Genomic DNA, 56540 nt, shown 5'->3' on the forward strand with positions numbered 1-56540 from the left:
CGTTGGCCTTACCCTTGATGAGGTCGCCTTCCCAATGCCCCGGCATCAGCCTGTCTTCAATCTCCGGCGGGCGCACATGAATACTGACCATCTCGGGGATCTGGCCGCGCCGATCCACGCCACCAGAGCGCGGCCGGCGCGTCGTCTTGCCTTGGCGCAGACAGATGATCAGCTCCTTACGCAGCTCACCCACTGGCAGGGCATAGATCGCGTTGTAGATCGTCTCGCGACAGACGTAGGCATCTCTGAGGCTAGGTATGTTCATGTGGCGCAGCTTGCCGGCAATCTGTTCGGGAGACAAACGCTCACGCAGCATATGAACCACCAGTTCGAAGCGCTCGCTCCCCGGCAGCAGCTTTCGGCTCGGTCGACAGACTTGGCGGCGGGCCTTCATCTGCTCCTGGGCCGCGCGGGCCGAGTAGCTGCCACAGACATCTCGATTGCGGCGCAGCTCTCGACTGATGGTCGAAGGAGACCTATTGATCAGGCGAGCAATCCTGCGCAGGCTGAAGCCCTGGGCGTGGCCGATTTGGATGGTGGCGCGTTCTTCAACGCTGAGTTCGGTATATGACATAGGGGCAGCACCGTACCGGAAAGGTCAGGTGTTGCACTCAGTTTTTGCCGCCGCCCACCATTCATTCGAGTCATCACACACAACTGGCTCAGAAAAAACCATCCTTTCCGCATGCGCAGCTGATATAAAGTGTGAGAATTCAGAGACATCCGTTGTCTTTCCGTTTATCTTGATTCCTACTGCTCCCGAAGCGTCGGCAAATCTGAGATTAGATACTTGTGACAGCAGCATCCCTTGCTCCGCCAGCTCTTTCGTCACAATCTTATTTCGCTCATCCTCTGAGTTTGCATCACTCACCCTAAATGCAATTGTCGACAAAGAGTTCTCGATCAAGTGCATTTGCGCGCCAATCTCAATACTCAAACTGTTCGCAAGATTCGCCGCAGCCTGTTGCGCCTCGTATATATCCGCATTGCGGCTGTTTTTTAGACTTAGCGAGACCCCAAAAATTAGAATAGAGGCAACAGCCACATTAGAGAAAACCAACAAAGAAGCAAGGCGCAGCATTCATCATCCTCTTTCGACAGCCTTTTGAAACCCCGTGATTACTGGCACATTCCCCAGATGGTCATCATATTTATGATATGTCAGGCACAACCCGCAGGAAATACCGGCGAGCCCTCTGATGATCCGTTATGCATGCCTAGGCCGGGGCTCCACCACTAGGCTCTGTACGTAAACCCAAGAAATACGATTTTCTGTAAAATACACCGCCATTAAAGCCAGGAGGCCAAGATGGCAAAGCGGTATGAACTCCCCGACGCAGCCTGGGATCTGGTTGCAGATATCTTCACCAAAAATCAGCGCACCGGGCGCCCTCGGGCCGATGATCGCCTGATGCTAAACGGTATTCTCTGGGTGCTTTGCTCTGGCGCAGCCTGGCGAGACATGCCCGAACGATTCGGCCCTTGGTCAACGATCTATCAACGGTTCCGGGGATGGCGTGATTGCGGAGCTTTTGATCAGATGCTCAAGCGTCTTCATATCCGATTGAATGAGCAGGGTTTGATTGACTTGGAAACATGGATGATCGACTCCACTGCCGTACGAGCAACCCGGGCCTCATCAGGTGCCGGGAAAAAAGGGGATTTGAAGAACCGCAAGACCACGCGCTCGGGCGCAGCCGGGGTGGCCTGACGACCAAGATTCACATGCTGTGCGACGCCAATGGTGTGCCTCTGCGTTTCCTGTTGTCAGGCGGACAAGCCAGCGATATAGCCTATGCCCAACCGCTACTCGATCAGGCTTGCATACCCAGCCTGCGCGGTCGCCCACGCAAGCGTTGCCGCTGGTTGCTGGCTGACAAGGGTTACGACGCTGAAGCGCTGCGCCAGTATTGTGATCGTTATCGCATGCAGCCAGTCATTCCGTTGCGAAGCATGAAGCGCAAAACCAAGCCAGGATTGCCTCGACTTTTTGATCGCCCCAAATATCGGCAGCGCAACATCATCGAACGCATGTTTGGCTGGCTGAAGGAGAACCGTCGCATCGTGACGCGCTTCGACAAGCTCGCAACAAGTTTTGCGGCGATGGTCTCATTGGCCTGCGCTATGCGGTGCTTGCGACAATACTTTACGTACAGAGCCTAGAGACCATTCTCCCCATACACCTCGAAGGGCTGCCAACAATGCGAAGACGTGAGGTTCGCTTTTCGAGTGACGTTGGAGGTGTCTGGGTTCACGCTGCGTATATGTTAGTCGGCGTAGCCGGCAACATCCCAGGCGGTCAAGGCCATCAAGACCGCGGTGCGCCATCGGCGTTCTGGCAGTATCAATCCTTTGAACGTTCTTTGTTCTACAAATCCACCCTAAGGGACAAACTGTCCCTTAGGGCTGGTGAGTCCCGTTTTCGTTTCAGGAGACTCCACCATGGATCACCAAGCCATTCGCCAGCAGCTTCCCTTGTTGGTCGCCGGCCACCTGCCAGGCAACGCGCGTAGCTTTCAGTTCAACATCTTTGACGGTCAGCCCAAGGAATCCGCCCTGGGCTTTCGCATCGACCCCCAGCCCTTCGACGGCAAGGTCGTTGCGACCACCGACGAAGCCATAGTCGTCAAGATCGGCCGCACACAGTTCGCCGTGCTGGACCGCGAACTGGTCACTGACATCCCTGTCGAAGGGGCCAAGGTCACTGTCCAACCTTACGCACGCCGACGTTTCGATGGCTTGCGCGCCGACACTCCGGAAGACGTCGTGGAACATACCTCGGACGGCACGCCGTATAAGGTCACCCGACTGATTCTCGGCTCGGCGCCGGCGCACTTGCCGGTTGCAAAGCCGGTGTGCCTTGAACTGCAGCAGCTCATCGAGCAATTGGAGTCCATGCCCGCACCGGATCAGCACCGCACCATCAGCCACATGCTGGTCGATGCCCACGCCAGCGAATTCACACTGGTCGATCCGTCACCGAAGGACATCATCCGCACTCCGCCGACGATCAGCTTCAACGTGGTCACCGGCAAGTTTGATGGTCGCGTAAGCGTGCTGTATCTGCGCGGCGACGACGTCTATGCCATCGAGCTGCACCGCGATGGCAAATGTGTCGAGCGGCGCGACGAGGTGTACTTCGACATGCTCGGCGACACCTTGGCACACCTGATCGACGACGGCTCCTGGCGTCGCATTCAGGTCCAGCCTATCTCCGGCCGCAAGGCCACCTCCCATTAACTGCTGGACCGCGACCGAGCCAACCGCCCAGGGATTGGCTCGTGCTCGCACCTCATCCAATCCCGTCAAGGAATATCTCATGACTCTGCTCTTCAAAGGCAGTGCGCTTCGACCTGTCCTGGCCGAGGCCATAGCCAACCAATGCCGCGTCATCCTGGTCAAGGATCAGGGCGTGTACTGGCTCGCCGAGCATGGCGAGCGTAGGCCCGATAAACGCCAGAAGCTGATTGCCTATGCAGTTGGCTGCGATCCGGATGTCGATCCGTTCGATGACTGGTGGGAACTGGCGCGCATCGAGTTGGGTGGCGACGACTTCGGCGAGTTCTTCGACCCGAACGAAGGCGTACTCACACGCATCCTGAACAGCACCGATGACCTGGTGCTGTCTGCCTCGCTCACGCACCTGTCGCTGCAGGCCGTGCCGCCCACCGCACAAGACCACTGACCCTGCATCCCAAAGAGCCTTCGCCAGTCGAAGGCTCTTTCTTTTGGGCCTGCGCAAAGCGGTCGCGGGGTATTTCCTATTTGCCGTGGCGGTCCGTCGCCCATGGTGTGACGCTGCGTCCATGCTTGCTGACGTAGTCAGCGACATGCCAGGCAACCATCGGTCTTCGAGGTTGCGGCGCAGCTCCCGCTGCGCGACCACACCAGTTCGCACCGCATCCTTACTCGAACGGCCATCGGTTCTCCGGTGGTGGATGCAATTGCCGTTCTCAACCCATCGCGGGGTTACGCACCTCTCCCCGCATCGTGGGGTTGGTGTGTCTCCGCTCTTTTCCTATGGAGATTCACCATGACCACCACGTCCAACGAGAAATCCTATTTCGACCTCCACACCTCCGGCATCGGCTACCTGCAGCGTGCCCGTGAGGTTCCCGTCAAGGGAGGCCGCCGCGCACAGCCGTTCCTGGCTTGCACGATCGCCGCCCTAGTTGGTTCCGCCAAGGAGCCGTCCATCCGCTACTTCGACGTCAAGGTGTCCGGCACCGAGGCCAAGAAGCTGGTTCAGTCCTACGTCGGCATCGATGATCCCAAGCAGCGTCCGCTGGTCCGTTTCCGGCTCGGCGACCTGTGGGGCGATGCGTTCATCCGCCCCAGCGGTGAACGTCAGGGTGAAGTGGCAGCGAGCCTCAAGGGGCGCCTGCTGAAAGCCGAGGTGATCGATCGCGCCGAACTGGCAACGATCGAGCAGCACGAGCTCATCACCCGCGGCATCGGCTACCTGAGCCGTCCGAAGGAGGTCACTCCCAAGGATCGCGATCCGTTCCTGTCGTGCTCCATCGGAGCGCTGACCGGCCCGGTCGGTGAACCGGAGTATCGCTACTTCGACACCATCGTCGCTACCACCGACGCCCAGCATCTGGTCCGTCGCTGCGTTCAGGCCATCGAGGCTGAACGCAAGGTCCTGATCGCCTTCCGACTGAACGACATGCGGGCTGACCCGTACGTGCGCACCAAGGGCGAACGAGCCGGCGAGCCGGGCGTGAGCCTGGAGTCCACGCTGGTCCACATCGGTCTGATCAAGGTCGATGGCCAGCAGGTCTATCCGGCTGCTGCAGTCAATGCCGAAGCACCTGCAACCCCGGACGCGCAAGCGACCGAGGCCAAGGGCACTGCCGAAAGCGGCGACGCCGCCCAGCCCACCGAGCCCGCCCCGCGCGAGCCCGAAGCTGAAGCGGTCGAGCACGAACCGGCAATGGCGGCTTCGTTCTGACCCACGCCAGGCTCCACTCCGGGGCCTGACCGTTTCTCCCACCTGATCCGTGCCCTCCCTTCGGGGAGGTGCACGCGTTCGCGCTCTTTTATCTCTAGCGTCAAGCCTGGCCCTCCGGCCCGGGCAGATGCACGTTTTGTCCCAGGAGAATTGCCATGTCTCTCGCAACCCGCTTTGCCCATCGTTCCCCAGTGCTGCGCGCGGATCGTCCGTTGTCGGATGACCAGATACGCGCTGTTGCCCCTTCCATCTTCGCTGACGCTCCCCACGAAAGCCGATCCGAGCGGTATGCCTACATACCGACCGCGACCGTGCTGACCAAGCTGCGTCAGGAGGGCTTCGAGCCCTTCATGGTGTGCCAGACCCGTGTCCGCAACGAGGACCGGCGCGAGTTCACCAAGCACATGATCCGCATGCGCCATGCGAGCCAGATCAACGGCTCGGAAGCCAACGAGATCATTCTCTTGAACAGCCATGACGGTACCAGCAGCTATCAGATGTTGGCTGGCATGTTCCGCTTCGTTTGCCACAACGGCCTGGTCTGCGGTGAAACCACTGCCGACATCCGCGTCCCCCACAAGGGAGACGTGGCCGGTGAGGTGATCGAAGGCGCATACGAGGTCCTCCAGGGCTTCGAGCAGGTGCAGGCGTCGCGAGACGCCATGCGCGTCATCACCCTTGAAACAGGGGAAGAAGAAATCCTCGCGCGCTCCGCACTGGCGCTCAAGTATGACGATCCGACCAGGCCTGCGCCTGTCACGGAGACTCAACTGCTTGCGCCCCGTCGCTTCGACGATCGACGACCGGACCTGTGGTCGGTGTTCAACCGCATCCAGGAAAACATGGTCAAGGGTGGCCTGTCGGCACGTACGTCCAATGGGCGTCGGCAGCGCACCCGCGAAGTGCAAGGCATCGACCAGAACCTGCGCCTGAACCGGGCGTTGTGGATGCTGGCCGATGGCATGCGCCAACTGAAGGCCTAAGCGCCGCACGGACCACGCCCCTCGCGGGCGCGGTCCGTTTCCTTTTTCCCTTGGATCTCACGATCCCCCAATCATCGAAGGAGCACACCATGGCGGCCAAATCAGCCCCGAAGTCCAGCGCCCCCCTCATCGTCCCCGGGCAGCTCACGCTGCGCACCATCAACGGCCGCAATGGCCGGTTCAATGTCGGCCGGCTGGTCACCGCCATCGGTGAGTTCGCGGTCAAGGATGCAGAGCTGGAGCAGTACCCCGAAGGCAAGTACGACGGGGAGTTCCACATCCGCTTCATCTATCCCAAGGCCTATCCCACGGCCGGTGGAATGCGTTTCGAGATCCGCGCCAACCTGGACGGCATGACCCTCTCGGGCCTGGACCGGCTGAGCAAGGACGAGGCTCGCAGCTTCGCCACGCAAGAGGTCGATCCGCTGGACGAGGACGTGGCTCAGCCATCGGCTACGCCGGCGGTCAAGCCTGCTGCCGATCCTGTACAGGCCTCGGCCGATCCGCTGATCGATACCACGCCCTTTGGTGTGGATGCGCCATCTGCGACCGTGGCTGCCTCCGGCGGCCCCGACAGTGACGATGCCGCATTGTTCGGCCTGCTGTGGCCGCTGAGCGAATCCGTGAAACTGGATTCGACCATCGACCGCCGCACCCTGCGTGCCCAGATCGCCCGGCTGGGCGAACTGGGCTACGCCCTCGACTTCAAGTCACAGCAGTGGAACCGGCCCGAACAACAGGCCGCCTGATCTGCCTCGCCGCATCCGCGGCATCTTCATCCACCCGCCGGGGCTCCGTCCCGCCAGGGAGGACTCCGGCATTTTCTTGCAGGAGTACTTCATCATGGGCTGGCTTTTCTCATCCCGCACCCGGTCGGAACTGATCCTGGACCTGATCCAACCCGAAGACCGCGAACGCGCCAGCGTCCGTGTCATCGCGCACACGCTGCGTGGCAATGTGCTGTGGTCCGTTGTCGAGATCACGGCCAAGGCCGAAGGCGTTCACCAGGATCTCGCGCCCGGCGAGTCCATGTGCTACATCTGCTGCGACCTGCTCCAGCACAGTGGCGGTCAGTGGGGGTACAAGGGCATGGACGAGTCCATGTCGCCGTACTACTACACCTGCCCGCTGCGCTATCTCGCGATGGCCAAAGAAATCTCGCCCGATTGGCGCGAGAAGGTTAGGGCCTATCACGCGCAGCGGCGCCGGCCGGTGGCTTCTTCGCAACTGGCCACGGCCTGAAGGAGGACGCGATGGACACTTCGCTGCAATCCCTCTCGCCCGAGCTTCTGCGCCAGGTCGAAGACCAGCTCTCCAACAACGAGGTTTCCTCGGATGAGGAACTCGTTGAGGACTTCATCCAGGCCGGCCTGACCGAGGCACAGGCGCGGGAAGCCATCGGCTACCGCGACTGCTATCTCATCAACGTGTACCACCAGGACTTCACGCCGATTCGTACCCCAGGACGTGCATTGCGTTTCAACCCGCACGCCAGGGACTTCGAGCCGGAGTAGTCCGCATTCCTTCATCCCTTCCGGGGCATCACTGCCCCTGCGGGCGGTGCTGCCCCTCATTTCATCGAGGACACCACCATGCCTGAACCTTCATCACCCAACCCCCTGTACCGCATCGATGAATGCAGCGACCTCATGGCCGATGCATGCGTTTGCAGCGATCAGGGCGATCTGATCTTTCTCTCAATCTGGGCGCGGGATACCGCGATCCAGCAGTTCCTGGCCCGGCTGACGCTGGGCCGCGACGAAGATGGACTGGAGCAATTCCACCTCATCACCGATCAAGGGGGCTCCATCCCCGTGTTCGTCGGATCGGTCGATCGCCTGGAAAAGCGCCTAACCCGTTCCTATCGCCGCACGCTGTTCGGCTCGATGGTCAATCTATGGCTGTTCGACCGGCGCTGCACCCGTCCGGACAAAGCCACGGCCAGCGCGCTCGCGCTGCTGCCGCGCGCCTCGGTCGATCCCACCTTGCGCCTGTGGCACCTGGTCAAGGACACATGTCCACTGCCGCTGCTGGACCACTGGCAAGCGCCGGTACTGGCACTGCTGCGTGAGCGCGACATGCTCCAAACCCTGCCGGTGGCCCTTGGTCCGCTACAAAGCTTCCGGATCGGGCTCGATGTCCCGGTCCTCACCGATGCCTTGGGCGAACTGATCCGCCGCGGCGTCCTGACCGCCTACCCGGTACCGGCTCACGCCGAGCTGCCAGTGGAAGCGGTGGCCTGATCCGCCCGTCACGGATGTGCGCTCTGCGCGCGCATCCGACCTTTATCCCCCGCCAATCAGGAGACTGCCATGGCACTGATGTTCCCGCGGCTTGCCCGCAATTTCGCCAAAAACGGGTATTACCCGACCGATGAATCCACGCTCGAACGAGCGCTCCGCGCACTGGCGCCCAGCGATGGGCCAATGTGCATCCTTGATCCCTGCGCCGGCGAAGGCGTGGCCATCGCGGAAGCCGCGCATGCCCTCGGGCATGAGCAGGTTTGCGCGTACGCCGTGGAGTACGACCAGGAACGTGCCAATCACGCACGGCTGCTGGTCGATCACTGCATCCACGGCGACCTCATGGACACGCTGGTCTCGCGCCAGTCGTTCAGCCTGCTGTGGCTCAACCCGCCTTACGGCGACCTGTCCAAGGATGCCAATGGCAACATCGGCTACGAAGGCAAGGGCCGCGCCAGGCTGGAGAAGCTGTTCTACCAGAAGACGCTGCAGCTGCTGCAGTACGAAGGCATCCTGGTTTTCATCGTGCCGTCCTATGTGCTCGACGCAGAACTGGTCGGGTGGCTGACGCGACACTTCACCGATCTGAGCATCCACCGTGCGGTGGATACGCAGTTCAAGCAGGTGGTCGTATTCGGACGTCGGATCCGCCAGCGCGAGCTGGTCGGTGACGACACCAAGGCAGTCCGGGCCCGATTGCTACAGATCGGGCAAGGCGAAGTCGAGGCGGATGAACTTCCGTCCGAGTGGACATCGCTGCCGTATGTGGTTCCCACGACCTCGGTCGAGCCGGAGCATTTCTACCGGATCAGCATGGAGCCGGCGCAGTTCGCCGAGGAAGTGAACCGGCTGCAGGGCCTCTGGCCCGCATTCGAGACACACCTTGGTGCTGCCCAGCAATCCCTGCGTGCCCCGGCACGTGCTCTGTCCCACTGGCACCTGGCACTGGCCCTTGCGGCTGGCGCCATCTCGGGTGTCGTGCAGTCCAAAAGCGGCCGCATCCTGGCCGTCAAGGGCGATACCTACAAGCGCAAGGCCACCGCCGTCGAGCACCGCGAGCGCGACGATGGCTCCATCGCAGAGACACGCATCCTCACGGACAAGTTCGTGCCGGTCATCCGCGCATGGGACCTGTCTCCCGACTCGGCCTCACTGGGACAAGTCATCACCATCCACTGAGCACAAGGCTGTAGCGCGCTCGAAGGCGGGCGCGCTTCACATCGCTCGCGCGGCTGTGGCCCAATGAAATCAGCAAGGAGGACTATCGATGGCGTCGATCAGGATTGACACCTACATCCACCAACTGCAGTTCCCCATCGGGGCGCTGATCATCAGCGAAGGCGTTGACCGCCTGATTCGTGCCGGCACCGAAGAACCGTTCCAGTTCCTGCGGCGTCACGCACGCGGCGATTGGGGTGATGTCCCCGCTGACCAATGGGAAGCGAACATCGCGGGAATCCAATCCGAGGTCAAGCTCGAATCGTTCTATGTTGCAACCAACGGCCAGCGCATCCGCATCTTCACCGAAGCGGATCGCAGTGCCACCCACATCGTGCTGGCTTCCGAGAACTGACTCGGTAGACCCGCACCATTCATCAACCCACTGGGGCCATGTCGCCCCGATGGGGCGCCATGGCCCCGCTTTCCCTATCCAGGAGGCCCCATGGCAACCGAAGCAGTTTTCCTCAGCGCCAGTCCCACGCGGCGTTTCAACCCCGGCCAGATGGTCGTGACCTCAGGCGTGGATGCGCTGATCCGCCAGGGTCGGCTCAATCCCACCCCGTACCTGCGCCGCCATCTCAGCGGTGACTGGGGCGATCTCGATGACAGCGACCGGCAACAGAACGACGCCGCGCTGCAATCGGGTGAAGATCGCCTGTTCTCTTCCTACCAGGTCACCGCCGAACTGAAGATCTGGGTCATCACCGAGTGGGATCGCAGCGTCACCACGCTGCTGCTGCCCAGCGAGTACTGAACCAACCACGGCGGCCATAGGTCGCAACTTCGTTTTCATCCCCCTGGGGCATTCATCGGCCCTCAGGGACGGTGCGTGCCCCTTTTCATTTGGAGCATCACCATGACCATGCAACTCGAAGCGGCGCCCGCCGCAGCCACCTCGCCCACGACTGGCGACCTTTTCGATCCCGCATCCAGCGAGCTCTCCCTGAGCCTGCAAGACTTCGTCGCCGAGTTCGGCGACGAATTGCTGGACTCGCTCAACCGGGCCAATCCACCCGTCTACAGCGGTACGCCGCGCGCCCCCCGTCAGCTCGTGCTGGCCGGTCTCAAGCGCAAGCTGTTCCCTGCCCAGGCCGAAGTCGTCCATGCCGCCGCCGAGCTGCTCGCCAACCATAGCGAGCGGGCGGCGATCGTCAATGGCGAAATGGGCACGGGCAAAACCACCGTCGGCATCGCGCTGGCGGCCGTTCTCCACGCCGAAGGCTATCGCCGCACACTCGTCCTCAGTCCGCCACACCTTGTCTACAAGTGGCGACGCGAGATTCTTGAAACTGTCGCAGGCGCGAAGGTCTGGGTGCTCAACGGCCCTGACACGCTGCTCAAGCTCATCAAATTGCGCGAGCAGTTGGGTGTGCCGGCAGTTGGCCAGGAGTTTTTCATCATCGGCAGGGTGCGCATGCGCATGGGCTTCCATTGGAGGCCTTCATTCACGCGCAAGCACACCCGGTACGGCGTCATGGGGGCCTGCCCGCACTGCGGGACGGTCGTCAACAACCTGGACGGCGAACCGATCAATGCTCTGGAGCTGGAGGCGGAGGAAGTCCGCCGCAGGTGCGGCGTCTGCGACACCGCTATGTGGACACTGGTTCGCCCGCGAACCCTGTCCGGCAGTGATCAGTCCTCGGCCGTGCTGCGGGCCTTGAAGCGTATCCCGACGATCGGCGAAGCCACTGCGCAGAAGCTGATGAAGACGTTCGGAGATGGCTTCCTGGCCTCGATGCTCGGCGACAACCTCCACAACTTCATCAACCTGATGGACGACCGGGGTGAACTGGTCTTTTCCGATCGTCAGGCACAGCGCATGGAACGCGCGATGTCCAGCATGGAGTTTGGCTTCGGCGAAGGGGGCTACCAGGCCTCCGAATACGTCAAACGCTATCTCCCGCAGGGCACCTTCGACCTGCTCATCGCCGACGAGGCACATGAGTACAAGACGGGGGGCTCCGCGCAGGGCCAGGCGATGGGCGTCATTGCAGCCAAGGTCCGCAAGACCGTGCTGCTCACAGGCACCCTCATGGGGGGCTATGCAGACGACCTATTTCATCTGCTGTTCCGGGCTTTGCCCAAGCGCATGATCGAGGACGGCTATCGTCCCAGCAGCAGCGGCAGCATGAACGCGGCCGCCATGGCGTTCATGCGGGACCACGGCGTCCTGAAGGACATTTACTCCGAGAGCGACGGGCCGGCCCACAAGACCGCCAAGGGCTCGAAGATCACAGTCCGAACGGTAAAGGCACCGGGCTTTGGCCCGAAAGGTGTCCTGCGCTGCGTCCTGCCTTACACGATCTTCCTGAAGCTGCGCGACATCGGGGGCATGCTGCCGCCGTATGACGAGGAGTTCCGGGAAATCGCGATGGATGCCGAACAGGCCCACGCCTACCGCGACCTGGCCACGCGCCTGACCGCGGAACTCAAGGAGGCCCTGCGCAAGCGGGATACCACCTTGTTGGGTGTGGTGCTCAACGTGCTGTTGGCCTGGTCCGACTGCTGCTTCCGCGCAGAAACCGTGCGTCACCCACGCACGCGCCAGGTTCTGGCGTTCACACCGGCTCAGTTCAACGAGCTGGAGCTCATGCCGAAAGAGCGTGAGCTGATCGACATCTGCCGCGAGGAGAAGGCAGCGGGTCGCAAGACCCTGGTCTATTCGGTCTACACCGGCACGCGCGACACCACGTCGCGCTTGAAGGGACTGCTGGAGCAAGAAGGCTTCAAGGTGGCCGTGCTTCGCGCGAGCGTGGATGCGAGCCGCCGTGAAGACTGGATTGCCGAGCAGCTCGACCGCGGGATCGATGTCCTCATCACCAACCCTGAGCTCGTCAAGACGGGGCTGGATCTGCTGGAATTCCCCACGATTGTGTTCATGCAGTCGGGCTGGAACATCTACACGTTGCAGCAGGCCGCACGCCGTTCGTGGCGCATTGGCCAGAAGCTGCACGTGCGGGTGATCTACCTGGGGTATGCGGCCACGTCGCAGATGACGTGTTTGGCGTTAATGGCCAAGAAGATCCTGGTGTCTCAAAGCACATCGGGCGATGTCCCGGAATCCGGGCTCGACGTGCTCAACCAAGACGGCGACTCGATAGAGGTCGCCTTGGCCAGACAGCTTGTTGGTGCTTGATGGTCTTTGCATGCCGGCACCCTCGGGTGCCGGCATTTTTTCGTGCACGAATCTCCTAATCACTTAACCCTGTCGGCGATAGGTAAAATGAGTCGATTAGGTTACTCGCAGAAGGCAATCTGCTGTGATTACCAAGGTGATGATCACGAACAAGTTGAGTACGGCATCACTGACAACGCGCTGGGAGCCGCTGGACTGCTGCTTAGGCCAAGCGCTGTCTCGGATTAGAAAAACGTTCATATCGTAGGAAAAGAAGATGAGTCCAGATGATGTCGCCGCGATCCAGAGAATCGTGCACGATGCGATGCAAAACACCGAGTTCATCAACAAGGTTTGGATCGCGGGCGCTGCCGTCGTTGTGTCCGTTTTTGCCGCTCTTGTCGCCTCGTTCACGCAAATGCTGGTAGCTCGCTCGCAGCGTAAGACACAGCTAAGGTTGGCCGCTCAGCTAGAGCTTCAGCAGAAGCAAGCACTGAGCGAACAACTGTCCATGCAGGAACTCGCATCGCGTCGAATCGCAAACGCCAACGTCTCTGCAAAGCGGCAGATCTGGATTGACGAGTTGCGAAAAGACATCGCCAGATATCTGTCGCTATGGCAGGAGATCTCTTATCGGTGGGATGCCATCGTGAGCGAACCCCGGACCGAAGAGATCTCCGACCAAGCGCTCAACGCGTTCAAGCAGCCTATCGCCGAAATGCGCCTGGAAGCCTTGGAACTGCAGTTGCGTATCGAGTTGCGATTGAATATGACAGAAGTGGATCACCAGGAACTAAAAAACCTCATGAAGAAGCTGGAAACATCCACCATCCTGTTCCAACGTACCGCGAGTTCGCTTCCGCCTGCAGACATTCAGAAGGTCTTCGGAACGATCAAGCAACAGCTGATCGCCAAGTCTCAGAAGATCCTCAAGGACGAATGGGAACGGGTCAAGAAGGAGTCGTACGCAGATCCCAGCGTAACGAGCTCCAGCAAGCCCACCTCCGGGTCGGCTGCCTGAGGTAGCCGACCGGCATCCCGGAAAAACTGGACGCGCGCCATTGCGCATTCTTTGCTGACTGGGTCGAGGTGCCCGGCGAAGGTATCGGCTTACTGCAACAGGAAGCCGATCCATGCAAACAATCAGTCTCGTCCCCCGCGCGGTCGCGTGTGGCTTGTTGAGCATCGCCACACTGCTTGGCGGCTGCGCCACCGCGTCAGCACCTGCTGTCATCGAGTCGCTTCCGAACGAAGCGGCGATCTCTGCCCACGTGCAACTGGAGCCGGAGTTCGTTCCGGTGGTGCGCTACGGCCGCTACACCCTCGTCGAACTGGCGCCACCCACAGCGCAGCGTGACCTGCTTCAGCAGGTGATTGACGTGCGGATGCCGGAAGAGGCCAGAGCCAGCGTAGGCGATGGTCTGCGCCACGTCCTCAAACGCAGCGGCTACCAGATGTGCGAGACGGCACACGCGGTCATCCAGCTGTATTCGCTCCCAATGCCCGCCGCCCATCTGCAGTTGGGCCCCATGACGCTGCGTGACGCGCTGCTCACCCTTATCGGGCCGGCCTGGGATCTGGAAGTGGATGACCGCTCACGGCAGGTGTGTTTCGTCCAGCCAAGAGCCCAGGGGGCTCTACCCATCGAAGAACTACCGGCCACCGGGGCAATCCCGCCTATCCAGGTTGAAGAGGGTTCCCAGCCATGACCACATCACACCCCCTTCCCGCGGCGAAGTCATCGCGCGCCCCATCTCTCGCCCACATCTTGCTGTGGGCGTGGCTTGTGGGCCTGACGGCGTTGGTATTGGTCGCGCTCCAGATAACCAGTGAGCTTGCTGGACAGTCTCAGCTCGATAGCTCCGTGCAGCGTCTGCAAGCACTGGAGTCACGCGTGGGTGAGATTGTGCAGGCCAATCGTGCTCTGCAAGAGCGACCTGCGCCGGCGACCGCTACGGCACTACAGGAGGTGCACCAGTCATTGAAATCCCGCGCTGATTCTCTGGACCAGGCATTGGTCACGCTTGCCAGCCAAGAGGATCTGGTTGTACTGCGGGCGGATCTGGAACAAATCAAATCGCGCCAAGCAACAGTACGCAGCAGCACCGTAGCGAGCAAGCCCCATCCCGTGCAGCAGGCGGTAGTAAAGCCAGCGGAGGCTCCCATGCCATTTCGGTTGATTGGCTCAGAACTGCGTGCAGGCCAGCACACGGTATCGATCGCACCGGTAAGTGGCGATCTCTCCGCTTCTCAAATCCAGGTGCTACTGCCTGGCGAAAGCATCGGCCATTGGCGTCTGCAAGATATCGACCGAAACACTGCCGTGTTTCGTGCCGGGGAGCAGACCCGTCGCGTGGCCATTCCCTGAGGGACCATCCCATGAAGCAGCCACTCCTGCTCACCGCAATGCTTCTGGCAGCCCTTAACGGACCATCCTGGGCACAGCAAACACCGGCCACACCGTCGCATATTACCCAGAGCCAGATCGAGCACAGTCAGGACAACAAGTTGGCCCGAGACTGGGGGCTGCTCCGGGAAGAGTGGACGCGCTACCGGGAGCTGATGGCCGGTCCGCTTGGCATTTACTCGCCCAATCTGGATCCCCTTTCCGCCCTTGGAACAGAAGCACGTTCCGACGAGGAGAGACGGCGCTATGCCGAGCTTCAGGTCCAAGCTGAAGCACGCCGCGTAGAAAAACTACTGGCCTACCAGCGCGCTTATGACGAAGCTTGGCAACGGTTGCAGCCCAATGCCCAGCGCGTCAACCTGCCAGACGCTGGCCCGCGTCAAACTAACGCCTCAGTTCAGGGAAGCGGACGCACCGCCGTTTTCGTGCGCGACAACTGCGCCCCTTGTGACCAGGCCATCGAGCGGCTGCAAGCGTCAGGCTCGGCATTCGACGTATACGTTGTAGGTAGCCGCGCCGACGATGCCCGCATTCGCGACTGGGCACGCCGGACCAAGATCGACCCATCCCGCGTTCGTGCCCGCACGATCACCCTCAATCACGATGCGGGTCGCTGGTTGGCCCTTGGGCTGCCAGGTGAGCTGCCCGCTGTCGTGCGGCAGGTAAATGGCCAATGGCAACGGCAGCCCTAGGTCTGGCCCGGCAAGCCCTGATGCTCTGGCTGGTCAGTGGGGTGATCAGCGAGACCGCCTTGGCCCAAGAGATTCCGCCGCCGGCCTACCAATTGGCCGCCAGGCAGGCTGAAATTCCCTCCGCTGTGCTGTACGCCGTCGCGCTACAGGAAAGCGGCATGCGCCGCAATGGACGCGTTGTACCCTGGCCCTGGTCCCTGAACGTCGCGGGCGAGTCTCAGCGGTTCGCCACCCGTGTCGAAGCATGCGCAGGCCTGCAACTGGCCTTGCGCCAAGCTCCGCCAACACGCGTGGACGCAGGCCTGGGCCAGATCAATCTTGGTTATCAGAAGCACCGCTATGGCCACCCTTGCGATTTGCTCGATCCTTACGTCAATTTGGCGATCGCCGCGCAGATCTTGCGTGAGCAGCACACACCGGGCGAGGACTGGCTACTGGCAATTGGTCGTTACCACAGACCGGCCGGTGGTGCGCCTGCCGCCCGCTACCGGCGCAGCGTCGCCCAGCATCTGGAGCGCGTGCAAGCCTCGTCACGCGCAACATCTGATGTCCGCAAGGAGACCCCACCATGAAGCTCTCCCACCTCTCGGCCGCACACGGGCTGGTCGTTCTGCTGACCGTAGTGGCTACCCCATTACATGCGGCCAAGCCTTTGGTCGTTGTCCAAGACCTTGGTGGCACGTCGGCGCTGCCTTACTACGAGGCACTCAACCTGCTGCCGCGTACGCCGGGTACGCCGGGTACGCCAAAGCCTCTCATGGCAATGCCCGTGCCACCATCAAAGGCTGACGGTGAAGCGAACATGCTGCCGGTGCGCAGTACCAAGTTGACTCCAGGCACGGTCATTCGCCGTGTCATCGAGGCACCAGGGCTGCAGCCGTTCTTCTTGATCGGAGATGATGAAGCTTCACATGCCTGGTTGCGCCGCCATGCAGTCTCCCTGCGTGAGCGCAACGCCGTGGGTCTCGTGGTCAATGTAGATTCGATGCAAGGGCTAGCCCGTCTGCGGGCTCTCGCGCCCGGTATCCAGCTCGCACCGGTAGCTGCCGACGATCTGGCTGACCGGCTTGGCGTTCGGAACTACCCTGTGCTGATCACCAGCACAGGCATCGAGCAATGACGCCATGGGCCAGACCCAGCCTGTCGAAGTCCTGCTGCGCCCAGCGGTGGAGCTTTACACCGTGGCGGCTTGCGCCGGCGCCGCATTTCTGTCTTTGGTGGCCCCGTGGTCGCTCGCGCTAAGTCCGGCAATGGGGATTGGCAGTGCGCTGGCATTTCTGACCTTCGGCGCGCTCCGCCTGAGACAGGCCCACGCGATCCTCCGATACCGCCGCAACATCCGACGCCTTCCCCGCTACGTGATGATCAGCCGCAACGTACCAGTCAGCCAGCAGCGGTTGTTTATAGGCAGAGGCTTTCTCTGGGAGCAGAAGCACACGCACCGGCTGATGCAAACCTATCGTCCGGAGTTCCGACGCCATGTCGAACCCACGCCAGCCTACATGATGGTCCGCCGTTTGGAAGAGCGCCTGGAGTTTGCGCCGTTCCCGCTCTCGCGTTTGGTCAGGCTCACTGCCTGGGACATCCCGCTCAATCCTTTTCGCCCATTGCCACCGGTTGGCGGGTTACCGCGCCTACACGGCATTGAGCCAGATGAGGTCGACGTCAGCTTGCCGCTTGGCGAGCGTGTTGGTCACTCGCTGGTGCTGGGAACCACCCGCGTCGGCAAGACGCGGTTGGCCGAGCTATTCATCACCCAGGACATACGGCGAAAGAGCGCTGCCGGTGAACATGAGGTGGTTATCGTCTTCGACCCAAAAGGCGATGCCGATCTACTCAAACGCATGTACGTGGAAGCTAAGCGGGCTGGGCGCGAAGGTGAGTTTTACCTCTTCCACCTAGGCTGGCCCGAGATCAGCTCGCGCTACAACGCAGTGGGACGTTTCGGGCGCATCTCCGAAGTTGCTACTCGAATCGCAGGGCAACTCTCGGGCGAAGGCAACAGCGCCGCCTTCCGAGAATTCGCATGGCGTTTCGTAAACATCATTGCCAGAGCACTCATCGAGTTGGGCCAGCGCCCCGACTACCTACTGATCCAGCGACACGTCATCAATATTGATGCCTTGTTCATCGAGTACGCACAGCACTACTTCGCCAAGCACGAGCCCAAGGCTTGGGAGATTATCGTCCAACTTGAGGGTCGCCTGAACGACAAGAATATTCCACGCAACATGATTGGCCGTGAGAAGCGTGTAGTGGCCTTAGAGCAGTATCTGAGTCAGGTGCGCAACTACGATCCGGTTCTGGACGGACTGCGCAGCGCGGTGCGCTATGACAAGACCTATTTCGACAAAATTGTTGCGTCATTGTTGCCGCTGCTGGAAAAGCTGACCAGCGGCAAGATCGCTCAATTGCTGGCGCCGAACTATTCCGATCTCGAAGATCCGCGTCCGATCTTCGACTGGATGCAGATCATCCGCAAGCGCGCAGTCGTTTATGTCGGTCTGGATGCCTTGTCGGATGCGGAGGTTGCTGCCGCAGTGGGAAACTCGATGTTCTCCGACATGGTCTCGGTGGCAGGTCACATCTACAAATTTGGCGTCGATGATGGCTTGCCAGACGCAGATCCGGGAGCGAAGGTCCCTATCAATGTCCATGCAGACGAATTCAACGAGTTGATGGGCGACGAATTCATCCCCATGGTCAACAAGGGCGGTGGTGCCGGTATTCAGGTCACCGCATACACACAGACACTGAGCGACATCGAGGCGCGCATTGGCAATCGTGCCAAGGCTGGCCAGGTTGTGGGCAACTTCAACAACCTGTTCATGCTGCGCGTGCGGGAGACGGCCACTGCTGAACTGCTGACCCGCCAGTTGCCGAAGGTGGAGGTTTACTCCACAACCATCGTCAGCGGTGCCACCGACAGTTCAGACATCCGCGGTGCCACCGACTTCACATCGAACACCCAAGATCGCATCAGTATGTCCAGCGTGCCGATGATCGAGCCATCGCAGGTGGTTGGACTTCCCAAGGGGCAGTGCTTTGCTCTCTTGCAAGGTGGCAACTTGTGGAAGATCCGCATGCCGCTGCCGGCACCCGACCCTGATGAGGTCATGCCCAAGGATCTACAGCAGTTAGCCGGCTATATGCGCCAGAGCTATAGCGAGGCAGCCCAGTGGTGGGAGAACACTGGATCACCAGGCCTGCAGGAGGAAGGTCTGCCGCAGGATCTGACCGATGACACGATTCCGCCCGAAGCTGCAGGGAGCGAGCAGTCGCCATGAGTGATGCGGCCAGCACCGCGAAGCGCCAAGAGACTCGCCGTGAAGGACTGCTTGTCGGCCTGATCAGCACGCCGTTCAGGCTGTTCGGCGTCTTGATTGGCTCGCTGTTTATCTCGATCGTGATCGAATGCGTGGGGATGCACTTCTTCTGGAAGGATCAGGGCTGGCGTCACTCTCAGGCTATGTTGCAGTACGAGCTGACCCACCTGTCTGGGCACTTCACTCGCAGCGCCATCGTCACGGAGCCCACGCGCACAGCGCATGAGCTCGTGGATACAGGCCACCGCTTGATGTTCGTGCGCACTGGTCTGCTGGCGCGCATGGAGCAAACGGCCGATCGCGCCCGCGCGCCCAGTCAGCACCCCACACGAGACTTCCGCTACTTCATCAGCCAGGCCTACGTGTGGGCGGAAAGCTACTTGATTGCCGCTGCCTTTACGACGCTCACGTACCTAGTTCGTCTACTTGTGCTGGTGCTGACCCTGCCTTTGTTCGTAACGGCGGCATTCGTAGGCTTCGTGGATGGATTGGTTCGCCGCGACGTACGCAAATTCGGTGCAGGGCGGGAGTCGGGTTTTCTCTACCACCGCGCTAAAGCCTCGCTAATGCCACTGGCAATCTTGCCTTGGGTGATCTATCTGGCTTTACCAGTTTCGGTTCACCCGCTGATCATTCTGCTACCGAGTGCGGCTCTTCTTGGGCTAGCCATGAATCTCACCGCGGGCAGTTTCAAGAAGTACCTGTGACAGACTCTCGACTCTAGATCCCAACAGCCAAGGAGTGAATGAATTTCTTTATTTCTACTTGGCGTATCTCAGGAAGGCCATCGTTGATGTAGTAATTCATAGCCCTGGCAGGCACCGGAATAACCTCATTTTCATATTCAAATATAAGGCAGTGGCTCAACTGAAAAATGACGGCAACCTTTTCAGAATCAAGCTTCTCCATCTCGGATTTTTTGAAGTTGCTATAAAAAACTGACTCCAAATGGTGGGACGTCAAGTTGCTAATTATTGCTTGAAAGTTTCGATTGACGAGAATAGAACGAAGTACACCTTGTTCCTTGATGCTTTGAGAAAATACACCTCGACTCTGCTCTAGACGTTCGTAGTTAGCGACGAAAGAATCAAAAACAGAGCGCGCCATTTCAAAAATGCGGACCTTGTCAACCAAATTAGTCAGGTCGTATGCAACATACCCCACTTCCGCCTGCCCGTTGCGTATGCGTTTGTCCAGCTGTTTTATGGCATCGGAGAACTCATTTCTGAATTTTTTTTCGCTGTGTAGGTACTTGCACTCAATCGCTATTTTTTGTCGACACAAGACCACATCGCATTCGGTTGAGAGGTCGATTTCCACTCCGTCACCCATACTTGCTGCGAATCTGATTGCCATGGCAAGCTCGAAGAATGCGTCGTTATATCTCTCATCCTCATCAGCAAGGGTGTGCCCCCCATCGAGCAAGTCAAGCAACTTCTGTTGCGGGACGATGATTTTACTATCGACATCGAATAGAGCATTGATCGAACGATATTTGTTGACTATTCCAATGAGCGCTGCAACCTCCATCTCTTCCATTTTCTCAAGGTCGTCCAGCTTTTTCCGATAGCCCCACAATTTTGTGGTTTCAATCGTTGCGCCTTTTCCAATCTTCAATCTTAATTTTCTAAAATTATCGATCAATAGATCAAACTCTTCTAGCAGCCCATCGAGGGCGAGCGATTTCGCTACAAAACTCATACTTACCCCATTCAGTTCAGTCCCACCGTTGATTATCACCCGGTCCGGACGGCGAAACTGGAAACGATCCGGTCAATCTATCCATCGTGTCGTCCTAGCACCTCAAATCCGATAGTCCGCATTTCGCATTGTTTGCAGCCAAGGGACGCGCGCCTCGCCACGATCACGCCATTGCTGATCTGACTAGGACATAGCGCGATGGTGCTGCCAATCCGTCCCGGCGTTGCACGCAGCGGCGCCTACTTACTGCTGAGTACCCTCCTGATGACAGGACTACCCCTGGCCGCCAACGCTGACACGCCGGCGCAGCGCCAGGAGTTAGCCGCCGCTGCCCGCCAGCTTGAAACTCTGGAACACCTCGTAGCTCACAGCGCTGCCAACGCCAGGCTTACGCCGGGCGAGCGCTACCACTTTGACTACACCCGGCTACGCAATGATCTAGCCCGCGTGCGAAGCGGTCTCCGAGACTACCTAACGCCACCTCGTGCCCAACCCCGAGACCCCGCCGAGTTGGCCGGCCAGTACCGCACCGAACAAGAAGCCTCCGGTTATCCAATCGATAGCGAGCCCAAGCCATGAATGGTGCTCAGCTCTCAGCATTTCAAGCCAACAGCGGTTTCACGCCCGCAGTGATGGCCACCGTGCTCATTGGGGCCGTATTTGCGGTGCTGCTGCTATGGGGGGTCTGGGCGATCCGTACAGCCTATGTGGGCTGGGCCGAAAGCCGAATCAACCAGCGCCAATTCCTCGGCGTCGTCGTGCGCTTTCTTGCCATGTACATCGTGCTGACGTTTTTCCTTATCTCATGACTTCGAAAGGGCCAATCATGAAGACCAACAGTTCCCCCACCCAATTCTTCCGGCGCTCGACGCTCGTCCTCGGCGTGCTGACGCTGCCTGTAGTGTCGTTTGCCCAGGGCCTGCCCACACTGGAGAACCCCTCGCGTGGCACCGGCAATGGCATCATGCAGACCATTCGAAACTACGGCTACGACATCGTGCTGCTGGTGGCGCTGCTCGTGGTCGCCTCCATGTTCATCGGCGTCTGCTATCACGCCTACGGCACATACGCCGAGATCCACACCGGCCGCAAGACCTGGGGCCAATTTGGCCTCACGGTAGCCATCGGCGCGGTACTTCTCGTGATCGGCATCTGGCTGCTCACCGAAGCTACCGGCATCCTGTAAGGAGGCTTGGCTATGTCCGAGGATCAGCATGTGAGGGCGGACGGCACGGTGTCCTTCCTGCCGCACCGGCTCAACCGCCATCCGGTGGTGGTGCGCGGCCTGACCGCAGACGAGCTGTGGATCTGCTGCGGGCTGTCCGGCGCTGCCGGGCTGGTGATCGGTGCGCCGCTGTCGTGGATGTTCTCGACCATCGCGCTGGCACCGACCTTTGTCGTCGCCGGCGTGGCTTTTGGAGTGTTCATTGGTGGCGGTATCCTGCGTCGCCAAAAGCGCGGGCGGCCCGACACCTGGCTATACCGCCATCTGCAATGGTGGCTGACGACGCATCACCCCATCGTCTCGGACAGGATTGGCGGGCGTGCGCTGATCACGCGCTCCGGCTTCTGGTCGGCACGGAGGGCATCGCGATGAGCCGGTTCAAGAACGAGGTCGCGCACCTGCAGGCCCACATCAAGACCTTGCGTCTGGGCGCCGCATCGCTGTTGCTGCTTGCGCTGGTCATGGGGGGGGGCTGGTGGAGTGCGCCGCGCGATCTCACCGTCCATGTCCCGCCGGATCTGCGCTCAGGCAGCACGCGCAAGTGGTGGGAGGTGCCGCCTGAATCGGTGTACGCCTTCACCTTCTACGTGTTCCAGCAGCTCAACCGCTGGCCGACCAACGGCGAGGACGACTATGCGCGCAATCTGCACGCGCTCTCGCCGTACTTCACACCCGCGTGCCGAGCCTTTCTGCAAGCCGACTACGACTATCGCCGCAACGCAGGCGAACTGCGTCAACGCGTGCGCGGGATCTATGAAATTCCCGGACGCGGCTACGGCGACAACCCCAATGCACGCGTACGGGTCGTCTCGGACCGCGACTGGGTAGTGACCCTGGACATCAGCGCTGACGAGTACTACAGCTCCGAGCAAATCAAGCGCGCGCTCGTTCGCTATCCAATCAAGGTGGTTCGGGCGGATGTGGATCCCGCTCGAAATCCGTTCGGGCTTGCGCTCGACTGCTACGACGGCGCGCCGCAGCGCATTGCCGCACCCGAGGCACCACCTCAGCCTCCCGCCCGCAGCGGACTGGGCGTCCAAGGAGAAACGCCATGAATAAGCAGGTCGTCCTTTGGCTGAGTGCCGCCGTGGTCATCGCGGTCACGCCCATGGTGCAGGCGGTGGAGATTCTTCGCTGGGAACGCCTGCCGCTGGCCGTTCCCCTTGTCGTGGGCCAGGAGCGGATCGTTTTCATTGATCGCAATGTGCGCGTCGGCGTACCGGCCAGTGTCGGTGAGCGCCTGCGCATCCAGAGCGCTGGGGGTGCGGTGTATCTGCGCGCTAGGGAGTCCATCGAGCCGACACGGCTACAGCTGCAGGACGCCGACACCGGCTCGCTGATCCTGCTGGACATTGCTGCCGAGCCCGCACGCGAAGGTGCATCGCCGCTGGAGCCGGTGCGCATTGTGGACGGCACCAACGCAGCGACGCGTTACGGCGAGCCAACGGCCGACAGTGACGCCGCCATCCCAGACAACGCTCAACCCGCGCAGACCAAGCGCGAGACCCCGATTTCCGTCGTGCTCACGCGCTATGCAGCCCAGAATCTCTACGCGCCGTTGCGCACGGTTGAAGCCGCGCCGGGCATCATGCCGGTCAACCTGAAGCGCAATCTGGCGCTCGACACGCTGTTGCCCACCTTGCCGGTCAAAGCCACCGCGCTTGCTGCCTGGCGCATAGAGGACCACTGGGTCACGGCGGTCCGCGTTACCAACGTCAGCAGCGCCTGGGTCGATCTGGATCCGCGCACGCTGCAAGGCAACATCCTGACAGCGACCTTTCAGCACCCGGCACTGGGGCCACAAGGCCGGCCGGAAGACACCACGGTGGTCTACCTAGTGACACGACGCCATGGCCTGTCGCAGTCCCTGCTGCCAGCCATCCAACGTTTCGATCCAGCGGTCAATCTGCCCGAGCCAACCACATCGGCGCATGGAGACGACCATGCGCAGTAACGGTCTGCTCAAGTGGTTGATGATTCCGGTTGCGCTGATCGTGCTGTTCTTTGGTGTGCGGCTGCTTTCCAGTAGCGGCGGCAAAGCCCCCGCCAGTGTCGACGCCAGCGCCCAGCTCTCGCCTGAAGAAATGAAGGCACTTGGAATCGACGGCGACACACCACGCGACACGGTGGCTACCCTAGTCGTCCAGGTGAAACAACTGCGTACTGAGCTGCAGACCGCCACCACGGACAACAAGACGCAGCGCGAAGAGAACCAACGCCTGCGTCAGCGGGAATCGGCGATCGACCAGCGCATCGGCACTGCCCTGGAGTCCGAACGAGCCAATTTGCGCCGCGACCAGGAGCAGATCACCAGCGAACGCCAGCAGACCGAAGGCCTACTGCAAGACTTGCAGCGCCGCTTGGAGAACATTGGCAGCCGCGGCAATGGCCATGCCGACCTACCGGTCGGATTGGGTTTGGGTGATGGCGACGCAGAAGGTATGGCGAGGACGTCCAGCGGTCTGCATTGGGTGGAACCCGACGATGCCAAGCAAACGGATGGGCGGGATCGCAGCGGCAGCAGCGCACTCAGCTTCCCCACCAGCTTTGGTCCGGCTCAACGCACCTTGGAAGCTACCGCCGACACGGTCGCCAATGCCGGTGCCAAGGCCGCGGGAGTCACCAAAGCCAACGCGGTCTACACCGTCCCGACCAACTCGACGCTTATGGGCTCGGTCGCAATGACGGCCCTGATCGGCCGCGTACCCATCGATGGAACCGTGAACGATCCTTACCCGTTCAAGGTCCTGGTCGGTCACGACAACCTGACCGCCAACGGCATCGACATCCCGGACGTGGCCGGGGCTGTGTTCAGCGGCACTGCAGCCGGCGATTGGACACTCTCTTGCGTTCGCGGCCAGGTGCGCAGCATCACCTTTGTCTTCAATGACGGCACGATCCGCACCATCCCTGAAGACCGCGACGGAAACCAGCAAAACAACAATCAGCAGGATGGTTTGGGCTGGATCAGCGACCCGCATGGAATTCCCTGCGTCAGCGGTGAACGTCGCAGCAATGCGCAACAGTATTTGGGCACCCAGGCCCTGATCACGGCCGCCGGTGCTGGCGCTGCCTCGCTGATCGAATCCGACAGCGGTCGGTCGTCCTACGTCGGCGCCGATGGTTCGATCGGTACCGTTGGCATCACTGGCCAGGAAGCGGTCGGCCGGATCCTGGCCGGCGGTGTCCAAGAGATGTCGAGTTGGGTAAACAAGCTCTATGGCCAAGCCTTCGCTGCAGTGTATGTGCAGCCAGGCGCCAAAGTCGCCGTCCACCTGGAGAAGCCGCTTACCATCGATTACGACCCCGAAGGCCGCAAGGTCGACCACCGTGCAGGAGAAGCCCATGCGCTCGAACTGGACTAAAGCCCTTGTACTCGCGCTCGCCGTGGGCACCCTCGCCGGCTGCGCCACCAACAAGGAAGACCTACTCACCCATGGTGGGCGGACCATGCAGGACATCTGGCAACAGGAGGCTGGCGACGGTGGCTCCGGTCAGGTTGCCCAGCGCCAGTTGCTCGATGCGCGTCAGACACTGCGCCGGCCGTTGCTCGAGGTAGACATCGCCGCGGCCCACGCCGAACAGGCCCGCTATACCCGCACAGCGGTGAACGAGATCTACCGCCAATTCCATCGACTGCCCAACCCCGACTTGGTGATGTACGTCTTCCCGCATCTAGCAGGTACGGATCCTGTACCTGTGCCGGGCTACACCACTGTGTTCCCGCTGTACCAACGCATCCAGTACGCCATGCCGGGCGAGCGCGTGGAGGACTACTGATGGCCTGGATGCTACCTTGGCGCCGCCGGACGCAGCACGACGCCTCATCCTCCGAGCATGCACAGCCCGATGGCTGGCAGCGCCATGTGCAGGCGCTGCGCGACGCAGGCGTGCGGATGCCGGGAGAGGCCGTGCGAGGCCTGCGCGCCGCCACGACCGCCGATGAGCAAGCCCTCTACGACGTAGCGCCGTCGTTCGTCTCGCAGCTCCCGTGGGTGGAATACCTGCCAGAGTCCCAGTGCATGTTGCTCGAAGACGGCCAATCGGTTGCCGCGTTCTTCGAGCTCACGCCCCTGGGCACCGAGGGCCGTGAGGCGGCCTGGCTGGCTCAGGCGCGTGACGCACTGGAGAACGCACTGCAAGACAGCTTCGACGAGTTGGACGAGAACCCCTGGGTTGTCCAGCTCTACGCCCAGGACGAAGCAAGCTTCGACCACTACCTGGAGATGCTGCGCCGCTACGTCCAGCCTCGCGCACAGGGCTCACGCTTCAGCGAGTTCTACCTGAAGTTTTTCACCCACCACCTGCGCGCCGTCGCCAACCCAGGAGGCCTTTTCGAGGACACCGTGGTGACCCGTCTGCGCTGGCGCGGCCAAAGCCGCCGCGTGCGCCTGGTGGTGTACCGCCGCGCGCAGGGCCAGAGCAGTCGACGTGGTCAGACGCCAGAACAGGCCCTCAACACCGTGTGCGATCGCTTGGCCGGTGGACTCAACAATGCTGGCATCCAGGCACGCCGGTTGGATGCGCCTGCGATCCATGCCTGGCTGCTGCGTTGGTTCAATCCCCACCCCACAACACTGGGTCCCGATGCGCAAGACCGTGAGCGCTTCTACCAACTGGCGGCCTATCCCGAGACCACCGAGGCCGACGAAATCGAGCTTGCCAGCGGCACGGACTTCAGCCAGCGCCTGTTCTTCGGCCAGCCGCGCTCGGACGTGGACCAGGGACTGTGGTTCTTCGATGGCATGCCGCACCGGGTCATGGTCACTGACCGGCTGCGCACGCCACCGGTCACAGGCCACCTTACAGGGGAGACACGTAAGGGCGATGCGATCAATACCCTGTTCGACCAGATGCCGGAAGACACCACGCTGTGCCTAACGCTGGTCGCCACGCCGCAGGACGTTCTTGAAGCTCACCTCAACCACCTCGCCAAGAAGGCCGTGGGCGAAACGTTGGCATCGGAACAGACCCTCAAGGATGTCCACGAGGCCCGCTCGCTGATCGGGAGTTCCCACAAGCTCTACCGCGGCACGCTGGCGTTCTACCTGCGCGGTCGTGATGAAGCCGAGTTGGACCGGCGAGGCCTGCAGCTCGCCAATGTCATGCTTAACGCCGGCCTGCAGCCGGTGCGCGAGGAAGACGAGGTGGCACCGCTCAACAGCTACCTGCGCTGGTTGCCCTGCCTCTACAACCCCGGCGCGGATCGCCGGCAGTGGTACACCCAACTGATGTTCGCCCAGCACGCGGCCAACCTGTCGCCTGTCTGGGGCCGCAGCCAGGGCACGGGCCATCCCGGCATCACGTTCTTCAACCGTGGCGGCGGGGTGATCACCTTCGACCCTTTCAACCGCCTGGACAGGCAGATGAACGCCCACCTGTTCCTGTTCGGTCCGACCGGCTCAGGAAAGTCGGCAACTCTGAACAACATCCTGAACCAGGTCGCAGCGATCTACCGTCCGCGCATGTTCATCGTCGAAGCAGGCAACTCATTTGGCCTGTTCGGCGACTTCGCCAAGCGCCTGGGTCTTACGGTAAACCGGGTCAAGCTCTCTCCGGGCTCCGGCGTCAGCCTGGCACCGTTCGCGGACGCCCGGCGCCTGATCGAGACCCCCAGCGACGTACAGACCCTGGACGCCGACGCCCTTGACGAAGAACAGCCCGCACCCACTGATACGAGTGAGGCAGACGAGCAACGCGATGTGCTCGGCGAACTGGAGATCACCGCACGGCTGATGATCACCGGCGGCGAGGACAAGGAAGAAGCGCGCATGACCCGCGCTGACCGCTCGCTGATCCGCCAGTGCATTCTCGAGGCCGCGCAGCGCTGTGTCGCGGCCAACCGCACCGTACTCACCCGAGACGTTCGCGACGCCCTGCGCGAACGCGGCCGCGACACCACGTTGCCCGAAACCCGGCGTTCCCGGCTGCTCGAAATGGCCGACGCCATGGACATGTTCTGCCAGGGCACAGACGGCGAGATGTTCGACAGACCGGGAACCCCATGGCCAGAGGCGGACGTCACGGTGGTGGACCTGGCCACCTATGCCCGCGAGGGCTACAACGCCCAGTTGTCCATCGCCTACATCTCCCTCATCAGCACGGTCAATAACATCGCCGAGCGCGACCAGTTCCTGGGGCGGCCCATTGTCAATGTAACTGACGAGGGCCACATCATCACGAAGAACCCATTGCTGTCGCCCTACGTGGTCAAGATCACCAAGATGTGGCGCAAGCTGGGCGCTTGGTTCTGGCTCGCCACGCAGAACGTGGACGACCTGCCCAAGTCCGCCGAACCGATGCTCAACATGATCGAGTGGTGGATCTGCCTGTCGATGCCGCCGGACGAGGTCGAGAAGATCGCGCGCTTTCGCGAACTGAATCCCGCACAGAAGGCGCTGATGCTCTCGGCCCGCAAGGAGGCAGGAAAGTTCAGCGAGGGCGTGATTCTGTCCAAGTCGATGGAGGTGCTGTTCCGCGCAGTACCGCCCAGCCTCTATTTGGCATTGGCCCAGACGGAGCCCGAAGAGAAGGCCGAACGCTTCCAGCTGATGCAGCAGTACGGCATCGGTGAACTCGAAGCGGCCTTCAAGGTTGCCGAGAAGATCGACCGCGCGCGCGGTATCGACCCGCTGCCATACAACGACGTGTTCGCCTGAGAGGCCATCATGACCAGCACATCGCATTCCGTTGTCAAGAAATCCCAGCGCACCTGGTGGCTTGCTGCAGGCTGCGCGGTGCTTTCTGCGTCGTTATGGGGATTCCTCGCATCGCCTCGGCCTGCAGGTCCTGTGGCCGTTCAGCAGACCGGTGCCGAGCAGATGGCCGATCCGCCTTGGCGCTACGGCCCCGCCTCGGCGCGCTTCACTATCGTCGTCTACGCCGATCTGGAATGCCCGTTCTGTCAGTCCTACACTCCCGTGCTACGAACCTGGATCGATGAACATCGCGACGTCAGCCTGCAGTGGCATCACCTTCCGCTCGCGACACATGAGCCGGCAGCCAGCGAGGAAGCACGTTGGGTGGAGTGCGTGGGAGAGACATTCGGGCACGCTCGCTTCTGGGAGGCAGTCGCCTGGGTGTATCAGAATACGCGTGGTGGCGGCCAAGGATTGCCGCCTGGTACGGCCTTTCCCGACGATGCATCGGTGCAAGCCTGCTTGAGCAGCGAGCGTTCCGAGCTGACGGTGCGCCAACAGGCTGACCAGGCGCGCAACGATGGTCTCAAGGCCACCCCGTCGATTCGCCTGATCGACCGCAGCACGAATCGCTCGATGGCGCTCACAGGGCCAATCGTGGGTGACGCACTATTGTCCGCTCTTGACTATCTGGCTTCCGAGCAACTCGATGAGGCGCAGGCAACCCAGATGCCCGCTGAGACCCCAAGCGCCGACGCAAAGTAGTCTGGACGTTCGCAGTCCGACGCCACGTTCCATAGAGCGGCCCGCATGAGCGATCCTCCATCCCTCCGCCCGATCAGACTTGGTGGTTTCTGACCATCTTCTCGAGCTGATTACCCAGGCGGGCCAGCGTCACGCCGGACGCCGCTACTTCTTCGCCAGGCGGAGCTTTCTGCTGGGATTCGACATGAATCCCGGCTGCTTGCGCCGAACTGGGCAGCATCACCTGATACTAGGCGCCCTGGTTATTCCAGCACCCGGCGCTTTGACTGTCGAAGAACTCCACAGGCACCAAACCCAAAGCCCCCTGGATGATCGGCAGCACCCGATTGCAGTAGATCTGGTCTGCGCCGTATACGGAGACCGCCACGCGGCGGATGCCCGTACCTCGCATCCGCTGCAGCAGGTGGATGTCCTGCTCTCCCAGCCCCCATCCATAGATGACGAGCGTCTCGCGCTCGGAGCCCAGCACCTCTCGATATACCGTAGAAAGGTAATAGCTGTTCTGGATCGAACTCACCTTTTGCTGCCAAGTTCCCTCGCTCACGAACAGCGGCACAACCTCTTCGCTGCGCCAGCGCGTCAGGATGGCTTCTAGCAGTCCGGCATCGGCGTTGCGAATCTTGTGCTCCTGCTCGACACGATTGCGGCACAGAACCAGGCTGCCATGCGGATAGAACACCAGCGTGGTCGAGCGCTGGCGCCGGATCGGCGTTCTCAGCCTGCGCCAATCATCCTGGAACACTCCGCCCGCACCGAAGCAGTCCTTGATGGCGTGCTCTTCATCGTGGTCATAGCCATGCATCAGGGCCCAATAGACGATGAGGTCGTAGTTCAGCGAAGCAACCGTATCGAAGTGCTTGAGGAATCGATAGATTGCTGGCAAATGCCCGCTGACTTGGTCGAACTCGGGATGGATCGCCTGGACGCTTTGGATGAGGCAGTCCCGAACCCTCAGGTATGCCTCATGCGTTCGTTGGTCCGGGATCTGCAGTGATTGATTGACGTTCGAGGCCTGCCACACGATGCGCAGGATCAACTCAAAGTCTGTCGTCCCGAAGAACGCGAACAGCCGCTCGACGTCCGGGGCAATCAGTTCGTTCGCTCGCGCATGTTCCAGCAACGAGCCGTAGGAAAAGCTAGGGCTGACTGAAATGCTGGCGCCATTCCCCAATATGGCGGTTCCTCGGTAGTTTGGGGCGATAGCCTCCCACGGCTGAATCAGATAGGGCATCGGTTCTTCTCTCCAATATTCGTTTCCATCACCTTACCTCAGCTCTGACCAGGGAACGGGCGTTCCAGCCGCGGCAGCGCGGGAAATGTGGGTGCGTCGCGGTACGCATTGTTCATTGCACTTGGCGGCACCTTGCGTTGGACTACTGGGGTTTCCAACTGCCAGAGCCGAACACCATGCGAAATCTCATTCTCCTGCTCGGTCTTGCGCTACTGGTCTCAGGCGCGGCGAGCGCCCAGGAGGTCTGGGTTGTCACCGATTCGAGCCATCGCGTGACCGGTAAGGCCACCGTCCACCGCCTCATCGAGCTGGACATGCCGCAGCACTTCGAGGCTGAGTTGGCCGCGCAGTTGCCGAGCGATCCGCAGCGCGCCGCCGTGCTGGTCCAACAGCGCCTAAAGCAGGGCGGCCAGCCCCTGCAGAAGCGCATGCGTGACGCCTACCAAGGCGTGGCCGACGCCTGGAGCCTTGGAATTACCACACTCCCGGCCGTCGTCGTGGACCAGCGTTACGTGGTCTACGGCGAGTCCGACCTCGACAAGGCCTTGGCACGCGTCGCACAACACCGCAAGGACAAGCCATGAAGACCCGCATTCCCCGCCGACTGCGGATCTCTGCCGCTGCTGCGCTGCTCTGTGGCGCCACTTCGAGCTTCGCGCTCAACACCGCGACCATCGTGTCCTCGACGCTCTCGCCCGACTGCCTGGAGTACCGGGTGGTCGGCATCTGCTACTGGCTCTACTGCACCTGGACAGGATGCACTGTACGCACCTCGATCAAGGTGCGGCACTACATTCCCGACGCGGTGGTGTCCAGCTACTCCAACACGGGCGAGAACCCCTGGACCGAGATGCGTGCGATGAGCACGCCCAACCCGACTGCGCGGGCCGGCGGAGATGGCACGACCAACCACGACAACGAGAACAACCTGGCCAAGTTCAAGAACGCCGATGTCATCGGCCATCCTGGCGGCCAGGTATTCAGCCAGTTCGCGAGCTTGTCGGGCTACGCGTGCGAGGGCGCAGGCACGGCATTCATGCCCTACCTGCTCAGCACGCTGGACACCATCGCGTGGCGTTACAACGTGCCGGAAGCCGTGTACCCCGAAGCGCTGATTCCCGGCATGCGCGAGATCGGAGCTCGCACCAGCCTAAACCTCTGGGGAGCGGTCTACCCCCGGGGCGGCTTCCTGCACCAGACCGACGACCATAAGTCCGGCGCCGTCGTTGCACAGCGCGCCGGTGATGTCGTCACCCGCCGCGGCCAACTGCACGTCTACCAACCCCTCCTCGCCAACAGCCGCGATGGCTACTGGCCGGCCGGGGCACTGGTGGAAAGCGACGCCTCGACCGGTAAGTGGCAGGAACTGACGCCGCGCCTGTCTTCGTCTTGCGCGGTGTTCCCGAATAGCGGTCCGCTTACCCAAGCCCAGCAAGGCGATTACGCCTGGGCGCTGTGGCGCCCCTACAGCTGCTGCCAGCGTCGGGGCCAGGTGTTCCTTGGCAGCGTCGACTTCAACTAAGGCCATCACCATGAACCGTCAAGACAACGCCTCCCCGCCTCGTCGTCTGTCAGCACGCTGGTCGTCCTCGCTGCTCGCCAGTGCCCTGGTACTGGCAACCGGGTTGGCTTGGGCACAAGCCGGATTTCAGAACAGCGGCAGCGTGATCGGCGATGAGGTCATGTACTCGATCGGGGGCGGCAACGCCGTCTCGATGAGCGGTGCCGCCGGCATGCGCTCGATCGGCGTAGGCGCGGGTTGGAACAGCAACCTGATCTGCGGTGACATGAGCATCAGCACAACGATCCAGAACCAGCTCAACGGGCTCACTAACGGGTTCCAGAACATCATGAGCAACGTGATCCAGAGCGCGACCAGCGCGGTTGCCTCGCTGCCGGCACTGATCATCCAGCGTGCCGACCCGGGCCTCTACAACCTCTTGACCAATGGCGTCCTACAGGCCCGGCTGGACTTCGACCGCTCCAAGCTGACTTGCCGCGCGATGGCAGAGCGGATGGCGGACGCGGCTGGTGGACAGCTCGGCTGGAACCAGATCGCCGAAGGCATGGCGCTGCGTCAAGCGGTGGCCAGCACCGACGCGGTATCGGCCATCGAGCAGGCGGAGAGCAGCCGCGGCAACGATGGTGTGCCGTGGGTGGGAGGCAATAACGCTGGCGGCTCGGGCCAACCGTCCATCAAGGTCGTGGGCGACGTGACGCGAGCAGGCTACAACCTCGTCAACGGCCGAGGAGTGGCCGATAGCTCTTCGATCGCGGCGGCCACCTGCAACAGCCTGGCCTGCGCGACCTGGTCGACGCCTCAAGCTGCGGCAGACTGGGCGACACGTGTCCTGGGTGAGAAGGAGCAGCGCACCTGCGAGAGCTGCACCAAGACCCAGACCGTACCGGGCGTCGGACTAACGCCGCTGATCCAGGAAGAGTACGAGACCAAGCTGGTGGTGCTGCAGGAGCTCATCAATCGCACCCGCAACACCACCGTGGAAAACCTGCGCGCGGCCGGCAGCACGTCGCTACCGATCACCCGTGGGGTGGTCGAGGCTCTTCGCGACGAACCGGACCAGGACATCCTTTCACGCCGTCTCGCATCCGAGGTGGCGCTGGCATCCGTGCTGGAAAAGGCGTTGCTGCTGCAGCGCACTCTTCTGACGGGCAAGAAGGAGCCCAACGTCGCGGCCAATGAACTTGCGGTGGTCGCCGTGAATCACGAGAACGACACGTTGGACCGGGAAATCCAAAACCTCAAGACCGAACTCGAACTGCGCCGCGAGCTGGCTAACAACTCGCCGATGGCCATCATCCAGCGCCATGGCACCCGGGCCTCTGGTTCGCGCGGGGTCTTCGAGGGTGACCCCACGCCCGACCGGCTCAACCGTCTGCTGCGGTCGGCACCGAGTGGCACGCCATGAGTGCTCATTGGCTGCGCATGAGGTGGCTGTTCAACCGGCGCAACGCGAAGGCAGTGGCATGGGCCGTCTTCCTGCTGGGCCTCACGGTGGCCGCCAATGTGGCCGGCATTTACCTGATCGGCAGCGTGGCGGGCTGGGAACTCTGGATTTCGGCGTCGGCCGGCTACTTCCTGGCGTGGCGGCTTTGCCTCTACGCCGCTACTTTCTATGGCTGGTTGTGGATGCGTAGGCGCCTGCTTGCACGGGAGGCTTCTCCCGACGCGCGTCGCCGCCTGGTGCGCGCGGAGGTCGCAGGCGTGATCGCCATCGTTGTTCTGGAAGCCAGCCTGCTGCTGCAGGCGTAGCGAGGGATCCGGATCATGACTCTTTTCACCACCGACTACCTCGAGTACTACCTGACCTTGGTGGGCTGGATCGTGCACAACGGGATTTGGTCCGTCCTGGTCTCAAGCGGCGTGTTCGCCATTCCCTTTGTGGCCATCATCATTCAGGAGTGGCTGAAGGCTCGGTCCGAGGGCGCAGACGAGGGCAACAAGGGTGTGCTGTCATCCATGCGAATCGAGAACCGCGTCTGGGTGGCGATCGTCGTGGTGATGTTTGCCGGCATTCCGTTCATCGACGTGGACCTCAACATGATTCAGCTGGATGAAGCGCGCTCCCAGCAATGCCAGGTCAGCGTACCCCAGCCTTTGGAGACGGGCTGGGGCCAGTCCTTTAGCACACTCAACAACCAGAGTGCGAAGGTGCCCGTCTGGTGGGCCTTCGTCCATACGCTTTCGCGCGCGGTCACTGGCGCCTCGGTGGCCGCCATCCCGTGTGGCACGGATCTTCGGCAGATGAGGATGGAGATTGACGCCACGCGCATTGACGATCCAGTGCTGGCCCAAGAGGTGGCGGACTTTACCCACGACTGCTACGGGCCAGCACGGGCCAAGCTCTTCATGAATCGCCCGAGCCTGGACGAGTCCCAGATGCACGATGTCACCTGGATCGGCTCCAACTACTTCGTCAACACCGGCGGCTACTACGGCACCTACCGTGCCAGCACACCTCGCGATGGTTGGGCCTATGACAGCAACCGCGATGCGGGCCTGACACAGGTGCCCAGCGGTTCCGGCTACCCGACCTGCCGCCAGTGGTGGAGCGATGGCGGCAATGGCCTGCGTGCGCGGTTGCTTGCCGAAGTTGACCCAACCCTCATGAATCGGCTGGCCGGCTGGGCCGGTTTCCTGAGCCGCGCCCAGGTCGATGACTCGGTGATCCGTGCGATCGCCTCGCCGCGCCAGCAGAAGCTCAACCAAGGAGCGGTCTACTCTGACTACGGCGGTCAGATCGACAAGACGCTGCCGAACATCGTCACCCGCGCGGCCGGCGACGTGGGTCTGGCGGTGGGCTCGCTGGGATTCTTCCCCGCTATGGACGTGGTACGGCAGGCGCTGCCGATGGTGCTATCACTGCTGAAGATGGCCCTGGTCATCTGCATCCCGCTGGTGCTCGTGGTCGGCACCTACGATCTGAAAACGGTGGTGACGGTCAGCGTGGTGCAGTTCTCTCTGTTTTTCGTGGACTTCTGGTTCCAGCTCGCCCGATGGATCGACAGCACCATCCTAGACGCGCTTTACGGATGGGGGTGGGGCTGGAACCGACCGCACTCGAACTTCGATCCGGTGATGGGCTTGAACAACGCCTTCGGCGACATGCTGTTGAATTTCGTCATGGCGTCGATGTTCATCGTGCTACCCACTTTTTGGGTAATGGCCTTGGGCTGGGCTGGCATTCGCACCGGAAACGTTCTTCAGGGGCTTGCCGGCGGAACAGGAGATGCCAAAGCTGCGGGCGGCAAGGGTGCCGGAGCGGCCATGGGCGCAGTCACCAAGAAGTAACCCTTGCCTGACGTTTAGTCGTCATCCGAAACGTGAGGATCGATTCGAAACCCGTCATATGTGTAAAGACCGAAACCGGCAGGGCCGTTTCGCCACTCCGCCTCGGGCCTCGACGCAGCCTCCGAATTACGCGCTACCCATGCTGCGGCGATGGCGAAGAGCAGGATGACAGCAAGCCCAGTCGCGACATACAGCATGACACCCGCGGCAACTAACTTCACCGCCCACAGCAACGCCAAAGCGAGACCTTTGGGCACTCCTTTGCCCAACAGCCAAGACGATAGTTGCCGTTCGATGCGCGCGCCCGCACGCCAGGCGCGGCCGAGCCAGTGGCCTAAGCGTTCGGGGAAGCTGCGATGTGTCTTTGCGTTCATGGCGGTCACCTGTGGTGCGCTATATGTTTGCTCCAGGTTGCCCTGCACGCCGTTGCGCGCAGAGCATCAATGCGATTTTGGCACCGCGCGGTTCAGGCGCCCAAGGCGATAGGGATCATCAAGATGTCACCAATGATTAGATTTATACGTCAAATTCAACCAAGAGGCTACTTTTGCAGCATTTCTGCGTCTTGATCTAGAGTCTGATTGGATTTTTACGTATATTTAGCTCATGAATGGATTTTCTAGACATCAGGTAATCAAGCATCTGCAAGCGGACCTTCCCAGGGGGGCACCGTTCGATCTGCAGCAGCTCGAAACCTTCGGCGTTTCGCCCCAGCTTGCCGCCCGCTACGTAGAAAGCGGATGGCTGGTGCGCCTTGGCCACGGGACATACGCGTTTCCCAACGACAACTTTGACGTCACCGGCGCGCTGCGTTTCCTCCAACAGCGCGTCGCAGGCTTGCACGTAGGCGGCAAAAGTGCTTTGGCCATGCAAGGGGTGCGGCACAACCTGAGCACACGCGAAATCTTAGTGCTGTGGGGAGAGGCGCGCTTCAGCCTGCCGGCTTGGTTCAGTGCACGCTTTCCTGCCAGGTATGTCAACGCGCGGCTGTTTGACTGGCCTGACACAGGCGTGGCCGACAAGACTCTGCACACGCCTCCGGGCCAGCCGAAGGAACTGCAAGTGGCGGTGCCCGAACGCGCCGTACTCGAGATGCTGTACGAAGCGGGAACCCGACAGAGTCTGGAAGAGGTTCGCAACCTTTTCGACGGTTTGCGCTCGCCCCGTAAGGAATTACTGGGCCAGCTCCTGTCCTGTTGCACCAGTGTCAAAACCGTACGCCTGTTCCTGACCTGGGCTCGCGAGACCGGCGTGGTTGATGTAGATGCACTGGTACAGCAATACCCGCTGCGCACCGGCAGCAGCAAACGTTGGATGAGCCGCATGGACGACGGCACCCTACTGAGCCTCAAGCCTCATGGATAAGCAATACGCGGACACCGTCCGCCTGCTACTGAACATCACCCCCGACGTGTTCGCCAACGACATCTTCGCGATGAAGGGTGGAACGGCCATCAATCTGTTCGTTCAGGATATGCCACGCCTGTCGGTCGACATCGATGTCGTCTATCTTCCCTGGCATGTTCCTCGGGATGAGGCGCTCATGGCCATCAATGAAGAGCTAGCCGCGATCGCCCAACGCGTCGAGCCACTGGGCATCCAAGCCCGTTTGATTCGCAGCAAGGAGCTGGGTGACACCAAGCTGATTGCCGAGGACGAGACCAGCCAGGTGAAAGTGGAGGTCAACGTGGTGTTCCGAGGCAACGTCCTACCTGTTACCCAACGCCCCTTGAGCAGCAAAACCAGTGACCTGTTCGGGGTGCAGTTCAGCGTGCCAACGTTGGACACGGCCGAACTCTACGCAGGCAAGCTGGTCGCAGCTCTCGATCGTCAGCACCCGCGAGATCTATTTGACGTCTGGCGCTTGTTCGAGACGGGAGGTATCACCGACGAGATGGTCGAGTGCTTCGTTGTCTACCTTGCGGGCCACAACCGTCCGATCCATGAAGTGCTGTTCGGCAACGACAAAGACATCGCCAATGAGTTTGAACGTGCGTTCGTCGGTATGACAGAACTTGATTGTCCGCTTGAGCAACTAATAAGCACTCGCGCTCGGTTGAGACATGAATTGCCTAAACGCCTGAGTAGCAAGCACGAGAGTTTTCTCCGTGGGCTGGCGCGTGCGCAACCTGACTGGTCTCTGCTGCAGTGTCAGCATGCGGAGCAACTCCCCGCGCTGCGCTGGAAACTATCAAATTTGGTGAAATTCATGGATAGCAGGCCACGCGATTTACTACTTCAAGCCGACATGCTTGATGCTGCATTTGAGACTGTTCGGAAGTAGCGGTCCCAGGCCTCACATTATTGCCTTACGGCAAGTATTCGTCCCGCAAAGCGGGCGCCTTAGATGCCGAAAAAAGGGGGAAAGGCATTGCGTATAGAGCCTTGCCTTGCCTCCACACCCTGAAGGATCCTGTTAACAAACGGGTTCGAAAGGGTGAATGGAATGGATGCCAAGGGGAACGGGCCTACCCGAAAAAGGAAAAGGCCCGTTGTAGCTCACTCCCTTGAGGTCCGCGATGTTTAAACTGTTTCAGAGAAAGCCACCAGTAGTACCCCGCACCGAAGTGGCAGTTACGGCCGAAACGGTCAACGGATTCACGAATCCAAAGGGAGCAGCGGTGCTGCTCGCCACGCCACGCCGCCAAAAGCTGCTCGAGCACATCTGGCAACGTACTTCATTGCCGCGGGGAAAATTCGCCTCGCTCTATCAAGTACCGTTGGAACGCTACGCCGAACTAGTCCAGCAGTTTCCTGCATCTGAAAGTCATCATCATGCCTATCAGGGAGGCATGCTCGATCATGGTCTTGAGATCGTTGCATATGCCCTAAAACTTCGACAGTCGTATCTACTGCCCACCGGTTCAACACCAGAAGACCAAGCCGAGCAAGCCGAAGCCTGGACTGCGGCGACAGCCTATGCATCCCTATTGCACGACATAGGTAAGCTTGCAGTGGATCTGAGCGTCGAGCAGTCAGATGGCGCCACGTGGCATCCCTGGCATGGGCCTTTGCAGTTACCGTACCGATTTCGGTACCGCGAGAATCGTGAGTACCGCTTACATAGCGCTGCGACAGGACTGCTATACAACCAACTTCTCAATCGAGAAATTCTCGATTGGCTCAGTGGGTATCCGGCGCTGTGGTCGGCGTTGCTGTACGTTCTGGCCGGACAGTATGAGTATGCTGGTGTTTTAGGTGAGCTAGTCGTACAAGCAGACCGCGCTTCAGTGGCACAAGAACTGGGCGGCGACCCTGCACGAGCAATAACAGCACCGAAACATGCCCTTCAGCGCAAGCTGTTGGATGGATTGCGTTACCTAGTCAAGCACGAGCTAAAACTGAACCAGCCGGAGGCTTCTGACGGCTGGATAACTCAAAATGCCTTGTGGCTCGTAAGCAAGACCGTTTCCGACAAGCTCCGCGCACATCTGCTATCTCAAGGCATGGATGGCATTCCATCCAATAACACTGCCATCTTCAACGTACTTCAAGAGCATGGCTTATTGGTTCCTACAAAAGATGATCGGGCAATCTGGCGTGCAGTAGTCAATAACAATGCTGGATGGTCGCATAGCTTTACTTTGCTGCAGATTTCGCCCGCATTGTTTTGGCAACCCAACGAACGCCCCGCATCATTTTCAGGAACTGTGACTACTCTCGATGACCAGGAGGACATCGACGCAGCGATTCCTTTGCCGTCCACAATGACAGCACTACCGGCCCATTCCAACGCTACCGCATACTGGACCGCAACCGATGATGGGGAGACTGAATCAATTGATGGGCAGAACTTTCCCGACACACAAGCGGTGGATGATCTGTTGTCAATTTTCTCTTCCCAAGAAGAAGGGGCTGCAGAAAATTCGTCACCACGTCCAAAACAGTCTCCCTCATGCGATAAGCCGTCAGTGTCATCTGAAGAGAGATCATTCCAACAGCCTCCTAGCCCCGCCACTCTGCCTTCAGCAAAGCACTTTATTTTCTGGCTAAAGCAAGGCCTTCAGTCGCACAGAATTCTTATAAATGACGCGAAGGCCCTTGTGCATACCGTCGCTGAGACCGCATATCTCGTTAGTCCAGGTGTATTTCAGCGTTATGCACAAGAGCATCCAGCGATTTCATCAATGGCAAAAGCAGAAGAACAGCAGAATTGGCAATGGATTCAAAAACAATTCGAGAAACTTCAAATCCACCGCAAGCAGCAAAGCGGATTGAATATTTGGACATGTGAGGTAGTTGGCCCACGGCGGTCACGGAAACTGCATGGTTATCTACTGGATGACCCCAAGCAAATATTTAACGAATGCCCCCCGAATAATCCGTACCTCCAAGTGGTGTGACAGATGTACTTTGGTCGCTGCGAACGGTTGGATTCACAGCATTCGCGAATACAGCCTTCTGTCCCAGCACAGCGCGCTGCCCTGTAGAGGTCGAGGCCGAATCCGTCGCTGTGCCAGAGAACCTAAGCGGTCACTCAAGCCGCATCGAACGGACGCCGTGACATCAATGCAAATACCCCCCAGCCCAGATACTCACGGGAGTATGTGACATGACGCTCCGGCTCAGAGGTCAGTTTGGAGCGGACCATCTCAGTCAGCTCATCCTCAGGATTCGCTTCAAGCCATCGGCGCATGGTGAGCCATTTGGCGGCCTCGTAACGATCCCAACCATCTTGATTGGCCAGAACCATTTCAACAACGTCATAGCCAATCTCGCCGAACGAGGCGATAAGCCTTGGAAGCACAAGAAAGTGGGAGATCGAGTAGGCGAGACATCCCTTGGCCACGTCCTCCGTCGGCGGCAACTGCCGCCAATAGGGCTCACCTATCAGGACGACTCCTCCACTCCTAAGGCTTCGCGCTAGAAGCTCGATAGTGCCGGCGACTCCTCCGCCTATCCAGGTAGCTCCTATGCAAGCAGCCACGTCAACCTTGTCCTCGGAAACATAGCCAGCTGCATCGCCATGGATGAACTTAACCTGTTGAGCTACGCCCAGGTCTTGAGCGCGCAGCTTTGCTTTTTCAGTGAACAACGGGCTCATATCAATGCCAGTACCCACGATGCCATAATCACGAGCCCAGGTGCACAACATCTCACCGGATCCGCTACCTAGATCAAGCACTTGCGTCCCTGCTTCAAGACTCAATGCCGAACCCAACGTGGCGAACTTGTCGGGGGTGAATGGAATATGAATGCGGTGCGCACTCTCCATAATGCTGAATATTCGAGGAATGTCCATTCTTCTGTCCAAGGTTCAAGTAACGATGGAATAGCCGCCGTCAATATAGTGCACTCCACCTGTGAGGTTCCCTGCCGCGGGTGAAGCCAGAAACGCGGCCATCTCCCCCACATCCTCAATTGTGGCCAAGCGATGCGTTGGTGCTTGCCTGATAACACTCTCCATCAGCTCATGAAAATCATCTATGCCGGATGCGGCCCTTGTTGCTATAGGTCCTGGCGAAAGGGCGTGCACACGGATACCTTTTTCACCAAGTTCCGCAGCTGCGTAACGCATGGCGCATTCAAGCGCAGCCTTTACAGGCCCCATCATGTTGTAGGTTTCAACTACCCGATTCGCACCAAGAAAAGAAACTGTGAGACAAGTTCCACCGTTGGTCATCCGTGACTCTGCCATGTGAAGCATGCGTAGAAAAGAATGGACGGACACGTCCATTGCTTTCGAGAAACCGATCGCAGAACAGTCGATTAATCGACCATTTAAATCATCTTTTGGTGCAAAGGCAATTGAATGCACCAAAGTGTCAAGCTTCCCCCATCGTGTATCAATTTCAGAAAAAACCTCTTCCAGTTGATCGGGATTGGTGACATCCAACGGCAGCATGATCTCCGCGTCCAATTGCTCAGCAAGAGGCCGAACGTACACCTCCGCCTTTGCATTTAGCCAGGTAACTGCCAACTTAGCTCCGCAACGATGCAGCGCCTTGGCACAGCCCCACGCAATAGAATCTTGATTGGCAATGCCTACCACGAGAGCGCGCTGCCCCTTTAATGAACTCATGCTCTGCAGCCCCTTCGAAAATATCAACGGAATAGTCGTATAGGATCGTTTTCTTGACAGTTTTCTAAAGTACAGAAAGCATCAAAAAAAACACCCTGATACCAGGAAATCGGCCAGCCGCAGTTTGATCTTGAAAAAGCGCAGATACTTGAAGTGCGACGAATGACCGAAGACCTAACTGTGTGGAGGCTCTGAGAAAGCACTGACGTCATTGGCTCCATAGCCCTTTGGGTGCTCCACTTCGGAAGCACGCTCCTTGACATAATTTCCAGGAGCGTCCCCGCAAGGACGATAGCCTTTGCCTACGGTCCCAATCCTTGGTGGCTTGACGGGAGTCCCTCCCTGACTGTTAAGCCAATCCACCCAAGCGGGCCACCACGAGCCCGTGCGGCTTTGCGCAATCTGACGCCATTCGTCTGGAGCTTGGTAGGGAGTACGTGCGAGGCGTCTATGTATCAGGTACTCGCGACGTGGACGCCCCGGCTCACTGACAATACCGGCATTGTGCCCCCCGTTGGTGAGCACAAAAGTGATCTCTGCCTGGGAAAACAGGTGCAACTTATAAACGGACTGCCACGGAGCAACGTGGTCAGATGTCGTACCCACACAAAATGTCGGTAGGTTGATGTCTCCTAGCGAAACAGGGCGCCCATCCACCAAATACCGTCCTCCGCTCAGATCATTGTTGAGATACAAACGCCGGAGATACTCAGAATGCATACGTGCTGGCATGTTGGTGGTGTCGGCATTCCATGCCATCAAATCGTTCATCGGCCGACGATCTCCCAGCATGTATTCATTGACTATGCGCGACCATACAAGCTCGTAGGAGCGCAGCATTTGAAATGCGCCACTCATTTGACGGGCATCGAGATAGCCTGCGACAGCCATGTGAGCTTCGAGAAGCGCCAACTGGCCCTCGCTTATGAATAGCCCCAACTCACCAGGCTCACTGAAGTCGGTCTGAGCCGCTAAAAGCGTGAGTGAAGCCAGGCGTGTGTCCCCATCCCGTGACATGGCCGCAGCTGCGATAGACAGAAGCGTTCCCCCCAGACAGTACCCTGCAGCATGAACCTGGCGCTTCGGAACTATGGCGTTGATCGCCGAAAGAGCAGCTTGGATACCTAGCACTTGGTAATCCTCCATGCTCAGTTCTCTATCTTCCGATGAAGGATTTCGCCAAGAGATGCAGAAAACCGTGAATCCCTGACCGACCAGGTATCTAATAAGTGAGTTACGTGGCGACAGATCCAAGATGTAGTACTTCATGATCCATGCTGGAACTATCAGAAGCGGCTCTGAGTTGACCTTTTCGGTAGTAGGCTCGTACTGTATTAATTCAATCAGACGATTTCTAAGAACTACTTTCCCCGGCGAAACGGCCACGTCTCGGCCGACTTGAAAGTTCTCAGCTCCAGGCGGGAGACCTCCAGAAACGCTGCGATTAAAGTCGTCCATTAAGTTGGAGAGTCCACGCAAAAGGTTTGCACCATTTTCAGCGCGCGTTCTCTCCTGGACAACTGGGTTGAGAAAACCAACATTGAATGGCGAGAGGGCGTCCAACCATTGCTTCGTTGTAAATTCGACAATACGTTGTGACTTCGGATCAACTCCCCATATTCCCTGAGTTGCCTCTGCCCACCAGCTCGACTGTAGCTGAAACGCTTCGCGAAAAAGGCTGTAGGGAAACTCATTCCAAGCGGGATCAGTTAAGCGCTGGTTTTTGGAGATGGGAAGTTGAGGCAACGGATCGCCTTGAGCCACATGAATGCAAGACTGCATGATTAAATCTGACAGATGCCTGGTCTGGTCATCCCCCAACTTAATCAAATCATTCAACTTGGCCGGACTTGATGCGAGATGTAGAGACCAGTCCATCCAGGCAAGCAATCCTGATTCAGGTGAAAAATTCGACCAAGCTTTCGCCCATGCTGCATGGAACTCACCGTCATCTTTTTTTGAATGCGCATCTTTGTCGTTTTGAGCCATAAATTATCTCCGCGCGCTTGCGGTTCTGCTGACAAATAAATACCTAGAGCGCGCCGAGGTTAAATTAGCGACGCGTTTGATATCATGATTTTGTAACTAACAAATCGCCACACCGGCCCACTGAATTCCGATGGGTTTAGGCAGAAAACTCTCTGAAACCTCAGTGGAATTTTTTATTGTTCTTGCAGCGCTGGCGGATTTACCATCGCCGGATGGGACTGCCGAACCAGCAGAACTGGAACAGGTGCAAGGCGCGCGACTTGTTCTGCATCACTGCCGATGAGGACACGGTCCAGCCCTCTACGGCCATGAGTGCCAATGACCACGACATCACAACGTGTGGTCTCGACCTGCTTCACTATCAAATCAGAAACGCGCTCGCCCTTACTGACAATCAACGTTGTCTCGACAGCGATCCCATCTTGCCGCAAGCGGGTCGCAGCTTGGTCAAGCATTGCCTGACCTCTGGACAAGAACCCCGGAAATACTTCGTCGATGTAGACCTTTGGCGGCTCAAAGCCGCTGCTGAGTCTCAGTTCCTCGATCACGTGCAAAAGAACGACCATGGCACCATTCGTTTTGGCTAGATCGGCGGCATGCTCCATCGCGTGATGAGAAGTTTCACTGCTATCTAGGGGAACCAGTATTCGCGAGTACATAGCTTTTTTCCAAGAGTTAGGACGATAAAATGGCAAACGCAGCAGGCAGCGAACATGGCGTGCGGCCACCCATTCTTCATTGGTCGGTTCGACGCCTACGACGACTCGGCTATCTGCGCATGAGATCACTCGCGAATTGAGGGCGTTTGCTTGTTCATCAATCTTCACCCCAAGGTACTCAAGGTCACGGCAGACGCGATCACGAATAAAGTCGTTGTGCTCACCAACTCCAGCAGTAAAGATCAATAGATCAAGCCCGCCCAGAACGGCAACTAAAGCGCCTATCTCGCGAACAATCCGTCGCACATAGAGATCTAGCGCCAGGCGTGCGCGTTCACCGGCCTCGCCGGGATCAGACTCATGCTTAAGAATTACTCGTGGCTCTGCCGATACGCCGGAAAGACCTAGCAAGCCGGACCTGCGAAACAGGACATCATTGACTTGGTCAAGCGAGAGCTTGTCGTTACTCATCAAGTAAAGAACGGCACCAGGATCGACAGCACCTGTACGCGTCCCCATCATCAGTCCGTCAAGCGCGGAGAATCCCATGGTGGTCGCAATGCTCTCCAGATTTAGCATGGCGCATAGGCTTGCACCATTTCCGAGGTGCGCGACAATCGTGCGCCCCCGGGCTGTCTGAGGATATTGCTCGGCCAAAGTCGTCGACATGAACTCGTACGACAAACCATGGAAACCATACCGGCGAACACCGCGCTGCCAAGCTTCATATGGGAGCGGTAGCACCTGTTCGAGCTTTGGTATGGAATGGTGGAACCCCGTATCGAAGCACGCTATTTGCGGAATCTCAGGGCGCTCACGCAATAGATGTTCTATGGCTTCAACTGTGACTGGCTGATGTAGGGGAGCTAATGGAATGAAACTTTTCAAATCAGCCAACACATCAGCGTCAATGCGTACCGGCGCAAAGTACTTGCTTCCACCATGGACCACTCTATGCGCTATGCCGCATAAGCCTCGTCCGTTCAGTCGATGAAAGACCTGCTCAAGGATATGTTCCAACGCATCGCGAAACGGGTGCTCAGTGCTGAGATTGATGCGATACGGTGCCGTCCCTGTCTCACCAAAGTCCGGACGCTCCTCTCCTATACCTTGAACCTTCCCGTTCCAAAGTGGTTTGCGAGGGATAACCGGAAGCGACGCATCGAATACAGCGAATTTGATGCTCGATGACCCGCAGTTAAGGACGAGAATTAGAGCGTCTGCGATCTGACTCATAAAAAATCAAGCCTCTAGAATATGGGTGAACAAGAAGAGCTTATTGCTGATGCATGGAACCATCAGTGTCATGACTTTGCTGTGCTGGATAGTGGCGCACTCACGGCGGTGAGTTGCCGTAATAGGCGGCCAGCATCACGGCGATGGCACATGAGGAGATTCTTGCCTCGCGAGAGTCCGCGCGGCTGGTCAGCACGATCGGCACCTTCGCGCCAATAACGATGCCGGCGCTGGCCGCATCCCCCATGTACTCGATTTGTTTCGCGAGCATGTTGCCGCTCTCCAAATCGGGGACAACCAACACGTCTGCCTGTCCAGCGACTTCGGATCGAATCCCTTTGATTTGTGCTGCAGCTGGCGACACGGCGTTGTCGAGAGCCAATGGGCCGTCCAGCACTGCGCCACTGATTTGGCCTCGGTCTGCCATCTTGCACAGCGCGGCGGCTTCGAGCGTGGCAGGCATTGATGGATTAATGGTTTCCACTGCAGCAAGTATTGCGACGCGAGGCCGCTCAACACCAATGACATGCGCCAGATCAATCGCGTTTCGGATGATGTCGGCTTTATCCAGCAGACTAGGCGCAATGTTGATTGCTGCATCAGTGATGATGAACGGGCGTGGGTAGAATGGCGTCTGCATCAAGAAGCAATGGCTCACGCGGCGCTTAGTACGAAGCCCCGCTGATGAAGTCAGCACCGCAGCCATGAGCTCGTCGGTATGCAGGCTCCCCTTCATCAAGGCTTGTACTTCGCCCTGTGCTGCCATCTTGACTGCCTGTGCCGCTGCGGCATGACTATGGGGGACGTCAACAATGGACAGGCTCGTCAGATCGAGCGCTGCTTCAGCGGCGATGGCATGTAGTCGTGCCGCAGGTGCCACCAAAACCGGCTCGATCAAACCAGCCTTATGCGCGTCCAATGCTGCAGATAAGCTCAAGGCATCGCAGGGATGTACAACGGCTATCCGGATCGGACCGAGTGGCCTTGCATAGTCGATAAGCGCCTTCGAGCCTGCCTTTGCGCTCGTCAATAGACGCACTTCCGGCAGCGCTGTGCGGTCAACCACAATGTGTTCGCGCGTAGCGGTGATTTCGGCTTCGCCTTCGATCACAACGACTCCATCCTGATTAACGCATTGGCAGTCAAGAACGACACCTAGGTCAGTCGGATCAAGGCGAAGAATCTCTACAGTTACTCGTAGCGAGTCTCCAATCCTGATGGGCTGCAGAAACTGTAAGTTCTGACGTCGATAGGTCGAACCAAGGCCAGGAAGGCGAGTGCCCAGGATTCCGGAGATCAGTGATGCTGCCCACATGCTATGAGCAACAACACCTTGAAACTGGAGAGACATATCAGACTTCGGATCAGCGTTGGGCGGCTCGAAGCCACCGGACTGCAGCGCGAAGAGCTGAGCGTCCTGAGCGGTCAGGGTGCGTTCGATGCTGGCCACATCACCAACAGCCAACTCATCGAAAATCTGATTGCGCAATACGGAGACATCTTGCATCACGACCGTCCTCTACGATTTACCGGCACTCGCTTGGCGGATGGTTGTTTGACCTGAGCCTTAGGTTCTTGCTGAGCAGGCGATCTTGGCGCTTTAGGTTGCGTAATTACTCGTTGAGAAGCGGCCTTTTGCTTTGGCTTCCGCAATGCATCAAGCACTGGGGCGTCGATTGCCTTGGGTATCGGACTCTCAGACGGTGTAACACTTGAGTTGCGTTGTTCCGCCGCAACGTTAAACACCGCAAGCATGCGTGCAAGCGATGTTCGTTCGTCGTCGGAGAGTTCGGTTTCAGCGAGATGAATCATCTGCTCAACAGATGAAGCCAATGCATGGATTTCATTCGCGTTGGCGCTTACGAGCAGTGTTGGGATTGCGGCGATGGCCGCATCCATGTCATATGCCAGCAGCAGCGCCTGGCCACGCACAAGGCGGCGCCATTCGGCCATGTCGTAGCGTTCATTCTGAAGTCGCTCGTCGCTCAGCTGTGCAGCATGGCGATAGCGTGTCGCGTTGCCTTCGGTGCGATTGCGCAACACGTAGAACAGAGCGCGCAAGCCGGCTTCCAGCAAACCTCCTTGCGACATACGAACCTGAGCTTGGGCTAGCTCATGCTCCGTGAAATCACGGTGTTCTGGCGAGTCACCAGGATGTGGGCGAATGCTCTCGTCATCTAAATTTCCCTGTGCAGCAAGCGCTTGAACCCATGACGAACCATAGATACTTTCGAAGATCAACGCCTGAAGCTGGTCTCGATGGTCTCTATAACGATCCAGCATATATTCAATAGATCCCGACATCTCCCGTTCGGCGACCAGGAACGGGTTGGCGTCATCTACTGGGTGGCGCTGTTCTTCAATCTGCTGCGCAGTTTTCTGGATGGTTCCAGCCAATGGATGGGCGCTAGACCACCAGCCGTAGGACAGTCGCAGTGGGTGGAGTGCTTGCATCCACTGTGCCGAATAACTCGATGCACATGCCTTTACCCAGGGCTGAAGGAAATTCCGGTAAAGACCAAGATTGATATTGGATATCTGCTCTGCGGCAGCGAATCGGCGGTCACTTTGCGGATCTGGTTTAACGACAGACCGAACCTCATCCACGCTGCTGGGCCGGATGAGCATTGTGAAGTTGCCATCGGCAGCGACATCTGACTTCTCCGTGTCCACCACGTCTGCACGGTAAACCCCAGCAGGAAGCAGGTCGATGATGTCGATACCTGCAATAAATTCGCGGTGTTCCTTTCTTCCCACGCTGCCTGAGACGAAGATGCCGAGATGACCAATGCTCTCATGCGTTGCGAACACAATGGTCTGATCATGGCTCAGTATGTCGGAGTCATCTCTATAAAGATCTGTGATCCAACCCAGCGCCTGTGGTGGTGGGGTTATGTTGTCCCCGTACGAGCAGAAAACCACAATGGGTGAGCGGATGTTGCGCAGATCAATGCGCATGCCGTCTGAGGTGATAATTTCTGCCGAAGACAGCTTGTTGCCAATGAACAAGTTGTCCACGATGTATTGCATCTCCACATCGTTGAGAAAAACGTACCCGCCCCAGTATTTCTCAAAACTCAGATAGCGCGATGCTTCGGTATCTACATTGGCGTACAGGTTGTACTGCTTACTCCACCATGTATTGGCGGGGTTAAGGCTCTCGAAATTGCGCACCAGCCAAGCACCATCGAACCGACCAGCTCCCAGATCGCTTGTCAGAGCCGTCAGCCAGCTTCCACCTAGCAAGCCACCCGCATATCGCATCGGATTGTTGCCCGCCCAGTATGAAAGTGGCGTACCTGCCACGATGATGGGGCCGAAAAGGTCCGGCCATAGTGCGGCCGCCATGAGAACCTGCCAGCCGGCCTGGCAATTGCCAATCACAGCAGGCTTCCCTACGCTCTCGGGATGCAACTCGCTCGCCCTACGCACGAACTCAGCATCAGCGCGAGTGACATCCTCGATGGTTTGACCCGGTACTGGATCTGGAAGGAAACCGACGAAGTAGCACGGATGACCAGCCTTCAGTGCCGCGCCAATTTCGCTGTCGGGTTTAAAACCTCCGATGCCTGGGCCATGCCCCGCGCGCGGGTCGAATACTACGAAAGGGCGCTTGCCCTCGTCAGTCGGTTGGTCGATGGTTGGCAGGATGCGCACCATCACGTAATTGACCGGCCGCGGAAGATCCAGGCCGGACATTACGAACTCGCTAGGAAAGTCCAGAACGTTGGGAGTTTCTTCGAGCAGATGCGCTCGGTACTGATCACCCCGTTGTCGCAGAACATCGCTGTACAGGATCGCCCTTTGCCATGCATCGACCGTATACGTTGCCGCGGCCTGCGTCAGGGCCCAGGGACTGCTCATGAGCGAGGTCCACTGCTGAGTGTTGAATGTTTCATTGCTCATGAGAATTTCCTAGGTCCGGTCCGTTGGTGGAAAGTGCGCGTTCAGTGCCGTTCGATTGCCAAAGCGATACCTTGGCCTCCGCCAATGCACAGCGTTGCCAATCCTTTGTGGGCGTCTCGACGGATCAGCTCATGCACCAGACTTACGAGGATGCGAGCGCCTGATGCTCCGATCGGGTGTCCCAATGCGATCGCTCCGCCATTGACATTGACTTTCGACGCATCAAGTTCCAGGTCATGGGACACAGCAAGCGCTTGAGCGGCAAATGCCTCGTTGGCTTCGATCAAGTCCAGTTCATCAAGAGTCCAGCCGGCCTTTTCCAACGCACGCCGAGTTGCCGGGACAGGTCCGATCCCCATGATGGCGGGATCGACACCTGCGGTTCCCCATGCCTTGATCCAAGCCAGCACCGGCAGCCCCAGAGACTGTGCTTTGTCGGCGCTGGCCAGCAGCAGCATTGCTGCGCCGTCGTTGATCGTCGAGGCATTGCCAGCGGTAACGGTGCCGTCCTTCATGAAAGCGGGTTTCAGCTTGGCAAGAGCCTCCGCCGTCGTACCTGCGCGTGGTTGCTCATCGGTGTCGAACTCAATGGGATCGCCTTTGTGCTGCGGGAGGCTCACCGGCGTGATCTCGTCCTTGAAACGGCCTGCAGCGATGGCGGCGGCAGCTTTGTCTTGTGAGGCGGCGGCGAAGCTATCCTGTTGAGCGCGCGTTAAGCTGAATTGCTCCGCGAGATTCTCCGCAGTGATGCCCATGTGGTAGTTGTTGAATGCATCCCACAGGCCGTCTTGAATCAGGCTGTCCTGCAACGGCGCATGCCCAAGCCGCAGCCCTGTTCGCGCTTTAGGCAAGACATAGGGTGCGAGGCTCATGTTTTCCTGGCCGCCCGCCAGAACCAACTGGGCATCGCCCGCTTGGATGGCTTGCGCCGCCAACTGAACCGCCTTAAGGCCCGAACCGCATACCTTATTGATGGTCAGTGCTGATACCTGATGCGGCAGTCCGGCAGCAAGCGCAGCTTGGCGCGCCGGGTTCTGGCCGCTGCCGGCGGTAATCACCTGCCCGAGAATGACTTCGTCGATCTCTTGGACAGCCACACCGGTGCGTTGCAGGATGGCCTGAATCAAAAGAGCTCCAAGTTGTGGAGCAGGAATGCCAGAGAGACTGCCTTGGAAACTGCCAATGGCAGTACGTGTAGCTGCAAGGATTGCGATATCCGTCATGTTCCGAGCCTTGTTCAAATTGGTAAAAGCACTGCCAGGTTGCGCTTGCGCCTTCCTGGCAGTGCAGCCATCAGTCAATACATGTGCTGTCCACCGTTCATCGATACGTTGCTGCCGGTCATGAAAGCAGCGGCATCACTCACGATGAATGCGATCAACGCGGCGATTTCCTTGGGCTTGCCCAGGCGCCCAATGGGAATTGCCGCGACGATCTGCTTCAGAACATCCTCAGCCACCGCCGTGACCATCTTGGTCTCCAAGTAGCCAGGCGAGACCGTGTTGACGGTTACTCCCTTGCGCGCCACCTCTTGGGCCAAGGCCTTGGTGAATCCATGTATGCCTGCCTTGGCAGCCGAGTAGTTCGTTTGACCGAACTGCCCCTTGTTACCGTTGATCGAGGACACGTTGACGATACGGCCCCAGCCACGGTCCAACATCCTGTCGAGCAATGGACGAGTGACATTGAAGACCGAGTCGAGGTTGGTTCGCAGAACCGCGTCCCAGCTCTCCTTGGTCATCTTGCGAAACGTCCCGTCGCGAGTGATGCCGGCGTTGTTGATGAGGATGTCGACCTGATGGCCATCAGCGTGGATCTTGTCAGCCATGCCTTGGCATACCACATCGTTGCTGATGTCCGCCTCATAGGCAGTGAACGCATAACCGTGCGCCAACTGCTGTGTGAGCCACGCCTGAACGTGGCTGTTCTGCGGCGAGTAAGTCACTAACACGGTGTGCCCGGCGTCATGCAATGAACGCGCAATTTCCTCTCCAAGCCCCCCCATGCCCCCCGTTACAAGGGCGGTACGTTTTTCCGCGCTCATGGCTCAACCCGCCTTCTCAGCCTTGGCTTTGGTGTTTTCAGCGGCGGGCTGCCAAATGGCCCCCCATTGCTTGAAAATGTCCGGGAAAGGCTGGGCAGAAGTGGTGGCTCCCACCACCTCCGTCACCGACTTTTGCCAGCTTTCCAACGCTTGCTGCACACCAGCGGTGAAGGCGGCTTGATTCTTGACTGCGATCTGGTTGATCGTCTGCGTATCGGTGATGCGCGACTGGAAGAGCCTCCAGAAACTCTCGGCTGGCAAAGTAGTCAACGATTGCCAATTGGCCGATCGCAACAGGCCTTCGATCTCCGCCGTCGTTTCAGAGATGTTCTCGCTACTTGCCTGCTGGGTGGCTTCAAGCCAGCGATGGCCACTCTCCTGCAGCAGCCGGGTCAGCCGCAGTTGAAGTTCGGTGTTGGCCTTGTACAGATTCAAGGGAAGTGCTTCGATGCTCATGGTCTTTTCCTCTGTGGTTTTCCCACGTTTATGCCCGTGTGGGCGGCTATCAGCCCATTTGGCTGATCGTCTTCCGAAAGCGCTGAAGTGACATGACGAAAAGAGCTGCCCCTATCACCAGCAACGCCAGAAAGTTCTTCCAGACAACCTCCAATCCAGCACCGCGGAAGAGGATGGATTGGCCTAATTCAAAGAAGTGAGTTGTCGGCGCAAGTAGCATGAGGTTCTGCAAGAGCTCAGGCATTGACTCACGAGGCGTCATGCCGCCAGACAGCATCTGTAGCGGAAAAAGCGTGAGCATCAAAAGCAATCCAAACTGGGGCATGCTTCGCGCAAGGGTTGCCATGTAGATGCCCAAGGCAGTCATGGCAAATATGCACAAGGCTGCACCGGTAAAGAACAGAAGCAATGACCCTTGGACAGGGACTTGCAGCGCTCCATGGATCACGAGGATGAGCGACAGGCCCGTGCAGACCAAGACCACCGACCCCATGGACCAGATCTTCGAAATCATGATCTCGCCAGGCGTGACAGGCATCACCAACAGGTGCTCGATCGTTCCATGTTCGCGCTCACGAATCAGGGCGGCACCTGTCAGAATGATGGCGAGCATCGCTATCATGTTGATCAGTTCGGCGACGCTGCCGAACCACGACGCCTCCAGCATCGTGTTGAAGCGTGCTCGCACCACCAAGTCGACCGGCTGCTCGGACGTATTGCGGAAGCGTTTTACGAACTCTTCAATTTCCCCGTAAACAATCTGCTCAACGTGCTGATGCCCAATGAAGGCTTGACTCATCTGTGTGGCATCGATATTGAGCTGGATCTCCGGAACTCTTCCAGCGAGGACATCGCGCTGAAAACTGGGTGGAATGTTCAGGACGAAGGTGAACTTTCCGCGATCCATGCCACCATCCATTTCCGCCACTGAAATCCGCTCTGGCTGCGTGAATTGCGGTGCATAAAACGCCGAGATGATCCGCTCGGAAAGCAACGATTGATCTTCATCGACAATCGCAATGGATGCGTTATGGAATGGCTCCGGTACAAGCGTTGCTGCGCTATAGATGTCGAGCGTAAATATGTACGCTGTCAGCAGGAGCATGATGGGGTCCCGTATCAAACTCCAAAACTCCTTACGCCCAAGCCGGAGGATATTCATGAGGCTGCGCATCTCATCTCTCCTGCTTCTTCAGAAAGAAAATTGCGGTCCCAATGATCAGCGGAATGGAAATGCCCATCGCGATCACCGTCAGGTACAAATCATTCATTCCGAGCGCTTTGCTAAAAACACCGCGACTGATCAAGACCATGTGCGTTGCTGGATACATCTCCCCAAAAGTTCGAGAGCTTCCTTCTAGAGAACTCACTGGGTTGATGAGGCCGGTGTACTGCATCGCCGGAATAAGCGTGCCTATCACGGCAATGAAGAGCGCCGCGATTTGACTACGCGTGATGGCGGATGCCAACAAACCCATGCCCGTTGAAACGATGCAAAACAGAAGGGCCGATAGCGTGAGCGTGATGAAACTGCCCTTGATCGGAACTTGAAAGAGGGTGACCGACAACAGACACATGCATAGAAAATTCACCATGCCCAGGCCGACATACGGAAGCTGCTTACCGATGAGAAACTCCGTGCGGGTGACCGGTGTGACGTAGAGATTGATGATGGAGCCCAACTCTTTCTCACGCACCACGGCCAGGGCAGTCAGCATGGCCGGCAGCATCAGCAGCAGAAGAGCCACGATCGCAGGCACCATGGCCTTGATGCTCTCAACATCTGGGTTGTAGCGATAACGCGCCTGTATAGAAGCCTGTCCAGGAGCCGCAGAGTTCGGGCGCAGACCGGACTGCTCGGCAATCCAATGGGCATACACGCCGTTCACATAGCCCTTTACGGTCTCTGCGCGGGATGGCATCGCACCGTCAATCCAGGCAGCGATTTCTACCTTGCGACCACGGGTCAGGTCTCGGCCAAAACTGGGAGGAATCTCAATGGCGACTGTCAGCTCGCCGCGCCGCATCCGTCGATCCAATTCGTCTTGAGAGCTGATTGGCGGCTGCTCCAAGAAATAGCGAGAGCCTGACAAGCTCTGTATGAAACTCCGGCTGACGGCGCTTTGGTCGCCATCCAGAACTGCGAAACGCATATGGTTGACGTCCATGTTGACGCCAAAGCCCATCATGACCATGAGCAGCAAAGAGCCCACCAGCGCCGTCGTCGCACGTATGGGATCCCTTCGCAACTCCAGCACCTCACGCCAGGCGTAGCTCAGGAGGCGCTGCAAGCTGAAGGATTTGGGGCTCACTGGGTCCAAGTGAGGCTTGCTTTCGGAACTCTTCTCAGCCCCGCCATCCACCTCGGATTCTTTGGCTGGAGCACTACCGTCGGCATCGACCAGATATCCAATAAACGCCTCTTCCAGCGTCTTGGCGCCGCGCTTTTCCACCAACCGGGCTGGTGCGTCACTGTCGAGCACTTTTCCGGCGTGCATCATCGACATGCGATCGCAGCGCGCTGCCTCGTTCATGAAGTGGGTAGAGATAAAAATCGTTACGTGATCGCGACGCGAAAGTTCAACCAGCAGGTGCCAGAAACCGTCGCGCGCGACCGGATCCACCCCAGAGGTGGGCTCGTCCAGAATCAGCAATTCCGGCTTGTGCACCATTGCCACGGCCAGCGACAGACGTTGGCGCATGCCGAGGGGAACACTGTCTGGAAGGCTGTCGAGAATAGGCGCGAGGCCAAACCGTTCCACCATCTCATCGACGCGTCCGGCGATTTCGCCAGCAGGAACGTGGAATAGCTGCGCGTGCAGCACCAAGTTCTGGTGAACAGTCAACTCGCTGTACAGAGAGAACGCTTGCGACATGTACCCGACGCGCCGTCGCGTATCGATATCCTTGGGATCTACTTCATGTCCGAACAGCCAAGCATTTCCTTCGGTGGCCACCAGCAACCCGGTCAGCATCTTCATCGTCGTGGACTTTCCGCAGCCGTTGGAGCCAAGGAAGCCAAATATCTCGCCACGCCGAATACGGAAGGACACGTGGTCTACGGCGGTGAAGTCGCCGAATCGCATCGTCAGATCCTTGGCTTCGATCGCGATGTCGTCCACATCGGTTTGAAGCGGTGGGATCTCTACCGGTTTGTGACCACGTTTCTTCTCTTCTGGAAGCAACCTGATGAATGCCTCTTCGAGGCTTGCACTGCCTGTGCGCTCCAAGATCTCCTTGGGCGTACCAGTGGCCAGCACACCACCGTCGTCCATTGCAACCAGCCAGTCGAAGCGCTGGGCCTCGTCCATGTAAGCGGTGGCCACAATGACGCTCATGGAAGGGCGCTCACTGCGAATCCGATCAATCAAATCCCAGAACTGTGCGCGCGCCAACGGATCCACGCCCGTAGTTGGCTCATCCAATAGCAGGAAGTCGGGATCGTGAATCAGTGCGCAGCACAGTCCCAGCTTTTGCTTCATTCCGCCTGAAAGCTTGCCGGCAGGGCGGTCCAAGAATGAATTCAAGCCTGTGCTCTGCGTCAGGTCGTCAATGCGCCTGCGCCTTTCAGCTTCTGAGTGGCCAAACAGCCTGGCAAAGAACTGAAGGTTCTCTTCCACCGACAAGGTCGGATAGAGGTTTTTGCCCAATCCCTGAGGCATGTAAGCGATACGAGGGCATACGAGATCGCGGTGCGTCTTGCTGCGCATGTCACCGCCCAGTACCTCGATCTGTCCGTCCTGGATTGCACGTGCGCCGGCCAGTAGAGACAGCAAGCTGGATTTGCCGACGCCGTCGGGGCCGATCAAGCCGACCATGCATCCGGACGGTACTTCAAGATCCAGAGCGGAAAGCGCGACCGTGGAGCCATAGCGCAGGCTCAGTCCACCCACCCGCGCAACGGCCTTGTTAGACACCCCAACGTTCATTGGTCACTCCTGCGCGCGAATGGCAAGTGGAGTGGGCCAAGAAGACTCGGCATCGAGTTTTACCCAAGCAACGCCTGGCACGCCTGCCTTGACCTCCTTGGCATGGCGACGCAAGAAATCTTCAGAAACCTGAGCGCGCACCCGAAACATCAGTTTCTGGCGTTCGCTGGCGGTTTCTACGGATTTGGGCGTGAATTGAGCATTGCTGGCAACAAAGGAGACAGTTGCCTTGATCGGATTGTCAGGTGCTGAATCCAGGACAATACGAACTTCGCTGCCAAGTTCGATACGCCCGGCCGCTTTCTCTGGAAGAAAGAAGGTCATGTAAACATCGGACAGGTCGATGATGTTCAGCACCGTCCCGCCAGGGCTTAGTACTTCACCCGGTTCGGCAACGCGAAACTGCACGCGACCGTCTCGGGGAGCGCGCAGCTCGCTGTCGTTGATGTCGGCATCAATGCGGGTGACCGTGGCGAGTGCTGCAACAACGGCGGATCGAGCGCCCACCACATCCGCCTCACTCGCTTTGACCGCGGCCTGCGCGGCCGATACCTGCGCGACGCTAGCCGCCACAGCTGCTTGAGCACCACGTACAGCCGCTCTGTTGTCATCCAACTCCTGAACTGACGAGGCGCCTTCTTTCGACAAGATCTCTGACCGAGCGACGCGGCGACGTGCCGCGTCCAGTTCAGCTTCTCGCTGTGCAACCACAGCTTGCGCAGCGACCAAGTTGCTCTTGTTCAATGCCACTTGGGCTTCTGCCGAGCTGACAGCGTGCTCAGCTCTCTGGCGCCCCGCGTCGGCTTCTGCGCGCTGCGCCTGCAGGATGTCCACTTGCATCCGTGCCAGCGGTTCACCCGCTTTGACCACGTGCCCCTCGCGCACCAACACCTGCTCGATGCGTCCCCCGAGCTTTGTGGAAATATCCGTTTGAATCGCTTCGATTCTTCCGTTGCCGCTGACGAATCCTTCGCCATATGCATCGCCA

At 59.1% G+C, this 56540-nt stretch carries 56 protein-coding genes (2 of these 56 only partly in view); 39 read left to right on the forward strand and 17 right to left on the reverse strand.

All coding sequences use genetic code 11. The features are described from left to right. Positions 1 to 574: the 5' portion of an IS30 family transposase gene (locus C3F42_RS07705; RefSeq protein ID WP_057391188.1), read on the reverse strand. The gene continues 455 nt to the left of window position 1, outside the view; only the first 574 of its 1029 coding nucleotides appear in the window; it begins with the start codon at positions 572 to 574; the stop codon falls past the left edge of the window. Positions 575 to 598: 24 nt separating this feature from the next. Continuing rightward, a complete protein-coding gene (locus tag C3F42_RS07710; protein WP_104444256.1) occupies positions 599 to 1081 on the reverse strand; it encodes a hypothetical protein in 483 nt (160 codons plus the stop codon). 228 nt (positions 1082 to 1309) lie between these two features. Between C3F42_RS07710 and C3F42_RS07715 the strand changes: the two genes are divergently transcribed. From C3F42_RS07715 to C3F42_RS07815, 21 genes are all read left to right on the forward strand, one after another. Further along, positions 1310 to 2163, forward strand: a protein-coding gene (locus C3F42_RS07715) for an IS5 family transposase (RefSeq protein WP_086005488.1) whose coding sequence is annotated in 2 segments (ribosomal slippage) — positions 1310 to 1651 and positions 1654 to 2163 — 852 coding nt in all. Because the reading frame shifts where the segments join, the coding sequence is not laid out codon by codon here. A 279-nt stretch (positions 2164 to 2442) separates the two neighbouring features. Further along, entirely contained in the window at positions 2443 to 3240 is a 798-nt protein-coding gene (locus C3F42_RS07720) for a GTPase (protein WP_070414194.1), read from the forward strand. A 79-nt stretch (positions 3241 to 3319) separates the two neighbouring features. Next, positions 3320 to 3685, forward strand: a complete 366-nt coding sequence (locus C3F42_RS07725; RefSeq protein WP_070414193.1) for a DUF3085 domain-containing protein — start codon at positions 3320 to 3322, stop codon at positions 3683 to 3685. 348 nt (positions 3686 to 4033) lie between these two features. Further along, positions 4034 to 4954, forward strand: a complete 921-nt coding sequence (locus tag C3F42_RS07730) for a DUF3577 domain-containing protein (protein ID WP_070414192.1) — start codon at positions 4034 to 4036, stop codon at positions 4952 to 4954. 155 nt (positions 4955 to 5109) lie between these two features. Further along, entirely contained in the window at positions 5110 to 5937 is an 828-nt protein-coding gene (locus C3F42_RS07735) for a DUF932 domain-containing protein (RefSeq protein WP_070414191.1), read from the forward strand. Between the two features lie 89 nt (positions 5938 to 6026). Continuing rightward, the gene (locus tag C3F42_RS07740) at positions 6027 to 6686 is read left to right on the forward strand and encodes a DUF3275 family protein (RefSeq protein WP_070414190.1); all 660 of its coding nucleotides are present in this window, start codon (positions 6027 to 6029) and stop codon (positions 6684 to 6686) included. Positions 6687 to 6780: 94 nt separating this feature from the next. Beyond that, positions 6781 to 7179 carry a hypothetical protein gene (locus C3F42_RS07745; RefSeq protein WP_070414189.1) on the forward strand — a complete coding sequence of 133 codons (399 nt, stop codon included), beginning with the start codon at positions 6781 to 6783 and terminating at the stop codon, positions 7177 to 7179. A gap of 11 nt (positions 7180 to 7190) precedes the next feature. Next, complete coding sequence (locus tag C3F42_RS07750; protein WP_070414188.1) at positions 7191 to 7451, forward strand: hypothetical protein; 261 nt, start codon at positions 7191 to 7193, stop codon at positions 7449 to 7451. 78 nt (positions 7452 to 7529) lie between these two features. Further along, positions 7530 to 8180, forward strand: coding sequence for a hypothetical protein (locus C3F42_RS07755; RefSeq protein WP_070414187.1), 651 nt, complete (start codon positions 7530 to 7532; stop codon positions 8178 to 8180). A 69-nt stretch (positions 8181 to 8249) separates the two neighbouring features. Beyond that, positions 8250 to 9359 (forward strand): DUF6094 domain-containing protein, encoded by a 1110-nt coding sequence (locus tag C3F42_RS07760; protein WP_070414186.1) that lies wholly within the window; start codon positions 8250 to 8252, stop codon positions 9357 to 9359. An 88-nt stretch (positions 9360 to 9447) separates the two neighbouring features. Beyond that, complete coding sequence (locus tag C3F42_RS07765; RefSeq protein WP_070414185.1) at positions 9448 to 9753, forward strand: hypothetical protein; 306 nt, start codon at positions 9448 to 9450, stop codon at positions 9751 to 9753. A gap of 90 nt (positions 9754 to 9843) precedes the next feature. After that, positions 9844 to 10155 carry a hypothetical protein gene (locus tag C3F42_RS07770; RefSeq protein WP_070414184.1) on the forward strand — a complete coding sequence of 104 codons (312 nt, stop codon included), beginning with the start codon at positions 9844 to 9846 and terminating at the stop codon, positions 10153 to 10155. 102 nt (positions 10156 to 10257) lie between these two features. Then, positions 10258 to 12537, forward strand: a complete 2280-nt coding sequence (locus C3F42_RS07775) for a DEAD/DEAH box helicase (protein ID WP_070414183.1) — start codon at positions 10258 to 10260, stop codon at positions 12535 to 12537. Between the two features lie 256 nt (positions 12538 to 12793). Continuing rightward, entirely contained in the window at positions 12794 to 13537 is a 744-nt protein-coding gene (locus C3F42_RS07780) for a hypothetical protein (protein WP_070414182.1), read from the forward strand. 112 nt (positions 13538 to 13649) lie between these two features. Beyond that, entirely contained in the window at positions 13650 to 14225 is a 576-nt protein-coding gene (locus C3F42_RS07785; RefSeq protein WP_070414181.1) for a PilL N-terminal domain-containing protein, read from the forward strand. Next, a complete protein-coding gene (locus C3F42_RS07790) occupies positions 14222 to 14884 on the forward strand; it encodes a hypothetical protein (protein ID WP_070414180.1) in 663 nt (220 codons plus the stop codon). The genes C3F42_RS07785 and C3F42_RS07790 overlap by 4 nt, the downstream gene beginning before the upstream one ends. An 11-nt stretch (positions 14885 to 14895) precedes the next feature. Continuing rightward, a complete protein-coding gene (locus C3F42_RS07795; RefSeq protein ID WP_070414179.1) occupies positions 14896 to 15615 on the forward strand; it encodes a TIGR03759 family integrating conjugative element protein in 720 nt (239 codons plus the stop codon). After that, positions 15597 to 16187, forward strand: a complete 591-nt coding sequence (locus C3F42_RS07800) for a transglycosylase SLT domain-containing protein (protein WP_070414178.1) — start codon at positions 15597 to 15599, stop codon at positions 16185 to 16187. Before C3F42_RS07795 ends, C3F42_RS07800 begins: the two co-directional genes overlap by 19 nt. Beyond that, positions 16184 to 16735, forward strand: a complete 552-nt coding sequence (locus tag C3F42_RS07805) for an integrating conjugative element protein (protein WP_070414177.1) — start codon at positions 16184 to 16186, stop codon at positions 16733 to 16735. Before C3F42_RS07800 ends, C3F42_RS07805 begins: the two co-directional genes overlap by 4 nt. A gap of 4 nt (positions 16736 to 16739) precedes the next feature. Further along, positions 16740 to 18902 carry a type IV conjugative transfer system coupling protein TraD gene (gene traD / locus C3F42_RS07810; protein WP_070414176.1) on the forward strand — a complete coding sequence of 721 codons (2163 nt, stop codon included), beginning with the start codon at positions 16740 to 16742 and terminating at the stop codon, positions 18900 to 18902. Beyond that, complete coding sequence (locus tag C3F42_RS07815; protein ID WP_070414175.1) at positions 18899 to 19648, forward strand: TIGR03747 family integrating conjugative element membrane protein; 750 nt, start codon at positions 18899 to 18901, stop codon at positions 19646 to 19648. The genes traD and C3F42_RS07815 overlap by 4 nt, the downstream gene beginning before the upstream one ends. Before the next feature lie 13 nt (positions 19649 to 19661). Here C3F42_RS07815 and C3F42_RS07820 read toward each other — a convergent pair whose 3' ends face one another. Next, positions 19662 to 20642, reverse strand: coding sequence for a hypothetical protein (locus C3F42_RS07820; protein WP_070414174.1), 981 nt, complete (start codon positions 20640 to 20642; stop codon positions 19662 to 19664). A 198-nt stretch (positions 20643 to 20840) separates the two neighbouring features. On the opposite strand from C3F42_RS07820, the gene C3F42_RS07825 reads away from it, so the two are divergent. Genes C3F42_RS07825 through C3F42_RS07870 form a run of 10 tightly spaced genes read left to right on the forward strand, consistent with a single transcriptional unit; the run spans position 20841 to position 29270 of the window. Next, the gene (locus tag C3F42_RS07825) at positions 20841 to 21221 is read left to right on the forward strand and encodes an RAQPRD family integrative conjugative element protein (protein ID WP_070414173.1); all 381 of its coding nucleotides are present in this window, start codon (positions 20841 to 20843) and stop codon (positions 21219 to 21221) included. Next, the gene (locus C3F42_RS07830) at positions 21218 to 21451 is read left to right on the forward strand and encodes a TIGR03758 family integrating conjugative element protein (protein WP_070414172.1); all 234 of its coding nucleotides are present in this window, start codon (positions 21218 to 21220) and stop codon (positions 21449 to 21451) included. Before C3F42_RS07825 ends, C3F42_RS07830 begins: the two co-directional genes overlap by 4 nt. A 17-nt stretch (positions 21452 to 21468) precedes the next feature. Continuing rightward, entirely contained in the window at positions 21469 to 21828 is a 360-nt protein-coding gene (locus tag C3F42_RS07835; protein WP_070414171.1) for a TIGR03745 family integrating conjugative element membrane protein, read from the forward strand. 12 nt (positions 21829 to 21840) lie between these two features. Further along, positions 21841 to 22239, forward strand: coding sequence for a TIGR03750 family conjugal transfer protein (locus C3F42_RS07840; RefSeq protein ID WP_070414170.1), 399 nt, complete (start codon positions 21841 to 21843; stop codon positions 22237 to 22239). Next, positions 22236 to 22922, forward strand: coding sequence for a PFL_4703 family integrating conjugative element protein (locus C3F42_RS07845; protein ID WP_070414169.1), 687 nt, complete (start codon positions 22236 to 22238; stop codon positions 22920 to 22922). The genes C3F42_RS07840 and C3F42_RS07845 overlap by 4 nt, the downstream gene beginning before the upstream one ends. Beyond that, a complete protein-coding gene (locus C3F42_RS07850; RefSeq protein WP_070414168.1) occupies positions 22919 to 23821 on the forward strand; it encodes a TIGR03749 family integrating conjugative element protein in 903 nt (300 codons plus the stop codon). The genes C3F42_RS07845 and C3F42_RS07850 overlap by 4 nt, the downstream gene beginning before the upstream one ends. Next, positions 23811 to 25232, forward strand: a complete 1422-nt coding sequence (locus C3F42_RS07855; RefSeq protein WP_070414167.1) for a TIGR03752 family integrating conjugative element protein — start codon at positions 23811 to 23813, stop codon at positions 25230 to 25232. The genes C3F42_RS07850 and C3F42_RS07855 overlap by 11 nt, the downstream gene beginning before the upstream one ends. Continuing rightward, positions 25213 to 25647, forward strand: a complete 435-nt coding sequence (locus C3F42_RS07860; RefSeq protein ID WP_070414166.1) for a TIGR03751 family conjugal transfer lipoprotein — start codon at positions 25213 to 25215, stop codon at positions 25645 to 25647. Before C3F42_RS07855 ends, C3F42_RS07860 begins: the two co-directional genes overlap by 20 nt. Beyond that, the gene (locus C3F42_RS07865; RefSeq protein ID WP_070414165.1) at positions 25647 to 28526 is read left to right on the forward strand and encodes a conjugative transfer ATPase; all 2880 of its coding nucleotides are present in this window, start codon (positions 25647 to 25649) and stop codon (positions 28524 to 28526) included. The genes C3F42_RS07860 and C3F42_RS07865 overlap by 1 nt, the downstream gene beginning before the upstream one ends. A gap of 9 nt (positions 28527 to 28535) precedes the next feature. Continuing rightward, on the forward strand, positions 28536 to 29270 hold the full coding sequence (locus C3F42_RS07870) for a DsbA family protein (RefSeq protein WP_083285225.1): 735 nt from the start codon (positions 28536 to 28538) through the stop codon (positions 29268 to 29270). Positions 29271 to 29499: 229 nt separating this feature from the next. Here the strand turns inward: C3F42_RS07870 and C3F42_RS07875 are convergent, their stop codons facing one another. Next, positions 29500 to 30501, reverse strand: a complete 1002-nt coding sequence (locus C3F42_RS07875; RefSeq protein WP_070414164.1) for a DUF4917 family protein — start codon at positions 30499 to 30501, stop codon at positions 29500 to 29502. Between the two features lie 176 nt (positions 30502 to 30677). Between C3F42_RS07875 and C3F42_RS07880 the strand changes: the two genes are divergently transcribed. Genes C3F42_RS07880 through C3F42_RS07900 form a run of 5 tightly spaced genes read left to right on the forward strand, consistent with a single transcriptional unit; the run spans position 30678 to position 35311 of the window. Further along, on the forward strand, positions 30678 to 31085 hold the full coding sequence (locus tag C3F42_RS07880) for a TIGR03757 family integrating conjugative element protein (protein WP_070414163.1): 408 nt from the start codon (positions 30678 to 30680) through the stop codon (positions 31083 to 31085). Then, a complete protein-coding gene (locus C3F42_RS07885) occupies positions 31082 to 32023 on the forward strand; it encodes a TIGR03756 family integrating conjugative element protein (protein ID WP_070414162.1) in 942 nt (313 codons plus the stop codon). The genes C3F42_RS07880 and C3F42_RS07885 overlap by 4 nt, the downstream gene beginning before the upstream one ends. A gap of 10 nt (positions 32024 to 32033) precedes the next feature. Then, positions 32034 to 33428 (forward strand): integrating conjugative element protein, encoded by a 1395-nt coding sequence (locus C3F42_RS07890; protein WP_070414161.1) that lies wholly within the window; start codon positions 32034 to 32036, stop codon positions 33426 to 33428. After that, entirely contained in the window at positions 33425 to 33772 is a 348-nt protein-coding gene (locus C3F42_RS07895; RefSeq protein WP_070414160.1) for a hypothetical protein, read from the forward strand. Before C3F42_RS07890 ends, C3F42_RS07895 begins: the two co-directional genes overlap by 4 nt. A 15-nt stretch (positions 33773 to 33787) precedes the next feature. Further along, a complete protein-coding gene (locus tag C3F42_RS07900) occupies positions 33788 to 35311 on the forward strand; it encodes a conjugal transfer protein TraG N-terminal domain-containing protein (protein WP_070414159.1) in 1524 nt (507 codons plus the stop codon). 14 nt (positions 35312 to 35325) lie between these two features. On the opposite strand, the gene C3F42_RS07905 is transcribed toward C3F42_RS07900, so the two are convergent. Next, the gene (locus C3F42_RS07905) at positions 35326 to 35685 is read right to left on the reverse strand and encodes a DUF3742 family protein (RefSeq protein ID WP_070414158.1); all 360 of its coding nucleotides are present in this window, start codon (positions 35683 to 35685) and stop codon (positions 35326 to 35328) included. 232 nt (positions 35686 to 35917) lie between these two features. On the opposite strand from C3F42_RS07905, the gene C3F42_RS07910 reads away from it, so the two are divergent. From C3F42_RS07910 to mobH, 3 genes are all read left to right on the forward strand, one after another. After that, the gene (locus C3F42_RS07910; protein ID WP_070414157.1) at positions 35918 to 36676 is read left to right on the forward strand and encodes a type IV toxin-antitoxin system AbiEi family antitoxin domain-containing protein; all 759 of its coding nucleotides are present in this window, start codon (positions 35918 to 35920) and stop codon (positions 36674 to 36676) included. Then, positions 36669 to 37595, forward strand: a complete 927-nt coding sequence (locus C3F42_RS07915) for a nucleotidyl transferase AbiEii/AbiGii toxin family protein (RefSeq protein WP_070414156.1) — start codon at positions 36669 to 36671, stop codon at positions 37593 to 37595. Before C3F42_RS07910 ends, C3F42_RS07915 begins: the two co-directional genes overlap by 8 nt. Positions 37596 to 37830: 235 nt before the next feature. Further along, complete coding sequence (gene mobH, locus C3F42_RS07920) at positions 37831 to 39654, forward strand: MobH family relaxase (RefSeq protein ID WP_070414155.1); 1824 nt, start codon at positions 37831 to 37833, stop codon at positions 39652 to 39654. Between the two features lie 134 nt (positions 39655 to 39788). On the opposite strand, the gene C3F42_RS07925 is transcribed toward mobH, so the two are convergent. The 12 genes from C3F42_RS07925 to C3F42_RS07980 form a co-directional block, all read right to left on the reverse strand. Continuing rightward, positions 39789 to 40553 carry a cyclopropane-fatty-acyl-phospholipid synthase family protein gene (locus tag C3F42_RS07925; RefSeq protein WP_070414154.1) on the reverse strand — a complete coding sequence of 255 codons (765 nt, stop codon included), beginning with the start codon at positions 40551 to 40553 and terminating at the stop codon, positions 39789 to 39791. 15 nt (positions 40554 to 40568) lie between these two features. Then, positions 40569 to 41333 carry an enoyl-ACP reductase FabI gene (gene fabI, locus C3F42_RS07930; RefSeq protein WP_070414153.1) on the reverse strand — a complete coding sequence of 255 codons (765 nt, stop codon included), beginning with the start codon at positions 41331 to 41333 and terminating at the stop codon, positions 40569 to 40571. Between the two features lie 174 nt (positions 41334 to 41507). Beyond that, positions 41508 to 43322: an alpha/beta hydrolase gene (locus C3F42_RS07935; protein WP_070414152.1), complete on the reverse strand. Its 1815-nt coding sequence runs from the start codon at positions 43320 to 43322 to the stop codon at positions 41508 to 41510. Positions 43323 to 43495: 173 nt separating this feature from the next. Then, positions 43496 to 45217, reverse strand: coding sequence for an acetate/propionate family kinase (locus C3F42_RS07940; RefSeq protein WP_083285223.1), 1722 nt, complete (start codon positions 45215 to 45217; stop codon positions 43496 to 43498). 100 nt (positions 45218 to 45317) lie between these two features. Next, positions 45318 to 46724, reverse strand: coding sequence for a bifunctional enoyl-CoA hydratase/phosphate acetyltransferase (locus tag C3F42_RS07945; protein ID WP_070414151.1), 1407 nt, complete (start codon positions 46722 to 46724; stop codon positions 45318 to 45320). Continuing rightward, positions 46724 to 49123 (reverse strand): DUF3141 domain-containing protein, encoded by a 2400-nt coding sequence (locus tag C3F42_RS07950; RefSeq protein ID WP_104444257.1) that lies wholly within the window; start codon positions 49121 to 49123, stop codon positions 46724 to 46726. The genes C3F42_RS07945 and C3F42_RS07950 overlap by 1 nt, the downstream gene beginning before the upstream one ends. A gap of 41 nt (positions 49124 to 49164) precedes the next feature. After that, on the reverse strand, positions 49165 to 50346 hold the full coding sequence (locus C3F42_RS07955) for an acetyl-CoA C-acetyltransferase (protein WP_070414149.1): 1182 nt from the start codon (positions 50344 to 50346) through the stop codon (positions 49165 to 49167). 74 nt (positions 50347 to 50420) lie between these two features. Beyond that, positions 50421 to 51167 carry an acetoacetyl-CoA reductase gene (gene phbB, locus C3F42_RS07960; protein ID WP_070414148.1) on the reverse strand — a complete coding sequence of 249 codons (747 nt, stop codon included), beginning with the start codon at positions 51165 to 51167 and terminating at the stop codon, positions 50421 to 50423. Between the two features lie 3 nt (positions 51168 to 51170). Beyond that, positions 51171 to 51623: a phasin family protein gene (locus C3F42_RS07965; protein WP_070414147.1), complete on the reverse strand. Its 453-nt coding sequence runs from the start codon at positions 51621 to 51623 to the stop codon at positions 51171 to 51173. Positions 51624 to 51672: 49 nt separating this feature from the next. Further along, positions 51673 to 52797: an ABC transporter permease gene (locus tag C3F42_RS07970; RefSeq protein WP_104444258.1), complete on the reverse strand. Its 1125-nt coding sequence runs from the start codon at positions 52795 to 52797 to the stop codon at positions 51673 to 51675. 1 nt (position 52798) lies between these two features. Further along, positions 52799 to 55552, reverse strand: a complete 2754-nt coding sequence (gene rbbA / locus C3F42_RS07975; protein WP_103272848.1) for a ribosome-associated ATPase/putative transporter RbbA — start codon at positions 55550 to 55552, stop codon at positions 52799 to 52801. A 3-nt stretch (positions 55553 to 55555) separates the two neighbouring features. Further along, positions 55556 to 56540, reverse strand: the 3' portion of a protein-coding gene (locus C3F42_RS07980; RefSeq protein ID WP_070414144.1) for an HlyD family secretion protein. The gene runs 95 nt beyond the window's last position; 985 of the gene's 1080 nt are visible here — the last part of the coding sequence; its start codon lies beyond the right edge, outside the window; it ends in the stop codon at positions 55556 to 55558.

The organism is Pseudomonas sp. PONIH3 (genome assembly GCF_002934345.1).
GTDB classification, from domain to species: Bacteria; Pseudomonadota; Gammaproteobacteria; order Pseudomonadales; family Pseudomonadaceae; genus Aquipseudomonas; species Aquipseudomonas soli.

Excerpts from the sequence above, each read along its gene's own strand:
- C3F42_RS07710 (WP_104444256.1), bottom strand. The coding sequence starts at position 1,081 with ATGCTGCGCCTTGCTTCTTTGTTGGTTTTCTCTAATGTGGCTGTTGCC.
- C3F42_RS07720 (WP_070414194.1), top strand. The coding sequence starts at position 2,443 with ATGGATCACCAAGCCATTCGCCAGCAGCTTCCCTTGTTGGTCGCCGGC.
- C3F42_RS07725 (WP_070414193.1), top strand. The coding sequence starts at position 3,320 with ATGACTCTGCTCTTCAAAGGCAGTGCGCTTCGACCTGTCCTGGCCGAG.
- C3F42_RS07730 (WP_070414192.1), top strand. The coding sequence starts at position 4,034 with ATGACCACCACGTCCAACGAGAAATCCTATTTCGACCTCCACACCTCC.
- C3F42_RS07735 (WP_070414191.1), top strand. The coding sequence starts at position 5,110 with ATGTCTCTCGCAACCCGCTTTGCCCATCGTTCCCCAGTGCTGCGCGCG.
- C3F42_RS07740 (WP_070414190.1), top strand. The coding sequence starts at position 6,027 with ATGGCGGCCAAATCAGCCCCGAAGTCCAGCGCCCCCCTCATCGTCCCC.
- C3F42_RS07745 (WP_070414189.1), top strand. The coding sequence starts at position 6,781 with ATGGGCTGGCTTTTCTCATCCCGCACCCGGTCGGAACTGATCCTGGAC.
- C3F42_RS07750 (WP_070414188.1), top strand. The coding sequence starts at position 7,191 with ATGGACACTTCGCTGCAATCCCTCTCGCCCGAGCTTCTGCGCCAGGTC.
- C3F42_RS07755 (WP_070414187.1), top strand. The coding sequence starts at position 7,530 with ATGCCTGAACCTTCATCACCCAACCCCCTGTACCGCATCGATGAATGC.
- C3F42_RS07760 (WP_070414186.1), top strand. The coding sequence starts at position 8,250 with ATGGCACTGATGTTCCCGCGGCTTGCCCGCAATTTCGCCAAAAACGGG.
- C3F42_RS07765 (WP_070414185.1), top strand. The coding sequence starts at position 9,448 with ATGGCGTCGATCAGGATTGACACCTACATCCACCAACTGCAGTTCCCC.
- C3F42_RS07770 (WP_070414184.1), top strand. The coding sequence starts at position 9,844 with ATGGCAACCGAAGCAGTTTTCCTCAGCGCCAGTCCCACGCGGCGTTTC.
- C3F42_RS07775 (WP_070414183.1), top strand. The coding sequence starts at position 10,258 with ATGACCATGCAACTCGAAGCGGCGCCCGCCGCAGCCACCTCGCCCACG.
- C3F42_RS07780 (WP_070414182.1), top strand. The coding sequence starts at position 12,794 with ATGAGTCCAGATGATGTCGCCGCGATCCAGAGAATCGTGCACGATGCG.
- C3F42_RS07785 (WP_070414181.1), top strand. The coding sequence starts at position 13,650 with ATGCAAACAATCAGTCTCGTCCCCCGCGCGGTCGCGTGTGGCTTGTTG.
- C3F42_RS07790 (WP_070414180.1), top strand. The coding sequence starts at position 14,222 with ATGACCACATCACACCCCCTTCCCGCGGCGAAGTCATCGCGCGCCCCA.
- C3F42_RS07795 (WP_070414179.1), top strand. The coding sequence starts at position 14,896 with ATGAAGCAGCCACTCCTGCTCACCGCAATGCTTCTGGCAGCCCTTAAC.
- C3F42_RS07800 (WP_070414178.1), top strand. The coding sequence starts at position 15,597 with ATGGCAACGGCAGCCCTAGGTCTGGCCCGGCAAGCCCTGATGCTCTGG.
- C3F42_RS07805 (WP_070414177.1), top strand. The coding sequence starts at position 16,184 with ATGAAGCTCTCCCACCTCTCGGCCGCACACGGGCTGGTCGTTCTGCTG.
- traD (WP_070414176.1), top strand. The coding sequence starts at position 16,740 with ATGGGCCAGACCCAGCCTGTCGAAGTCCTGCTGCGCCCAGCGGTGGAG.
- C3F42_RS07815 (WP_070414175.1), top strand. The coding sequence starts at position 18,899 with ATGAGTGATGCGGCCAGCACCGCGAAGCGCCAAGAGACTCGCCGTGAA.
- C3F42_RS07820 (WP_070414174.1), bottom strand. The coding sequence starts at position 20,642 with ATGAGTTTTGTAGCGAAATCGCTCGCCCTCGATGGGCTGCTAGAAGAG.
- C3F42_RS07825 (WP_070414173.1), top strand. The coding sequence starts at position 20,841 with ATGGTGCTGCCAATCCGTCCCGGCGTTGCACGCAGCGGCGCCTACTTA.
- C3F42_RS07830 (WP_070414172.1), top strand. The coding sequence starts at position 21,218 with ATGAATGGTGCTCAGCTCTCAGCATTTCAAGCCAACAGCGGTTTCACG.
- C3F42_RS07835 (WP_070414171.1), top strand. The coding sequence starts at position 21,469 with ATGAAGACCAACAGTTCCCCCACCCAATTCTTCCGGCGCTCGACGCTC.
- C3F42_RS07840 (WP_070414170.1), top strand. The coding sequence starts at position 21,841 with ATGTCCGAGGATCAGCATGTGAGGGCGGACGGCACGGTGTCCTTCCTG.
- C3F42_RS07845 (WP_070414169.1), top strand. The coding sequence starts at position 22,236 with ATGAGCCGGTTCAAGAACGAGGTCGCGCACCTGCAGGCCCACATCAAG.
- C3F42_RS07850 (WP_070414168.1), top strand. The coding sequence starts at position 22,919 with ATGAATAAGCAGGTCGTCCTTTGGCTGAGTGCCGCCGTGGTCATCGCG.
- C3F42_RS07855 (WP_070414167.1), top strand. The coding sequence starts at position 23,811 with ATGCGCAGTAACGGTCTGCTCAAGTGGTTGATGATTCCGGTTGCGCTG.
- C3F42_RS07860 (WP_070414166.1), top strand. The coding sequence starts at position 25,213 with ATGCGCTCGAACTGGACTAAAGCCCTTGTACTCGCGCTCGCCGTGGGC.
- C3F42_RS07865 (WP_070414165.1), top strand. The coding sequence starts at position 25,647 with ATGGCCTGGATGCTACCTTGGCGCCGCCGGACGCAGCACGACGCCTCA.
- C3F42_RS07870 (WP_083285225.1), top strand. The coding sequence starts at position 28,536 with ATGACCAGCACATCGCATTCCGTTGTCAAGAAATCCCAGCGCACCTGG.
- C3F42_RS07875 (WP_070414164.1), bottom strand. The coding sequence starts at position 30,501 with ATGCCCTATCTGATTCAGCCGTGGGAGGCTATCGCCCCAAACTACCGA.
- C3F42_RS07880 (WP_070414163.1), top strand. The coding sequence starts at position 30,678 with ATGCGAAATCTCATTCTCCTGCTCGGTCTTGCGCTACTGGTCTCAGGC.
- C3F42_RS07885 (WP_070414162.1), top strand. The coding sequence starts at position 31,082 with ATGAAGACCCGCATTCCCCGCCGACTGCGGATCTCTGCCGCTGCTGCG.
- C3F42_RS07890 (WP_070414161.1), top strand. The coding sequence starts at position 32,034 with ATGAACCGTCAAGACAACGCCTCCCCGCCTCGTCGTCTGTCAGCACGC.
- C3F42_RS07895 (WP_070414160.1), top strand. The coding sequence starts at position 33,425 with ATGAGTGCTCATTGGCTGCGCATGAGGTGGCTGTTCAACCGGCGCAAC.
- C3F42_RS07900 (WP_070414159.1), top strand. The coding sequence starts at position 33,788 with ATGACTCTTTTCACCACCGACTACCTCGAGTACTACCTGACCTTGGTG.
- C3F42_RS07905 (WP_070414158.1), bottom strand. The coding sequence starts at position 35,685 with ATGAACGCAAAGACACATCGCAGCTTCCCCGAACGCTTAGGCCACTGG.
- C3F42_RS07910 (WP_070414157.1), top strand. The coding sequence starts at position 35,918 with ATGAATGGATTTTCTAGACATCAGGTAATCAAGCATCTGCAAGCGGAC.
- C3F42_RS07915 (WP_070414156.1), top strand. The coding sequence starts at position 36,669 with ATGGATAAGCAATACGCGGACACCGTCCGCCTGCTACTGAACATCACC.
- mobH (WP_070414155.1), top strand. The coding sequence starts at position 37,831 with ATGTTTAAACTGTTTCAGAGAAAGCCACCAGTAGTACCCCGCACCGAA.
- C3F42_RS07925 (WP_070414154.1), bottom strand. The coding sequence starts at position 40,553 with ATGGACATTCCTCGAATATTCAGCATTATGGAGAGTGCGCACCGCATT.
- fabI (WP_070414153.1), bottom strand. The coding sequence starts at position 41,333 with ATGAGTTCATTAAAGGGGCAGCGCGCTCTCGTGGTAGGCATTGCCAAT.
- C3F42_RS07935 (WP_070414152.1), bottom strand. The coding sequence starts at position 43,322 with ATGGCTCAAAACGACAAAGATGCGCATTCAAAAAAAGATGACGGTGAG.
- C3F42_RS07940 (WP_083285223.1), bottom strand. The coding sequence starts at position 45,217 with ATGAGTCAGATCGCAGACGCTCTAATTCTCGTCCTTAACTGCGGGTCA.
- C3F42_RS07945 (WP_070414151.1), bottom strand. The coding sequence starts at position 46,724 with ATGCAAGATGTCTCCGTATTGCGCAATCAGATTTTCGATGAGTTGGCT.
- C3F42_RS07950 (WP_104444257.1), bottom strand. The coding sequence starts at position 49,123 with ATGAGCAATGAAACATTCAACACTCAGCAGTGGACCTCGCTCATGAGC.
- C3F42_RS07955 (WP_070414149.1), bottom strand. The coding sequence starts at position 50,346 with ATGACGGATATCGCAATCCTTGCAGCTACACGTACTGCCATTGGCAGT.
- phbB (WP_070414148.1), bottom strand. The coding sequence starts at position 51,167 with ATGAGCGCGGAAAAACGTACCGCCCTTGTAACGGGGGGCATGGGGGGG.
- C3F42_RS07965 (WP_070414147.1), bottom strand. The coding sequence starts at position 51,623 with ATGAGCATCGAAGCACTTCCCTTGAATCTGTACAAGGCCAACACCGAA.
- C3F42_RS07970 (WP_104444258.1), bottom strand. The coding sequence starts at position 52,797 with ATGCGCAGCCTCATGAATATCCTCCGGCTTGGGCGTAAGGAGTTTTGG.
- rbbA (WP_103272848.1), bottom strand. The coding sequence starts at position 55,552 with ATGAACGTTGGGGTGTCTAACAAGGCCGTTGCGCGGGTGGGTGGACTG.